The sequence below is a fragment of the Pueribacillus sp. YX66 genome, assembly GCF_041725775.1.
Lineage (GTDB): Bacteria > Bacillota > Bacilli > Bacillales > UBA6769 > Pueribacillus.
This window is the reverse complement of record NZ_JBEUEL010000011.1, coordinates 1-57671: the sequence shown is the minus strand read 5'-3', so window position 1 is coordinate 57671 and position 57671 is coordinate 1. Positions and strand designations below refer to the sequence as shown.

58 protein-coding genes, 1 tRNA gene, 3 pseudogenes and 1 riboswitch (1 of these 63 running past the window's edge) are annotated in these 57671 nt (G+C 38.3%); of the genes and pseudogenes, 42 read left to right on the top strand and 20 right to left on the bottom strand.

Annotated features, from left to right (window positions below; all coding sequences use genetic code 11):
- From ABU914_RS07020 to ABU914_RS06970, 11 genes are all read left to right on the top strand, one after another.
- Nucleotides 1-1617 carry the 3' portion of a carbon starvation CstA family protein gene (locus ABU914_RS07020; RefSeq protein WP_379669021.1) on the top strand. The gene continues 69 nt to the left of window position 1, outside the view, so the window shows 1617 of its 1686 coding nt (coding positions 70-1686); its start codon lies beyond the left edge, outside the window; its stop codon occupies nucleotides 1615-1617.
- A 16-nt stretch (nucleotides 1618-1633) separates the two neighbouring features.
- Entirely contained in the window at nucleotides 1634-1903 is a 270-nt protein-coding gene (locus ABU914_RS07015) for a cory-CC-star protein (RefSeq protein WP_379669020.1), read from the top strand.
- Nucleotides 1894-2877: an ArsA family ATPase gene (locus ABU914_RS07010; protein ID WP_379669019.1), complete on the top strand. Its 984-nt coding sequence runs from the start codon at nucleotides 1894-1896 to the stop codon at nucleotides 2875-2877. The genes ABU914_RS07015 and ABU914_RS07010 overlap by 10 nt, the downstream gene beginning before the upstream one ends.
- Before the next feature lie 203 nt (nucleotides 2878-3080).
- Nucleotides 3081-3227: a hypothetical protein gene (locus tag ABU914_RS07005; RefSeq protein ID WP_379669018.1), complete on the top strand. Its 147-nt coding sequence runs from the start codon at nucleotides 3081-3083 to the stop codon at nucleotides 3225-3227.
- Nucleotides 3228-3265: 38 nt separating this feature from the next.
- Nucleotides 3266-3433 carry a YetF domain-containing protein gene (locus ABU914_RS07000; RefSeq protein WP_379669017.1) on the top strand — a complete coding sequence of 56 codons (168 nt, stop codon included), beginning with the start codon at nucleotides 3266-3268 and terminating at the stop codon, nucleotides 3431-3433.
- Between the two features lie 173 nt (nucleotides 3434-3606).
- A riboswitch (TPP riboswitch) is annotated at nucleotides 3607-3709 on the top strand.
- A gap of 144 nt (nucleotides 3710-3853) precedes the next feature.
- Nucleotides 3854-4039 (top strand): thiaminase II/PqqC family protein, encoded by a 186-nt coding sequence (locus ABU914_RS06995; RefSeq protein WP_379669016.1) that lies wholly within the window; start codon nucleotides 3854-3856, stop codon nucleotides 4037-4039.
- 147 nt (nucleotides 4040-4186) lie between these two features.
- Nucleotides 4187-4309, top strand: a complete 123-nt coding sequence (locus ABU914_RS06990; RefSeq protein WP_379669015.1) for a hypothetical protein — start codon at nucleotides 4187-4189, stop codon at nucleotides 4307-4309.
- Between the two features lie 24 nt (nucleotides 4310-4333).
- Nucleotides 4334-4492, top strand: coding sequence for a hypothetical protein (locus tag ABU914_RS06985; RefSeq protein ID WP_379669014.1), 159 nt, complete (start codon nucleotides 4334-4336; stop codon nucleotides 4490-4492).
- Nucleotides 4493-4508: 16 nt separating this feature from the next.
- A complete protein-coding gene (locus ABU914_RS06980) occupies nucleotides 4509-5120 on the top strand; it encodes an ECF transporter S component (RefSeq protein ID WP_379669013.1) in 612 nt (203 codons plus the stop codon).
- On the top strand, nucleotides 5098-6801 hold the full coding sequence (locus ABU914_RS06975; RefSeq protein ID WP_379669012.1) for an ABC transporter ATP-binding protein: 1704 nt from the start codon (nucleotides 5098-5100) through the stop codon (nucleotides 6799-6801). The genes ABU914_RS06980 and ABU914_RS06975 overlap by 23 nt, the downstream gene beginning before the upstream one ends.
- Nucleotides 6776-7555, top strand: coding sequence for an energy-coupling factor transporter transmembrane component T family protein (locus ABU914_RS06970; protein WP_379669011.1), 780 nt, complete (start codon nucleotides 6776-6778; stop codon nucleotides 7553-7555). The genes ABU914_RS06975 and ABU914_RS06970 overlap by 26 nt, the downstream gene beginning before the upstream one ends.
- A 33-nt stretch (nucleotides 7556-7588) precedes the next feature.
- Here ABU914_RS06970 and ABU914_RS06965 read toward each other — a convergent pair whose 3' ends face one another.
- Both ABU914_RS06965 and ABU914_RS06960 read right to left on the bottom strand, forming a co-directional pair.
- Nucleotides 7589-7768 carry a hypothetical protein gene (locus ABU914_RS06965; protein ID WP_379669010.1) on the bottom strand — a complete coding sequence of 60 codons (180 nt, stop codon included), beginning with the start codon at nucleotides 7766-7768 and terminating at the stop codon, nucleotides 7589-7591.
- Nucleotides 7769-7808: 40 nt separating this feature from the next.
- On the bottom strand, nucleotides 7809-9773 hold the full coding sequence (locus ABU914_RS06960; RefSeq protein ID WP_379669009.1) for an aconitate hydratase: 1965 nt from the start codon (nucleotides 9771-9773) through the stop codon (nucleotides 7809-7811).
- A 519-nt stretch (nucleotides 9774-10292) separates the two neighbouring features.
- Here ABU914_RS06960 and ABU914_RS06955 point away from each other — a divergent pair.
- The 6 genes and pseudogenes from ABU914_RS06955 to ABU914_RS06930 form a co-directional block, all read left to right on the top strand.
- Nucleotides 10293-10607: pseudogene (locus ABU914_RS06955) on the top strand (helix-turn-helix domain-containing protein); the annotation flags it as partial.
- A 488-nt stretch (nucleotides 10608-11095) separates the two neighbouring features.
- On the top strand, nucleotides 11096-11938 hold the full coding sequence (locus tag ABU914_RS06950) for an ABC transporter ATP-binding protein (RefSeq protein WP_379669007.1): 843 nt from the start codon (nucleotides 11096-11098) through the stop codon (nucleotides 11936-11938).
- Nucleotides 11871-12629, top strand: a complete 759-nt coding sequence (locus ABU914_RS06945; protein ID WP_379669006.1) for an ABC transporter permease — start codon at nucleotides 11871-11873, stop codon at nucleotides 12627-12629. Before ABU914_RS06950 ends, ABU914_RS06945 begins: the two co-directional genes overlap by 68 nt.
- 75 nt (nucleotides 12630-12704) lie before the next feature.
- On the top strand, nucleotides 12705-13706 hold the full coding sequence (locus ABU914_RS06940; protein ID WP_379669005.1) for an aliphatic sulfonate ABC transporter substrate-binding protein: 1002 nt from the start codon (nucleotides 12705-12707) through the stop codon (nucleotides 13704-13706).
- Nucleotides 13707-13911: 205 nt separating this feature from the next.
- Nucleotides 13912-14091 (top strand): YkvS family protein, encoded by a 180-nt coding sequence (locus tag ABU914_RS06935; protein ID WP_379669004.1) that lies wholly within the window; start codon nucleotides 13912-13914, stop codon nucleotides 14089-14091.
- A gap of 109 nt (nucleotides 14092-14200) precedes the next feature.
- Nucleotides 14201-15682 (top strand): aldehyde dehydrogenase family protein, encoded by a 1482-nt coding sequence (locus ABU914_RS06930; protein ID WP_379669003.1) that lies wholly within the window; start codon nucleotides 14201-14203, stop codon nucleotides 15680-15682.
- A gap of 98 nt (nucleotides 15683-15780) precedes the next feature.
- Here the strand turns inward: ABU914_RS06930 and ABU914_RS06925 are convergent, their stop codons facing one another.
- The 3 genes and pseudogenes from ABU914_RS06925 to ABU914_RS06915 form a co-directional block, all read right to left on the bottom strand.
- On the bottom strand, nucleotides 15781-15876 hold the full coding sequence (locus tag ABU914_RS06925; RefSeq protein ID WP_379669002.1) for a YjcZ family sporulation protein: 96 nt from the start codon (nucleotides 15874-15876) through the stop codon (nucleotides 15781-15783).
- A 64-nt stretch (nucleotides 15877-15940) separates the two neighbouring features.
- Nucleotides 15941-16015, bottom strand: a pseudogene (locus ABU914_RS06920) (YjcZ family sporulation protein); the annotation flags it as partial.
- A 125-nt stretch (nucleotides 16016-16140) separates the two neighbouring features.
- Complete coding sequence (locus tag ABU914_RS06915; RefSeq protein WP_379669001.1) at nucleotides 16141-16242, bottom strand: YjcZ family sporulation protein; 102 nt, start codon at nucleotides 16240-16242, stop codon at nucleotides 16141-16143.
- 260 nt (nucleotides 16243-16502) lie between these two features.
- Between ABU914_RS06915 and ABU914_RS06910 the strand changes: the two genes are divergently transcribed.
- On the top strand, nucleotides 16503-17240 hold the full coding sequence (locus ABU914_RS06910) for a class I SAM-dependent methyltransferase (RefSeq protein ID WP_379669000.1): 738 nt from the start codon (nucleotides 16503-16505) through the stop codon (nucleotides 17238-17240).
- A gap of 195 nt (nucleotides 17241-17435) precedes the next feature.
- Nucleotides 17436-18302 (top strand): NAD-dependent epimerase/dehydratase family protein, encoded by an 867-nt coding sequence (locus ABU914_RS06905; protein ID WP_379668999.1) that lies wholly within the window; start codon nucleotides 17436-17438, stop codon nucleotides 18300-18302.
- Between the two features lie 41 nt (nucleotides 18303-18343).
- Here ABU914_RS06905 and ABU914_RS06900 read toward each other — a convergent pair whose 3' ends face one another.
- Nucleotides 18344-18775, bottom strand: a complete 432-nt coding sequence (locus tag ABU914_RS06900) for a YlbF/YmcA family competence regulator (RefSeq protein WP_379668998.1) — start codon at nucleotides 18773-18775, stop codon at nucleotides 18344-18346.
- Nucleotides 18776-18980: 205 nt separating this feature from the next.
- Here ABU914_RS06900 and ABU914_RS06895 point away from each other — a divergent pair, with 205 nt between their 5' ends.
- From ABU914_RS06895 to ABU914_RS06885, 3 genes and pseudogenes are all read left to right on the top strand, one after another.
- Nucleotides 18981-19106 (top strand): hypothetical protein, encoded by a 126-nt coding sequence (locus ABU914_RS06895; protein WP_379668997.1) that lies wholly within the window; start codon nucleotides 18981-18983, stop codon nucleotides 19104-19106.
- Between the two features lie 151 nt (nucleotides 19107-19257).
- A pseudogene (locus ABU914_RS06890) lies at nucleotides 19258-19784 on the top strand (group II intron maturase-specific domain-containing protein); the annotation flags it as partial.
- Between the two features lie 242 nt (nucleotides 19785-20026).
- The gene (locus ABU914_RS06885; RefSeq protein WP_379668996.1) at nucleotides 20027-20497 is read left to right on the top strand and encodes a low molecular weight protein-tyrosine-phosphatase; all 471 of its coding nucleotides are present in this window, start codon (nucleotides 20027-20029) and stop codon (nucleotides 20495-20497) included.
- A 164-nt stretch (nucleotides 20498-20661) separates the two neighbouring features.
- Here the strand turns inward: ABU914_RS06885 and ABU914_RS06880 are convergent, their stop codons facing one another.
- A complete protein-coding gene (locus ABU914_RS06880) occupies nucleotides 20662-21018 on the bottom strand; it encodes a hypothetical protein (RefSeq protein WP_379668995.1) in 357 nt (118 codons plus the stop codon).
- Nucleotides 21019-21191: 173 nt separating this feature from the next.
- On the opposite strand from ABU914_RS06880, the gene ABU914_RS06875 reads away from it, so the two are divergent.
- Together ABU914_RS06875 and ABU914_RS06870 are read left to right on the top strand one after the other, a co-directional pair.
- Complete coding sequence (locus ABU914_RS06875) at nucleotides 21192-21602, top strand: ATP synthase subunit B family protein (protein WP_379668994.1); 411 nt, start codon at nucleotides 21192-21194, stop codon at nucleotides 21600-21602.
- A gap of 23 nt (nucleotides 21603-21625) precedes the next feature.
- Entirely contained in the window at nucleotides 21626-22438 is an 813-nt protein-coding gene (locus tag ABU914_RS06870) for a YihY/virulence factor BrkB family protein (protein ID WP_379669059.1), read from the top strand.
- 73 nt (nucleotides 22439-22511) lie between these two features.
- On the opposite strand, the gene ABU914_RS06865 is transcribed toward ABU914_RS06870, so the two are convergent.
- From ABU914_RS06865 to ABU914_RS06850, 4 genes are all read right to left on the bottom strand, one after another.
- Entirely contained in the window at nucleotides 22512-23729 is a 1218-nt protein-coding gene (locus tag ABU914_RS06865) for an iron-containing alcohol dehydrogenase (protein WP_379668993.1), read from the bottom strand.
- 88 nt (nucleotides 23730-23817) lie between these two features.
- A complete protein-coding gene (locus tag ABU914_RS06860) occupies nucleotides 23818-24156 on the bottom strand; it encodes a DUF779 domain-containing protein (RefSeq protein WP_379668992.1) in 339 nt (112 codons plus the stop codon).
- 2 nt (nucleotides 24157-24158) lie between these two features.
- Nucleotides 24159-25682: an aldehyde dehydrogenase family protein gene (locus tag ABU914_RS06855; RefSeq protein WP_379668991.1), complete on the bottom strand. Its 1524-nt coding sequence runs from the start codon at nucleotides 25680-25682 to the stop codon at nucleotides 24159-24161.
- A gap of 181 nt (nucleotides 25683-25863) precedes the next feature.
- Nucleotides 25864-26841 (bottom strand): R2-like ligand-binding oxidase, encoded by a 978-nt coding sequence (locus ABU914_RS06850; RefSeq protein ID WP_379668990.1) that lies wholly within the window; start codon nucleotides 26839-26841, stop codon nucleotides 25864-25866.
- A gap of 118 nt (nucleotides 26842-26959) precedes the next feature.
- Between ABU914_RS06850 and ABU914_RS06845 the strand changes: the two genes are divergently transcribed.
- Complete coding sequence (locus ABU914_RS06845; protein ID WP_379668989.1) at nucleotides 26960-27655, top strand: response regulator transcription factor; 696 nt, start codon at nucleotides 26960-26962, stop codon at nucleotides 27653-27655.
- A gap of 75 nt (nucleotides 27656-27730) precedes the next feature.
- Here the strand turns inward: ABU914_RS06845 and ABU914_RS06840 are convergent, their stop codons facing one another.
- The gene (locus ABU914_RS06840) at nucleotides 27731-29623 is read right to left on the bottom strand and encodes a heavy metal translocating P-type ATPase (protein ID WP_379668988.1); all 1893 of its coding nucleotides are present in this window, start codon (nucleotides 29621-29623) and stop codon (nucleotides 27731-27733) included.
- A gap of 217 nt (nucleotides 29624-29840) precedes the next feature.
- Nucleotides 29841-30284, bottom strand: a complete 444-nt coding sequence (locus ABU914_RS06835) for a redoxin domain-containing protein (RefSeq protein WP_379668987.1) — start codon at nucleotides 30282-30284, stop codon at nucleotides 29841-29843.
- A gap of 234 nt (nucleotides 30285-30518) precedes the next feature.
- Between ABU914_RS06835 and ABU914_RS06830 the strand changes: the two genes are divergently transcribed.
- The 10 genes from ABU914_RS06830 to ABU914_RS06785 all read left to right on the top strand — a co-directional run bounded on the left by ABU914_RS06830 (nucleotide 30519) and on the right by ABU914_RS06785 (nucleotide 38544).
- Complete coding sequence (locus tag ABU914_RS06830) at nucleotides 30519-30899, top strand: OsmC family protein (protein WP_379668986.1); 381 nt, start codon at nucleotides 30519-30521, stop codon at nucleotides 30897-30899.
- 6 nt (nucleotides 30900-30905) lie between these two features.
- Nucleotides 30906-32258 (top strand): MATE family efflux transporter, encoded by a 1353-nt coding sequence (locus ABU914_RS06825; RefSeq protein ID WP_379668985.1) that lies wholly within the window; start codon nucleotides 30906-30908, stop codon nucleotides 32256-32258.
- Between the two features lie 110 nt (nucleotides 32259-32368).
- Nucleotides 32369-32698, top strand: coding sequence for a chaperone CsaA (gene csaA, locus ABU914_RS06820; protein WP_379668984.1), 330 nt, complete (start codon nucleotides 32369-32371; stop codon nucleotides 32696-32698).
- A 57-nt stretch (nucleotides 32699-32755) separates the two neighbouring features.
- On the top strand, nucleotides 32756-33067 hold the full coding sequence (locus ABU914_RS06815) for a cupin domain-containing protein (protein WP_379668983.1): 312 nt from the start codon (nucleotides 32756-32758) through the stop codon (nucleotides 33065-33067).
- Nucleotides 33068-33339: 272 nt separating this feature from the next.
- The gene (locus ABU914_RS06810) at nucleotides 33340-34182 is read left to right on the top strand and encodes an SPFH domain-containing protein (RefSeq protein ID WP_379668982.1); all 843 of its coding nucleotides are present in this window, start codon (nucleotides 33340-33342) and stop codon (nucleotides 34180-34182) included.
- 16 nt (nucleotides 34183-34198) lie between these two features.
- A complete protein-coding gene (locus tag ABU914_RS06805) occupies nucleotides 34199-34363 on the top strand; it encodes a type II toxin-antitoxin system antitoxin (RefSeq protein WP_379668981.1) in 165 nt (54 codons plus the stop codon).
- Nucleotides 34364-34551: 188 nt separating this feature from the next.
- Nucleotides 34552-35451, top strand: coding sequence for an ABC transporter ATP-binding protein (locus tag ABU914_RS06800; RefSeq protein ID WP_379668980.1), 900 nt, complete (start codon nucleotides 34552-34554; stop codon nucleotides 35449-35451).
- Nucleotides 35444-36685, top strand: coding sequence for an ABC transporter permease (locus tag ABU914_RS06795; protein ID WP_379668979.1), 1242 nt, complete (start codon nucleotides 35444-35446; stop codon nucleotides 36683-36685). Before ABU914_RS06800 ends, ABU914_RS06795 begins: the two co-directional genes overlap by 8 nt.
- An 81-nt stretch (nucleotides 36686-36766) precedes the next feature.
- Nucleotides 36767-37921, top strand: coding sequence for an RtcB family protein (locus ABU914_RS06790; RefSeq protein ID WP_379669058.1), 1155 nt, complete (start codon nucleotides 36767-36769; stop codon nucleotides 37919-37921).
- 218 nt (nucleotides 37922-38139) lie between these two features.
- On the top strand, nucleotides 38140-38544 hold the full coding sequence (locus ABU914_RS06785) for an RDD family protein (protein ID WP_379668978.1): 405 nt from the start codon (nucleotides 38140-38142) through the stop codon (nucleotides 38542-38544).
- On the opposite strand, the gene ABU914_RS06780 is transcribed toward ABU914_RS06785, so the two are convergent.
- The 5 genes from ABU914_RS06780 to fumC form a co-directional block, all read right to left on the bottom strand.
- A complete protein-coding gene (locus tag ABU914_RS06780; protein WP_379668977.1) occupies nucleotides 38530-39204 on the bottom strand; it encodes an ABC transporter ATP-binding protein in 675 nt (224 codons plus the stop codon). The genes ABU914_RS06785 and ABU914_RS06780 overlap by 15 nt on opposite strands.
- Complete coding sequence (locus ABU914_RS06775; RefSeq protein ID WP_379668976.1) at nucleotides 39197-40312, bottom strand: ABC transporter permease; 1116 nt, start codon at nucleotides 40310-40312, stop codon at nucleotides 39197-39199. Before ABU914_RS06775 ends, ABU914_RS06780 begins: the two co-directional genes overlap by 8 nt.
- Entirely contained in the window at nucleotides 40309-41532 is a 1224-nt protein-coding gene (locus ABU914_RS06770) for an ABC transporter permease (RefSeq protein WP_379668975.1), read from the bottom strand. The genes ABU914_RS06775 and ABU914_RS06770 overlap by 4 nt, the downstream gene beginning before the upstream one ends.
- A complete protein-coding gene (locus ABU914_RS06765) occupies nucleotides 41533-43119 on the bottom strand; it encodes a hypothetical protein (protein WP_379668974.1) in 1587 nt (528 codons plus the stop codon).
- A gap of 399 nt (nucleotides 43120-43518) precedes the next feature.
- A complete protein-coding gene (gene fumC / locus ABU914_RS06760) occupies nucleotides 43519-44907 on the bottom strand; it encodes a class II fumarate hydratase (RefSeq protein ID WP_379668973.1) in 1389 nt (462 codons plus the stop codon).
- A 172-nt stretch (nucleotides 44908-45079) separates the two neighbouring features.
- On the opposite strand from fumC, the gene pdaA reads away from it, so the two are divergent.
- The 3 genes from pdaA (at nucleotide 45080) to ABU914_RS06745 (ending at nucleotide 48144) form a co-directional block, all read left to right on the top strand.
- Complete coding sequence (pdaA, locus tag ABU914_RS06755; protein ID WP_379668972.1) at nucleotides 45080-45886, top strand: delta-lactam-biosynthetic de-N-acetylase; 807 nt, start codon at nucleotides 45080-45082, stop codon at nucleotides 45884-45886.
- A 977-nt stretch (nucleotides 45887-46863) separates the two neighbouring features.
- Nucleotides 46864-47079 carry a hypothetical protein gene (locus ABU914_RS06750; RefSeq protein ID WP_379668971.1) on the top strand — a complete coding sequence of 72 codons (216 nt, stop codon included), beginning with the start codon at nucleotides 46864-46866 and terminating at the stop codon, nucleotides 47077-47079.
- A 105-nt stretch (nucleotides 47080-47184) separates the two neighbouring features.
- Nucleotides 47185-48144 carry an SLAC1 anion channel family protein gene (locus tag ABU914_RS06745; RefSeq protein WP_379668970.1) on the top strand — a complete coding sequence of 320 codons (960 nt, stop codon included), beginning with the start codon at nucleotides 47185-47187 and terminating at the stop codon, nucleotides 48142-48144.
- A gap of 26 nt (nucleotides 48145-48170) precedes the next feature.
- Here the strand turns inward: ABU914_RS06745 and selB are convergent, their stop codons facing one another.
- Nucleotides 48171-50054, bottom strand: coding sequence for a selenocysteine-specific translation elongation factor (gene selB / locus ABU914_RS06740; protein ID WP_379668969.1), 1884 nt, complete (start codon nucleotides 50052-50054; stop codon nucleotides 48171-48173).
- 76 nt (nucleotides 50055-50130) lie between these two features.
- Here selB and ABU914_RS06735 point away from each other — a divergent pair.
- Nucleotides 50131-50227, top strand: a tRNA-Sec gene (locus tag ABU914_RS06735).
- 6 nt (nucleotides 50228-50233) lie between these two features.
- On the opposite strand, the gene selA is transcribed toward ABU914_RS06735, so the two are convergent.
- Nucleotides 50234-51637, bottom strand: coding sequence for an L-seryl-tRNA(Sec) selenium transferase (gene selA / locus ABU914_RS06730; protein ID WP_379668968.1), 1404 nt, complete (start codon nucleotides 51635-51637; stop codon nucleotides 50234-50236).
- Between the two features lie 303 nt (nucleotides 51638-51940).
- Between selA and selD the strand changes: the two genes are divergently transcribed.
- The 3 genes from selD to ABU914_RS06715 all read left to right on the top strand — a co-directional run bounded on the left by selD (nucleotide 51941) and on the right by ABU914_RS06715 (nucleotide 57649).
- Nucleotides 51941-52987 carry a selenide, water dikinase SelD gene (gene selD / locus ABU914_RS06725; protein WP_379668967.1) on the top strand — a complete coding sequence of 349 codons (1047 nt, stop codon included), beginning with the start codon at nucleotides 51941-51943 and terminating at the stop codon, nucleotides 52985-52987.
- 1130 nt (nucleotides 52988-54117) lie between these two features.
- On the top strand, nucleotides 54118-56304 hold the full coding sequence (locus ABU914_RS06720; protein WP_379668966.1) for a Z1 domain-containing protein: 2187 nt from the start codon (nucleotides 54118-54120) through the stop codon (nucleotides 56302-56304).
- Between the two features lie 10 nt (nucleotides 56305-56314).
- Nucleotides 56315-57649: an SNF2-related protein gene (locus ABU914_RS06715; RefSeq protein ID WP_379668965.1), complete on the top strand. Its 1335-nt coding sequence runs from the start codon at nucleotides 56315-56317 to the stop codon at nucleotides 57647-57649.
- The last annotated feature ends 22 nt before the right edge of the window (nucleotides 57650-57671 follow it).

Sequence of the window (57671 nt, the reverse complement as noted above, 5' to 3'; positions counted from 1 at the left end):
TTTTTAGCAGAGAGAATTTTTCGACTTGATCCAAATTACGTGACACCAGCACATCAATTTCACGATGGTGTTGATCATGTGCCGACGAACAAGTTTGTCCTATGGGGACATCACTTTAGTTCAGTTGCGGGAGCGGCACCTATTGTTGGGCCTGCAATTGCGATGATTTGGGGGTGGGGTCCGGCCCTCCTTTGGGTTGTATTTGGGACAATCTTTTTTGCAGGAATTCATGATTTTGGAACGCTTTGGGCGTCCGTTCGTAACAGAGGAAAATCAGTTGGAGTTATTACGAATTCAGTGATTGGAAAACGGGCAAAAGGTTTATTTTTACTTATTATTTTCTTTTTGTTGCTATTAGTCAATGCAGTATTTGCAGTTACGATTGCTAATTTGTTTACTGCTTTTCCTGAAAGTGTTCTTCCTTATTGGCTGCAAATTCCTGTGGCGATTTCGATTGGTTTTTTAGTGTATAAGCGAAGAGTAAAGTTGTTCTGGCCCTCAATCATCGGTTTACTTTTGTTATTTACGTTTATTTTTCTTGGAGCGAAATTCCCGTTACCACTTTCTGAGACAATGTTAGGGCTTCCATCACCGGCATGGTGGGTCATTATTATGCTTTTGTATGGGGCGATCGCCTCAAGACTGCCTGTTTGGACGTTACTCCAACCACGAGATTATATTAATTCGCATATGCTGTTTCTTGGGTTAATCATTCTTTATCTCGGTTTATTTATCGGTAGACCGGACTTTGTTGCACCAATGTTTAACACAAATGTACCGGCTGGGACACCACCGATTCTTCCGTTGTTATTCGTGACGATTGCGTGCGGGGCGATTTCTGGTTTTCATGGACTCGTAAGTTCAGGAACTTCTTCGAAACAGTTGAATCAAGAAACAGACGCCCGTTTCGTCGGTTACTTTGGTGCTGTTGGTGAAGGAATGCTTGCGCTTGCTGCAATTATGGCAACAGCAGCTGGGTTTGCAACATTTGAAGCATGGAGCGAACATTATGGTTCGTGGGCATCCGCAAGTGCAGGAGGAACAGCTGCTTTCGTAACAGGTGCAGGGAGCTTTTTAGCGAATCTCGGTATTTCTCCTATCATTGCGACTACGTTTATTTCGATTATGGTCGTTGCGTTTGCGGCGACTACGCTAGATACGTCAATGCGTCTTCAGCGTTTTATTTTATCGGAAATCGGAGAGCAATATCACGTTAAACCGTTAAAAAATGCAAACTTTAGCACTATTATCGCGCTATTAAGTTGTATTGCACTTGCCTTTTTAGCTGACCCCTCAAACCCGGGAGCTGGCGGAATGGTGCTTTGGCCGTTGTTCGGAACGACGAATCAGTTGACGGCTGGCTTATCGCTATTAATCATTACGATTATTTTATGGCGTCTAGGTAGAAAGTTCATTTATGCGCTTATTCCATTGATTGTTGTCGTTACAGCTACCGCAACGAGTATGGTTATTAACATTTCTAACTATTTAAAAGAAGGAAATACGTTACTCGTTATTGTCGGCACATTCATTCTTGCATTAAACATTTGGCTTATTCTTGAAGGAGTTGCAGCGGTTAAACGAGAGCGACAAGCTCCAATCCCGCCTGCAACGTAAGTAAGGAGTTTGTACAATGAAGAAAAGAATCCAAAGTTTTGCTGACAATGTAAAACACTTTTATACGGAAATGTACTATACACCATATCGGCAAACGATGAAACGTGAAATTCAAAAAAGAGATGATCTATTTAAGCTGCTCATTTATTCAGAGCGATTAGGGCTTCCGAATCCCGCTTCTTTTTATACGCTCGAACTTCTCCCGTTTATGTTGGAAGATTTTCACGAATGGCATATAAGAATGGGAATGGAAAAATCTCCATTGGACGGGTTTCGTTGTTGTTAAATTTTTTTAAAAAAAGGGAGAAAGAAGAAGCGGTAAAGGACACTGGAAAATTAGAAATCACGTTTTTTGGTGGCAAAGGTGGAGTCGGGAAAACGACGTGTTCCGCCACGTTTGCCTTTTCTCTAGCAGAAAAAGGAGTACGCACTCTACTTGTATCGACAGATCCAGCGCATTCATTGGCTGATTTAATCGGAAAGGCTGAAGTTATCCCCTATTTGCGCATACATGAATTAGATACATCTGAGGCGGTGGAACGCTACCTCAACGAAGTGAAACAAAATTTGGAGAGGTTAACTGCTCCTGATCTGAGAAAAGAGGTTGAGCGTCAAGTTGATTTTGCGGCGGTATCTCCTGGTGCGGAAGAAGCAGCATTGTTTGATGAATTTACGAAAATTCTGTTGGAGGCGGAAAAAGAATATGCTCACGTCGTGTTCGATACAGCACCAACGGGACACACGCTACGTTTACTTTCATTGCCTGAAATAATGGAAGTGTGGATGGACGGGATGCTCTCGCAACGTAAGAAGTCACAGGAGATGCAGCAAATGTTAGACAATATAGCAGGAGTTCAAGAACGAGATGAACGGGTCGATGATGTGTACCATTTGTTGTACAAACGCAGGGAGCGTTTTTCGCAAGTGAAAGATTGGCTCTTAGATGGAGACCGGACGTCTTTTTACTTTGTACTAAATCCAGAAAGGCTACCAATTTTAGAGACCGAAAAAGCGATTAATCTATTGAAAAAGCATCATATATCGATAGGCAGTTTAATTGTGAATCGAGTTTTGCCAAAAGATGTAGATGGAGAATTTTTAGCAAAAAGAAGAGAGCAGGAAAAAGAGTATCTTCATGAAATTGAAATACGATTTTCGAAATTTAATAAAATTTATATTCCGATGCAACCAACAGACGTTACAAAAGTGGATGAACTGAAAAAGCTTACACGGTATTTTTCTGACATTTCATGCATATGATTTTGCCACAGTTGGACAATAAAAGGTAACGTCGTCAGTATAAGGAGAATCTAAACATGGCAAACGTCGCTTTTTTTGTCGTTGCGACTGTTTTGTAACGATTTGGGGGTAGAATAGTCAATTTCTCAAATGACGATACCACAAACGGTCATTATGATTGCACTAGGCACGCTATTAATTCAACCGATAACTGGGAATGGATTATGGCCAACTTTTCTCTTACTAGTGTTCTCGTTGCAAGTTTAGTCGTAACTGAATTAATTGGATTAAATTTTAATAAGTCCGAGTCATTAATTAGGGGGAAAGCAGTACCTGTCATTGAAAACGGGGCATTAGACGAAAAAAATTAAAAAAGCTTCGTCTAACCGTCGATCAATTGGAAGCACAGTTGCTTCAATCGGGGATCAGTTCGATTGCTGATGTCCAATATGCGACAATCGAATCAAATGGACAAATTGGTTATACGTTAAAGCAAAAAAAGCAATCAGCGACAAAAGAAGATATTCAACGACTTATACACCTCATTCAGACGGGGCAGTTGAAGCAGCAATCATAAACGCCTGAGGGTGAAGATATTTTTAAAGAAATTCAACATTGTAATCTAACATTGCCACCTAATAGATTACAGTGAGTTTCTCCATTAGTTCAATTGTACTGAAAAGCAGAAAAATTCAAATTCATCTTTGACGTTCTTAAAAGGATGTGCTAGACTTGGCAGTAATTGAATAGGAAATCCACTAGGGGTGCCGTTCTGGCTGAGATAAGACGTTGTCTTGATCCCTTTGAACCTGATCTGGTTAGTACCAGCGTAGGGAAGTGGAGTCGACGAGGTTATGTATTACATTGCCCAATTTTGTGATGTGCACGTGTGCGTGGGTTTAATGAATACTGATTTAGACGATATACGTAGAGTCGCTCCCTTCCGGAGTGGCTCTTTTTTTAGTGGGTTTTCTAAAAAATTAGGGAGGAAAAGGGAATGAGATGGAAAGAAGCAGATTATTTTTTTGAAGCGACTTACAAGCATCCATTTGTTCAAGGAATCGGGAAAGGAGAGTTGAAGAAAGAGCAACATATTCATTATATTAAACAAGATTATGAGTACTTAAATGCGATAATTCGCTATCATCCGTTAGGGATGGAAAAGTGTACAACACATGTTTAATACGAGTATCTGTTCTATCTTAAGTGAAGAAACTCACCTGCAAAATAACTTCTGTGAAGTTACAAAAGTAAGATACGAAGATTTATAAGGAGCTCCTATCGCACAGCATTATACAACATACATGCTCCATATTTCTCAAGAGGGGAAATGATCGCAGTTACGTTACCATGTTCATGGGTGTATTTATATATCGGTGAAAGATTAATTGAAGAGTTTCAGCCTGATAAAGATTATCTATTCTATGAATGGATTACGTTTTACGGAGCGTAAACTGAACCTAGAATTTACGTGTATTTGGAAAAGTTTGATGAAATTACAAAAACAGCGTCAGAAGAAGAGAAGGAGCGTTTGAAAAAGCATTTTATCATTAGCAGTGAGCTAGAATATATGTTTTTTAATATGCCTTACACCGGTCACAATTGGCTATTACAAAAACAAGTAACAAAAGTATAGAAAGTAGGGGGATTTGTTGCAACGTTCAAAAACTATGAATCTACGGGAGATAGTTGTCATTGCATCAATTTCTGTTGTGTTTGGTGTACTGTATCTCGCTTGGATTATTTTTGGTCAATTTATTAAAGGCATTTTCGGTCCAATTGCACATGGAGCCATTTCAGGCGTTTGGATTATGGCACCTGTCCTTTGTGCCTATATTATTCGCAAGCCAGGGGTTGCGCTTTTAGCGGAGATGATCGCGGCAGGAACAGAAGTGCTAGTCGGTTCTGTAAATGCAGGAGTTATTCTTATTGTCGGTTTTACACAAGGGCTCGGGGCTGAACTTACCTTCGCTCTTTTTCTTTATCGGAGCTATCGTCTACCTGTTTTAATGTTAGCCGGAATGTTTGGTATGGTTGCGAATTACTTGACGTTTTTCTTCATTCATGGTTACAGCGAATTTGCATATGGTGTGCGGGTACTTATGGTTGGTGCCATGCTTATTAGTGGTGCAACTATAGCCGGTTGGGGAAGTAAAAAAATTGCAGATGCACTTAGCCGTACCGGTGTGCTAAACAATTTTGCTTTAGGAAGAATAAATCAGAAAAAAAGGATGGAAGAGAATGCAATTTCTCACGATGGATAATGTATCGGTTCAGTATCCTTTTCAGCACAAGCGTGTGCTGGAAAGGGTCAATTTATCAATTAATAAAGGTGAAATCATCTTGATTCTAGGACCAAGCGGAGCAGGGAAAAGCACGCTTGCTTTAACGCTTAATGGCATCATTCCAAGGACGATTGAAGCAGAAATGAATGGTTCAGTAGAGATGCTAGGTTCCTCAATTATAGAGAAAACACCGCGTGAACTGAGTGAGCGTATTTGCATGCTCTTTCAAGATCCTGACACACAATTTTGTATGCTTACGGTTGAAGATGAAATTTTGTTCGGTTTAGAAAATTTGCGTTTGTCACGTGCTGAGATGGAAGTACGCCTAGAAAAAAGTTTAGAAATCGTTGGACTTTCAGAATGGCGAAAAGCGCAAATAAAAGAGCTGTCCGGGGGGATGAAGCAAAAATTAGGGATTGCCTGCTTGATCGCGATGGATGCCGATTTATTTATTTTAGATGAACCGACTGCAAATTTAGATCCGATGAGTACTGATGAAATTTTTTCGTTGTTATTGTCCCTAGCGAAAGAGTATTGTAAAACATTAGTATTGATTGAGCATAAACTTGATTATTTGTTACCTCATGTAGATCGGATTATCATGCTTGATCATGAAGGACAGATTATACTTGATGACGATCCGTGTACAATTTTTATGAATGAGTATGACACGGTTGTGAAACAAGGAATTTGGGTTCCGTATATTTGTCAAGCAGCAAAAAAACTTGAAAAGCAAGGGTTTCAATGGGATAAATTTCCATTGTCATTAGAACAATGGGAGCGTGAATGTAAAAAGTTCGGTTTTGAATTACAAGCTGATTATAAGTTTGTGGATGAGCAGCAACAGTTAAATCAGCATAACGAAGCGAGTCCCATTTTGCAGTTTTGTAATGTTACATTTGCCTATACTGATCGGTCGATTTTGAACAAAATTGATTTTTCCATTCAAGCGGGTCAGTTTGTTTCGATTGTCGGACCGAACGGCACAGGAAAAAGCACGCTTGCACAACTTATTGTCGGTCTTTTAAAGCCGACTAGTGGAAATATTTATTTAAATGGGTACCCTGTTACGAAGTTGAGGACATCGGAAATTATGCAACAAATTGGCTTTGTGTTTCAAAATCCGGAACATCAATTTATTTGTGACACGGTGGAAGAAGAGCTTGCTTACAGTCTAAAAATTTTAGGTTGGGAAGAAAATGCGCGGAAAAAACGCGTTGATGAAATGCTCAAGACTTTTCATCTTGTCCATCAGCGCCAACAAAACCCGTTTACGTTAAGCCAAGGACAAAAGCGACGACTTTCGGTTGCAACAATGCTCATCAGTGACCAGCAGTTATTAATTCTTGATGAACCAACGTTTGGACAAGACGGTGTAAATACAGAAGCACTTATGAAACTGCTAGTTAACCTTCAAGCCGAAGGAAAGACGATTATGATGATTACGCATGATATGGACTTAGTATATCGCTATGCTGATAACGTAATTTTGCTACGTGAAGGCTCAATTAGGTATGCAGGCGATGTCGTTTCATTTTTTATGAATGAAGATAAATTACACGAGTCGTCAATTACTGTCCCACTTTCGTTTACATTGGAACGATGGATGAAAAGTATTGAAGAGAGGCGTACATATGTTAGAACATTACCAAAAAAGTAATCACTTTTTGCAACGAGTCAATCCGACGTTAAAGCTAATTTGTGTTTTTGTAGTTATTTTTATGATGATTTTTATTTTTGATCCATGGACACCGCTTATTTTGTTCGTTTTGACGATAAGTGTGATAGCAATTTTTGGTGGGGTTTCTATACGCTTCTTGTTTCTTCTGTTGTTGCCGTTTAGTTTATTTGCGTTTAGTTTTGTTTGGATTAATGTTGCTTTTCCTAGTGAGCGTGGGGAAACGATTTTATTTTATATTGGCAGTATGCCTGTCGCAAAAGAGAATTTGATGATCGGTATATCGCTTGGTCTTCGTTCTTTTGTTTTTATTTCATGGTCTTTGTTATTTGTGCTAACAACAGAGCCGACGAAGTTTATGTTAAGTCTTATCCAGCATTGTAAACTTTCACCGCGGTTCGGATTTGGAATGATGGCAGCTTATCGCTTTTTTCCTATGTTTCGACAGGAATTGCAACAAGTTCGTGCGGCCCATCGTATTCGGGGATTAGGTGAATTACGTGGACTCAAAGGACGATTGCAAGAAACAAAACGATACGTTATCCCATTACTCTCAAGTGCGATTAGAAAGGCAGAAAGGGTTGCTATTGCGATGGAGTCAAAAGGTTTTGATGGCAGTCGGAAACGGAGTTATTATTATGTCATACCGTGGACGAGAATGGACATTGTATTCGGGAGTAGCTTCATTCTCTTTTGTGTAGCACTATTGTTTGTAAGAAATTATTTTTTTATTTAAATAGGCTGTCCCGAAAAGACAGCCACACAATTTTTAGTCTAAGTAGCGGTTCATTTCATCGACTGAGAGGGGGGCGGATGGTGATGTGCTTTCACCAGGCATCACTACTCCTTCTCCGTCACAAACGGAACAAGAGTATTTCCAATTTTCATCATCAGAAAGCATACCGGTTCCGTCACAAGCTTTGCAAATGTGTTCACGATTGACACCCATATTAGTGTCCCTCCTTGTTTTAAGAAGTTATTTTCAATGATTACACTTCTATAAAAAACGGTTCTGGTTTATCTTTTACTAAATTAATAAGGCCACCTTTTAACATAATGTCGACTTGTCTTTCAGATAGCGTGTGCCTTACTTGAAACATATGTCCTTTATCTTTAATGGTAACGGTTAATTCGTTTCCTTCTTGAATTGTTTGTCGAATGTTTTTAATTTGTAGTACATCACCTTGTTCGAGCTTGTCATAATCTTTTTCGTTGACAAACGTAATCGGCAAGATTCCGAAGTTAATTAAGTTTTGCCAATGAATGCGAGCAAAGTCTTTAACAATAACTACTTTTAGCCCTAGATACCTCGGTGCAAGAGCAGCATGTTCACGACTGGAACCTTGACCGTAGTTAAAACCTCCAACGATTGCGTGTCCGCCTTGGTGGCGAATGTCCATCGCTCGTGAATAATACGTTTCATCAACAATTTCATACGTAAATTTGCTGATTTCTGGAAGGTTGCTGCGGTATGGAAGAACACGGGCACCGCCTGCAAGTATTTCATCTGTTGAAATATTATCTCCAACTTTTAATAAGATTGGCACTTCTAATTCGTTTGGCAACGCATCCATATTAGGGATTGATGCGATATTCGGTCCTTTTACAAGTTCGACTTTTTTCGCTTCTTCAGGAGGAAGCGGGGCTTGTAACAATTTATCATCAATCGTCGGATTTTTTGGTCCTTTCACTTTTGGATATTTCATGTCGAGTGTACGCGGATCTGTTATCACACCAGTTAGAGCTGAAGCTGCCGCAGTTTCCGGACTACATAAAAAGACACTATCTTCTCGCGTACCCGAACGACCTGGGAAGTTACGTGGTGTCGTACGCAAGCTATTTCTGCCTGTTGCAGGTGCCTGTCCCATTCCGATACAACCATTGCACCCTGCTTGGTGAAGTCGCGCTCCCGCTTGTAGCAAACTTGCGATATAGCTCTCTTTCACGAGATCGGTTAACATTTGTCTTGATGTCGGGTTAATATCAAATGAAACATTTTCTGCAATTCGTTTTCCTTTTACGATTTCAGCAGCAATCGCAAAATCACGATATCCAGGATTTGCTGATGAGCCAATGTATGATTGGTAAATCGGTTCCCCAGCAACCTCGCTTACAGGTACGACATTTCCCGGACTAGATGGTTTTGCAATTAATGGTACTAATTCCGACAAATTAATTTCTTCCTCAACGTCGTATGTTGCTCCTCCATCAGCAACGAGTTCGATCCAGTCTTCCTCACGCCCTTGTTCTTTTAGGAAACGTTTAACTTCCTCATCAGATGGAAACACCGTTCCGGTAGCCCCTAATTCCGCTCCCATATTCGCAATCACATGACGATCCATCGCATCTAATTCTTTTAAACCTGGACCGTAATATTCAATTACTCGATTTACTCCGCCTTTTACGTCGTGGCGACGTAGAAGCTCTAGAATCACATCTTTGGCGCTTACCCAATCCGGCAACTTGCCTGTTAATTTAATACCCCATACTTTTGGCATTTTTACGTAAAATGGTTCACCAGCAATGGCCATCGCAACGTCAATTCCACCTGCACCAATGGCGAGCATACCCATGCATCCATTTGCACATGTATGACTATCGGAGCCGAGCAACGTTTTTCCTGGCTTTGCAAGTCGTTGCATATGTACGGGATGACTGACGCCATTCCCAGCACGGCTGTAATACAACCCAAAACGTCGTGTTGCACTTTGCAAAAATAAATGGTCATCAGGGTTTTTGCTATCTTCTTGAATAATATTATGGTCGACATATTGTGCTGAAGCTTCTGTTTTCGCACGTTCAATACCCATCGCTTCAAGCTCAAGCATGACCATCGTTCCAGTTGCATCCTGTGTCAATGTTTGATCGATTTTTATGCCAATTTCTTCTCCGGGTTCCATCTTTCCTGAGAGGAGGTGGCTTTTTATTAGTTTTTGGGTTACGTTCAATGCCATTTGCTTGCCTCCTAAATGAAATCAATACTTGTGTATAGTTTTAATTTTGGCTAGAAACGGTAAATTATACGTTGGAAAAACTTAGGTTTCTAAAAAATGTAAAGATGCTTTCCGTGTTAAAATATCTATGTTGCATTCAACTTCAACGGAGGATTTGATCATGATAAAGAACGTGGCTGTAGTCGGAGCAGGAAGTCGGAATTGCACAGTTCGCGTGTATGAGTAAAATGTTTGTGGGAGAACATAAGACCTCTCCATTCAATAGCGCGGTAGGATAGAAAGCTAAAAACATGAAAAAGAGACTCTCTTTTTATATGGTTAAGTTTGCACACCAAACCAAAAGGAGAGAGTCTCTAATGAAAAAAGATATCATGAATTGGCCAACATTGAAAGAAATTGAGCGAGATTTATTCAAAGTTGTATATGATAACTTAAAAGTGATCCACCATGACAATTGAAAACTGATCCACTCTTGATAGAAAATAACCCTAACGATTCTAGTTAGGGGGATATTCAGGAGTGATTACATTGACAGAAAAACAAACGATTATCCAATTACATCTAGAGGAGATGAGTAAAAGAAAGATTGCCAAAAAGATGAAAAAATCACGGAATACAGTTGCGAAATATATTCAAGAATTTGAGAACAGTAAAGAGGAGGATGTGCGTAACCTTCCGTTTACAGAAGAGATTTTAAAGCTACCCGCTTACAAAAAGAGACAAGGCAAAAAACGAGTCTTAACTGAAGAAATCAAAACAAAACTACGTAGCTACATTAAAGAAAATGAATGGAAGCGTAAGCATTACATGGGAAAGCAACAAATGGAAATCGTAATTGGTGGGGCTGTCCAGAAATTCATTGAAAATGAGATTCTGTGACAGCCCTTTTTTTCCAAAAAATTACACCTTTTAGTACAGCAATAAACAAAAGGAATTCCACGTTTCGGCAAAGGGAACGTGGAATTCTAGCTTTTGGTAGATTATTCGATTGCGCTTCTGCAGCGTAAGAATATTAGCATGTGCGCAGGTAGGCGGGTTGCTGTTTTCGGAAGTTTTTCGCCTTGAGCTGATTTTCCTTTTTCATTACCATCGCCTTTTGTTTTAGATTTTTGACTAGAGCCGTCACGACTGACTCCGCCAGATGACTTTCAGGTCCAATCAGACTTCATCTGTTAGCAGTTTTTTTATACATGTCACCTGCCGATCTTTTAATAAGGTCAAATAACATTTCATTTTAATAGTTGACAATTTTAATCGGATTAATCATAATATCTATAAATATAAACATATATATTTACTCGGAATTAAAATGAGGTGACATCGTGTACTTAACCATTGACGGGATTCACAAAAGTTTTAAACAAGAGGGAAATCAAGAGGTTAAAGTGTTAGATGACATAAATCTTCATGTTGAAAAGGGAAGCTTTGTGTCGATTGTCGGTCCATCAGGCTGTGGAAAATCGACACTACTTTATTTAATAGCAGGACTTGAAAAAGCCGATAGTGGCGAAATAAAAGTAGCTGGAAAACGAGTTGAAAAGCCGGGCTCAGAACGAGTTGTTGTTTTTCAAGAGGCAGGTTTATTTCCGTGGTTGACAGTTCTTGATAACGTGACGTATGGATTATTATTGAAAAAAATACCGAAATCTGAAGCGGAAGAGAAAGCGAAAGAAATATTGAAAATGGTTCATTTAAGCCGATATGTTCATGCTTATCCACATCAATTATCAGGAGGAATGAAACAGCGCGTTGCGATCGCAAGAGCACTCGTCATGGAACCTGATATTTTATTGATGGACGAACCATTTTCTGCTCTTGATGAACAAACACGGATGGTCTTGCATCAAGAGTTATTAGATATTTGGCGAAAAACAAAAGTGACGATCTTTTTCGTGACACATAACATTCGTGAAGCCGTTTTATTATCAGAAAAAATTGTTGTATTTGCAACGAGACCAGGAAGAATTAAAGCAACCGTTCCAGTACCGACAATGAAAGGTGGCGTGATGCCTGATAGTGTAACCCTAAATGTTGAGCAACGAGTGCTTGCGATTTTGCAAGAGGAAATTGAAAAAGTATTAAAGGAGGAGATGGGTGATGACTACAGCTTTAAGACGAATCATCTTCATCGCGATGATAGCGGTGATATGGGAAATCACATCTAGACTTTCAAGTCTCCCAGACTTTATGTTTCCTTCTTTAACACAAGTTTTTGAAACATTATTTAATGGGATAATCAATGGGCAAATTTTAGAAGCGATCGGTAAAAGTATGAGTAGACTTCTAATTGGATTTGCAATTGCTATTATTGTTGGTCTGATTCTTGGCTATCTCATATGGCGCTTTAAATTGATGGAAGACACAATCGGCTTTGTCGTGACTGCGTTACAATCGATTCCGAGTATCGTCTGGTTCCCGATTGCGATCATTTGGTTTGGATTAAACGATTTATCCATTTTGTTTATCGTAACGATAGGAGCGACATGGACGATGACAATTAGTGCTACATCAGGCTTTAAAAATGTTCCTCAACTTTACCAACGTGTCGCAAAAACGTACGGGTCTTCGGGAATGCATTTTCTGCGCACCGTCATTTTACCAGCATCTGTTCCACAACTTATCTCAGGATTACGTATCGCTTGGGCTTTTTCATGGCGAGCATTAATGGCGGGAGAATTGCTCGGAGCTGGCGGTGGACTCGGGTATTTGTTAGAAACAGGTCGCTCTCTTGGTCAAATGGATCTCGTCATTTCAGTCATGATCATTATTGCTATTATCGGAACGATTATGGATAATGTCGTGTTCTTAAAGTTAGAAAAAAATGTCCAACGAAAATGGGGAGTCAGTCAAGTGTAAAGTGAGATTTATAAAGGTTTCTAGCACCCGTTTGAACGATAGTGAATGACACGTTAAAAAAGGAGAGAAAAAGAAATGAGAAAATTTATTTTTTCTATCATTGCAAGTATTTTAATCATAGGAGTGCTTACAGCATGTGGTAGTTCCGATAAGGCTTCGTCTGATTCAAATACAGTAAGCATTGGGTATTTCCCAAATTTAACTCACATTGCAACGATCGTTGGCCTTGAACAAAATTATTTTCAAGAAGAGTTTGGAGAAAAAACTAAAATTACGACTCAAACGGTACCTAACGGCGGGTTGTTTATGGAAGCAATGGCTACAGATGCGATCGATGTTGGTACGGTTGGACCGGGACCGCTCTTAAACTTTTATGTAAAAAATCCTGAGTTTCATATTATTTCCGGAGCGGTAAATGGTGGGGCAGTACTCGTAGCAAATACAAATAGTGAGATTCAAAGTTTGGAAGACTTAGACGGGAAACGTGTTGCGATTCCAGTCATTGGGAGCACACAAGACGTTATGCTTCGAAAAGCATTGCAAAACGTTAATTTAAAACCAACTTCGAACGGTGGAACGGTCGAAATGCATGCCGCTGCTCCTGCTGATACTGTTTCTCTATTTGTGCAAAATTCAGTTGACGCGGCTGCGACGCAAGAGCCATGGGGCTATATTCTTGAAACACAAGCAGACGGAACGCTTTTACTCGATTGGGATGAATTTGCTTGGGGTAAAGAATCAACAAATACAGTTGTTGCTGCGTCCGCATCATTTCTTGAAAATGAAGACAATGTAAAAGCTTACTTACGAGCTCATATTAAAGCTGTCAATTTCATTCAAGAAAACCCTAAAGAGGCTCAGCAAATCGTGATGGAGCATATTAAAGATTTAACAGGAAAAGAATTGAACAAAGATGAACTTGAAGCAGCTTTTGCAAAACTAGAAGTAACGACAGCAGTCAATGAACAGGTCATTCAAGAAATGGCTGACATTAGTTTAGAAGCTGAATATATCTCTAACAATGATATTGAAGGGATGATTAATCTTACGTTTTTACAGGAATTAGAGAATAATTAACTTGAAAAGAGAGCACCTATCGTTTGAATCTACGAACTAGACAAAGACGATAGGTGTTTCTGTTTACAAACATACATTGGGAGCAGTTTGCGTATAGATAAAGAAAACAGAGTTGTATAGATTTTTAAAAAAAGAAAACGCTTTCTTAAAGGCGAGAAACATAGTACAATTTACGTAAATCAAATGTTTAGAGGGGGTTAAGACGATGACAGTTGCCAAAGTGGGGAATATTATTTCGTTTCGTGACGGGATGCGTGGCAAAGTAGTTGCCGTTTTACAAAATACAGTTGTCGCTGACTTAACGATTATGCCAGAATTTGAGTCTTTGAAACTTGAAAAGGATCGGGAGGTATTACGTCACGAGGAATATAGAGTTGTAGAGTAACATCATATATTGTTTCTAAAATGGAGGTGATACCATCCAATACATATAGTTTTATAGAGTGCTGCCCCAGTTTACGTCTACTGTCCTAAATTAAAAAAGGAGGATGCCTGTGGAAAAAACAATTGAACTTTTGCCGAAAGTAACGGAATTTTTAAAAGGAACGAAGAAGCTTTTCATCAATGGTGAGTGGGTTAAGTCGGTAAGCGGAAATACGTTTGAAACGAGAAATCCTGCAACTGGTGAAGTCCTGGCTCATGTATATGAAGCGGAAGCGGAAGATGTGAACCGTGCGGTTGAAGCAGCAAGAGAAGCATTTGATCATGGACCATGGTCAACAATGAATGCATCTGAGCGAAGTCGTCTCATATACAAATTAGCTGATTTAATGGAAGAAAACCTTGAAGAATTAGCCCAATTAGAAACGCTTGATAATGGAAAACCGATCAATGAGTCAAAGCATGCTGATATTCCAATGGCTATTGAACACTTTCGATATTATGCTGGTTGGTCAACAAAAATTGTTGGCCAAACGATTCCGGTTAACGGTCCGTATTTCAACTACACACGCCACGAACCGGTCGGTGTTGTTGGGCAAATCATTCCATGGAATTTTCCGATTTTAATGGCAGCATGGAAGCTCGGTGCGGCATTAGCTACGGGTTGTACAATTGTTTTAAAGCCAGCGGAACAAACACCGCTCTCTGCGCTTTATCTCGCAAAGCTCATTCAAGAAGCAGGCTTTCCTAACGGAGTCGTTAATATCGTACAAGGTTTTGGAAAAACGACAGGTGAGGCGTTAATTTCTCATGAAAAAGTAAACAAAATTGCGTTTACTGGTTCGACTACTGTCGGAAAGCACATTATGCGTACGGCAGCAGATACAGTAAAAAGAGTGACGTTAGAACTTGGAGGTAAATCACCAAATATTATTTTGCCAGACGCAGATCTATCACGAGCGATTCCTGGTGCATTGATGGGAATTATGTTTAATCAAGGACAAGTATGCTGTGCTGGCTCCCGACTTTTTGTTCAGAAAAAAGCGTATGACAATGTCGTGGCGGACCTCGTTTCCTATTCGAAAAACTTAAAACAAGGTCAGGGATTAGAACCTTCAACACAAATTGGACCTCTCGTATCTGAAGTTCAACAAAATCGTGTCCTCGGGTATATCGAAAAAGGGAAAGAAGAAGGCGCTGAATTGTTGACAGGAGGAACGAATCCATTTGAGCAAGGTTATTTCGTTGAACCGACAATTTTTGCTGCGGTTGAAGATGACATGACGATTGCAAAGGAAGAAATTTTTGGTCCTGTCGTTGCAGCAATGCCATTTGAAGATTTAGATGAAGTAATTGAACGAGCGAATAATACGACATATGGACTAGCGGCAGGCTTATGGACGGAAAATGTTCGAAATGCTCATTATATAGCGAGCAAATTACAAGCTGGAACGGTATGGGTGAATTGCTATAACGTATTTGATGCGGCTTCACCATTCGGTGGTTTTAAACAATCTGGTAGTGGGCGTGAAATGGGTTCATACGCACTTAATAACTACACAGAAATAAAAAGTGTATTTATCAATATGAAATAAAAGAAATCGGCATTTTCGCCGATTTCTTCAATTTCAGGCTTCTGACCTCTGACTTCTATAAGAAGAACCGAGCATGGTTTTCGCCCGGTTTTTCTTTATTAGTAGACGTAAGCTGCGCCTACAATGATTAACAAGATGAACAATACAACGATTAACGAAAAGCTTGTGCCGTATCCTCCGACTACTTCACCCATTCATATACCTCCTAAATAAGCAAGGATTCGTGTGATTAGAGTAGATTTTTAATAAGAGGTTAGCTTATCGGATGTAAGCTGCTCCTACGATGATAAGCAAAATAAACAGCACAACGATTAGCACGAAAGCGTTACCGCCCCAGCCTCCAACAGGTGCGCAACCATGTGCGCCATAAGCTGGGTAGCCATAATCATAACCGTAACCCATAAAAACCCCTCTCCTTTCAACTGAAAGTGGAACATCATTTTAAGGTCAAAAAGGGATTACCAGACGTAAGCAGCACCTACAATGATTAACAAGATAAACAATACAACGATTAACGCAAAGCCTGCGCCTGCGCCGTATCCTCCTCCAACTCCACTCATAATTCCACCTCCCTTTTTGTTATCACTACACAATATGTGAAATGTTCACCTAGTGGAAAGGCATTTGTCCCGAGTTTAAAAAATATCGTATTGAAATAGCCTTTTTTTAAAAAATGAGCGTAAAACATTTGCGAGCATATGATGTTGTACGGTAATCGTGCATGTTCAAAAAAACAATGAAGTGAACGTTAATATTTCTTTTCATTCTACGAGCATCAGAATGTTTTGAACAACCTCTAATAAGGAGAAGGTGAGAGATGATGAGTTATTATCTACAGTTTTTAGCAAATATTGGAATTGGAGGTGCACATCCGGGTGGTTTGCCTTTGACAAAAGCAGTGTTAGCCGCTGAACCGATTAAGAAGTCGATGCACATCCTTGATCTTGGATGCGGAACAGGGCAAACAGCTGCTTTCATAGCAAAGTATTACGGTTGTCAAGTGACCGCGCTTGATATTGAAAAAAAAATGCTTGAAAAAGCGGCAACACGTTTTGCACAAGATCGATTGGATATTCGAATAGTTGAAAGTTCGGCTGAAAACTTACCTTTTAAAGAACGACTGTTTGATTACGTATTAGCTGAATCGGTGCTCGCGTTTACAGAAGTAAGTAAAGCACTAAAACAATGCTTTTATGTATTAAAAAATGGAGGGCAACTCATTGCGATAGAGATGACGAAAGAAAAAGAGGATACATTAACTGATGAAGAAGAGCAACAAATTAAATCTTTTTACGGGGTAAAAGAAATCATGACAGAGCACGAATGGTATGACAAAATGAAAGAAGCAGGTTTCGAAAAAGTACAAGTGTTGAATGTCGGTGATAAATATAGCAAAAAAGGACTGGAGGAACTGTCGGAATTAAAGCTATCTCAAAGTTTCGACTTTCATGCTTTACGTATATGGGTGGAACATCAAGAATTGATGGCTAAACTGCGTCACCGTTTAACGTATCGAGTGTATAAAGTGAGAAAAACAGATCCATGTTTAAAAAACTAAGAATATGATAGATAAGGAGAAACAAGCGGACTTACACAGGTTGTGCTAACTTAAATATTCTATATCTAGTTGACGTGTTAACTTGTACATCCTGTGTATCCCGATGTTTATGATTTTAACTAAAGATTATACAATACGAAATAGAGAAATGATCAGATAACGTTACATATAATTTTAAAAAGGAGAGGATCAATTGTGAAGATTCTCGTTCTCGGAGGTACTCGTTTTTTTGGAAAAGTGTTAATCTCCCGGCTGTTAGAGATAGGTCATGCAGTTACGATTGCTACACGGGGAATAACGCCAGATCCATTTGGAGAACGTGTGAACCGCATCGTTGTTGATCGATTTTCCGAAGCGTCATTGCGCAAGACGTTTACCGATACGAGATGGGACGTAATTTACGATCAAATTTGTTACACGCCAAATGAGGCGAAAGCTGCATGTCATGTTTTTTTGGGGAAGGTTGATCAATATATTTTCACATCATCGATGGCTGTATATGATGAATTTAAAGATGATCCATTTATGGAATCAGATTTTGATCCGTATACATACCCGTTAACAGTAGGAGGACAAGCTGATTTTTCTTATAGTGAAGGAAAACGAGCATCCGAAGCTTATTTCTTTCAAAAAGCACCATTTCCTGTTACTGCTGTCCGATTTCCGATCGTGATGGGTGACGATGATTACACTGAACGATTAACATTTCACATCGAACGTATAAAAGGTGGAAAACCATTTTATGTTCCGAATGAACATTCGAAAATGAGTTATATTTCGTCTGAAGAAGCAGGTGATTTTTTAGCTTGGCTTGCTGAAACTAGATTGACGGGACCAGTTAATGCTTGTTCAGAAGGGATGATTTCAATAAAAGATTTGATAACAATGATTGAAAACATCGTCGGAATACAGGCGGTGCTTACGAGCAATAAACGATTAGAAAAGTCACCATACGGATATTATGGGACTAAAACGATGTCAACAGAAAAAGCGAAAAAGGCTGGCTATGCATTTACAAACTTAAGTGACTGGCTTCCAAGCTTAATTGAAAGCCAAAAATAAAGCAAAAACCGCTAATGACGACTTTTAGCGGTTTTTTAAAATTAATGACCTCCACAGCCGCAGCTTCCGCCGCCGCATGCGCAACCTCCTTGATGTTGTAAGAAATCTTCTGGTCTTGGAACACGACCTAATTTAATCGTATTTGTAATGTAACTATTAATCGTCTGTTCGATTTCTTCGATCATTTGTTGCGCTTCTAAGAACCCCTTTGCAGCTTCATTTTCAAGCAGAGATTCATATTCAGTTTGGAATGCATGTGTTTCTTCTTCTGTAATTGGAAGCCCTTGTTCTTGCTTTTGTTGTAAGCGCATTTGATGCTCATATAACGATTGATATAGTGTTTTTGCATGTGTGTCATGTGAGAACGTAGTAATTTTTTCATTAATCTCTTTATATTCAGGCTGCTCCAAAATAGCTGCACATAGCTTTTCCGTCATTTCGATAATTGGACTTTTGTCAAGATTGATAGCCATATTAACACTCCTTAACGAGTAAATTTTCGTGCTTGTAAATAGAACGATGAGTTCTGAGTCCATCGTAACATAAAAGTACAGTTAGATGCGAATAAGAAATTTGGAATTTATTTAAAAACTAGTTGCATTGTAGCTTACACTGTTATATTATAATTTAAAACATAAAAAACTGTACTATAACAAAATAGTGAACAGGAGGTTCAAAATGGGAGACTGCCCAAAATGTTTAGGTAACGGCGAAATTGAATTGATGGAGAAGGATGTAACGGAAGACTTTGAATCAAAGCTTGTCCCTTGCCCACTTTGTAACGGCATAGGTACTCTCGAGTAAGTGATAGTAGGAGCTGTTTCGACATGAAACGGCTCTTTTTTTAGTGTGCCCGGCATGGGGGTAATCCACAGGGTACAAGTCCCGAGCCACGAACGCAGAAGTAGTGGTTAGCTTAAACGCAAGGGTTTCGCGGTGACGCGGAATCTGAAGGAAGCGAGTGGGTGAACGGACCACGAGCATCCAACGCTTTGTCGAAGGAAAGCTATGTTTGAAGGTGAATGAAAAGAAGTCAGCAGTCGACCGTCCTTGGAGACGGAAATTTCTTGGCTTCAGCTTCACCCCATCACGAAAGCCGAAAATACGTATAGCGAAACAGAGTCTAAAACGAATGAAAGCGAAAGTTAGGGAAATGACTTCAAGAAAGCTGCCATACTCGATGGAATATCGACTGAAGAAGCTGAACCAATATTTAACGGGTTTGTGCAGTTATTTTGCACTGGCAGACACGGCAACCACCTTTGAAAAACTCGCTGGTTGGATACGCCGAAGACTTCGCATGTGCTTATGGAAAGCTTGGAAAAAGCCAAAGACAAAGATACGTAACCTGATGAAACTGGGAGTGCCTCATTGGCAAGCCTGTGAGTGGGGAAATAGTCGAAAAGGTATTGGTGAATTGCAAATAGTCCGATACTACATCGAACCCTCGACATCTCCTATTGGTCAAGCCGAGGGCCATGAAGTCTACATGTTCGTTATGAATTCTTGCGTCATCAATCTTAAATGAACCGCCGTAGATGGAACCGTACGTACGGTTGTGTGAGAGGACGGAGGTTAATCACCTCCTACTACTCGCTCTTATATCATCTTTAAGAATGAAACGGAAAAATTTTGGAAGATTGCTATTTATCCAAGTAAGGAAAGAGAGACTTCATTCGAGTTATGTTAAACTAGATTCAGTACAACAATGATGGAGGTAAATCATGATTCGGGTATTGTTTGTTTGTTTAGGAAATATTTGCCGTTCACCAATGGCGGAGGCTGTATTTAGAGATTTAATTCGTCGAGAAGGGCTGCAAAATAAAATTTCTGTTGATTCTGCTGGGACTGGCAATTGGCACATTGGTAATCCGCCGCATAAAGGAACGGTCACACTATTAAAGCAAAAAAGCATACCGACTGAAGGGATGAAGGCTCGACAAATTGCTCGTGAAGACGGAGAAATTTTTGATTATATTCTTGCGATGGATAGTCAAAATTTACACGATTTGCAAAAAGTTATTCAACCAAAAGAGGGATCACTTGTTACACGTTTTCTCGATTTAGTTGAAGACGCACCGTTTGAAGATGTGCCTGATCCGTATTTTACCGGTGACTTCGATGAAGTATATGATCTAATTATACGAGGATGCAAGGCTTTGCTTAAAAGAATTAAACAAGAAGCAAACTTATAGCGCGGATAAAAATTATACAGAAATTTAGATTGGTACAGCACGTAATATTTCAAGTGAATCAATGAAGGTACTTCATGTCGTTATATACTAATCCCTACCCGATTGTTTTCTTAATCGTACCGTGTGTGCGCAAAAAGAAAAACCTCTGTCCTTAATTACAGAGGTTAAAAATATGGGTAAGGATAGTATGGATAAGGATAAAACGGCCCAGTAAAGTACGGGAGTGTGCTTAATGCAACGATCCCCGCTAACGGGAGCAATAATCTGCGAAATCGAAAGCCTGGGTAAAAGCGTGGTCCAAAAAATCGTTCATCATTTTCATTCCTTACCATCTGGCTACTTTGAGTTGATTCATAAGTTAAAATTGTGACGTTATGATCGTCAACGTCGATTAGGATTGCTTGATATAAGCGCCCATCTCTCATCTTGATTTCAACTGCATAATCGATGTAACGACGACAATGTTCTTTTGACACATGCGGTATATGAGACGGGTGGGAATAATTATCCACATATGGCATAGTTATATTTCAACCTCCTTGTTCATTCACCATTAATGTATTCAAATGCCTACATTTAGGTGCCGTATATATGAAAAAGCATTTGACAATGTTTAGACGCAGTTTCGTTTATAACTTTTTTGTCTGGGTAAAGTAAAAAAAACCGAAGTTATATCGTAGGAGGTTTATTTTAGATGAAAGGGAATCACTTTAACCGAAAACTGTTAACAGGGGCATTTGTTGGAATGATTACAGGCATTTCCGTCATGATGTTTGATAAAAACGTTCGGAAAAATGTGGCTAAGAAAACGAAACGATTTAAATACTGGGTAGACGGAGTTAGACAAGATCCGCAAGCGTTTATGAATAATGTGAAAAGTGGACTTGACCAAGCAACAAGAAGTTTTAAAGAAGTTTCAAATCAGCTACAAGATATGCTTGAACAAATTGAGGATGTGAGAGAAACATCAACAAAAATAATTCAAACAGCAAAAGAAGCAGGGGAAGAGATGAAAGAGGTAGGAAGCAGTCTCGTTCATGTAAATTCAAACTCAGGAATTAGTCAAGACGAACGAAAGCGAGACGAATTGCAAAAGCTGCATTAAACTGAGGTGATCTCACTGTGGCAATGGAGGAGACAACCCAATTTATTAAAGCAATGGTTGAACGTATACGATATGTAAGGGCGACAGAATTAGCTGCACAGTTAGCATTTTATTTTTTACTGTCGCTCTTTCCTTTTTTAATTTTTGTTGTATCGTTGTTGCCGATCATAGGGTTTACGGGACAAGAGTTTATTGAACTTATTAGACATTTTTTTCCTGAGCAAGGGATGGAAATTGTAGATGAAAATTTAGCAGCCATTTTCGGTTCGAAAAAAAGTGGTCTCTTATCATTTGGGATTATCGCAGCAATATGGACAGCTTCGAACGCTATTAATGGGATCATACGAGCACTTAATCATGCTTATGAAATTGAAGAAACACGACCATTTATAGTTTCACGGTTTTTAGCCATTTTATTAACAGTTGGTATGCTTGTCGTTATCATTGTCGCACTCGTATTGCCTGTTTTCGGTAAAGTAATTGGTGAATTTATTTTTATTCACTTAGGCTTAACGGATCGGTTTCTAGTCGTGTGGGAAGCGATTCGATGGCTTTTAAGTTTTGCAATTATTTCTTTAGTGATTACATTTCTTTATTATATCGGTCCGAACAAACGCTTGAAGTTCCGAGAAGTGATGGCTGGAGGGTTTGCTGCAACTGCAGGATGGTTAATCGCTTCATATGGATTTTCATTTTATGTTTCAAACTTTGGAAATTATTCTGCAACGTATGGGAGTTTAGGTGGCGTCATCGTTCTTATGCTCTGGTTTTATGTTTCAGCATTTATCATTTTATTAGGTGGGATCCTAAACGTAGTCATCGATAAAAAAAATTAAAAGCACTTGGCGTTCTGCCAAGTGCTAAATCTTTTCTCTAAGTTTTGACCTCTAACCTCTGACTTTTTTGGGACTATGTCGTTTGTTTTGCTTGTTCACCGCGAACTTTCTTTCCAATTGATGCGATAACGTGCGATGGAATTGGAAAGTTAATGCCCGCAGGGTCAGATTCAACTGCTTGCACAATCATTTGTCGCGACTTTGGAGGGATGTCGTAATCAGCAAAATCACTAGGCAAGCCACATTCTTGTTGTAAATTTCGAATGTTCTCAACAACTGCAGCGAGCATGTCTTCGCGTGATTGGTTGTTAACTCCTAAACCTAACGCTTCTGAAAGTAGAGCAATTCTTGGCAAGTATAACTCAGGTAATGATTCTATCACATGTGGCAAGAAAACAGCATTTGCCAACCCGTGGGGAATCCGGAACAATGCACCATATGCATGTGCTAAGTTATGAACTGGGATTGCACTTAGTGAGAAGCTAAAAGCAGTAATGCCCATCGTACTCGCTTGCAACATTTCCATGCGGGCATTTAAGTTGTCACCATTTTTGACAGCTTCAGGTAATGCTTTCGGAATCATGCGAATCGTTTGTAGTGCATATGCATCAGTAAACGGTGTAGCTTTTGGCGAAAATAACGCTTCAATGGCATGAGTTAATGCATCAAAGCCTGTAAACGCTGTAATAAACGGTGGTAGCCCAACCGTTAAATCTGGATCAAGAACGGCCATATTTGAAGCAATAAACGGATGAATAATATTCGTTTTTAATTTCGCTTCTTCATTATAAATAACTGCAATCGGAGATACTTCAGAACCTGTTCCAGCTGTTGTCGGTACTGTAATATGTGGAATTGGGATCATTTGCGCTTCTGGCCATCGAAAGTAGTTAATTCCGCCTGGCATCATATCTTTAATATCTGTCACCCCATAATGAAGTGAGAATTTAACCCCTTTTACCGCATCAATAACACTACCCCCTCCAAGAGCAAGTAGGCCATCAGCTGCCATTTCTCTAGCATATTGGGTGGCTCTGTTCACTGAGTCACTGCTAGCATCTTGATCAATATCTGTAAAAATTCCAACTAGCTCTGGACCAATTCCGTGTGGGGTTTGTTTAAAAATTTCTGCGACTCTTTCAATGACTCCTGCTTGTTCTAATCCTTTGTCACTAAAAAGAACGACGCGCTTTGAACCTAGTCCACGAAAAAGGTCTGGAATCATTGCTCTCGTTTGTGCACCGCTATGTATTGCGGTTGTTGCCGCAAAGTTGGAGTACGTTGTTGACATTATATTCACCTCGACACAATTTTTTTTGGATAACAAGCATATTAATTTGTTCTCTTGCTTTTGACTTCTTTCTTAAAGAAATAACGCGTTAGCATTTTTCGTGTTCAGTACGTAATACGAACTGACAGTCGTATCGACTTTCGATTGAAAGGCTGTCATTTATCACATTTGTCTTTAAGTCAATCGTATAGTGAAATGTAGGTACAAACTTCATTGGAAAAATAAAATAAACTGTTAGTCGATTGTCTGTATAGATGATTTCATGCTGTGTAGGGATGATCGTTTCTGATTTTTTAAACAGTTGAGGAACTGGACCATCGCAGCAACCACTACCGATAAACATAACGAAATCATCTTCAATCTTAGCTTGAATAGCATCAAGAAAAGCCGTTGCCTTTTTACTTAGTGAAACGTTAAGTCGTTTCATCTTTATCCTTCTGGAAATAAGATGCCGAATGCACGACGTTTTTCAGGTTCATGTACCATTGAAGTATGAACGTGCTTTAATTGCGTATAGGCATCAAGTGAATATTTGCCCATTTCGCGACCAATTCCACTTTGTTTGTAACCGCCGAACGGTGCATCATTACGGAGCATATGCCAGTCATTGATCCAGACGACACCCGCTTTAATTTTTCGAGCAATCTCATAGGCTTTGTTGACATCACGCGTCCAAACACCGCTCGCTAGACCGTAAATCGTATCGTTTGCCATTTCGATCGCTTCATCAACCGTGTCATAACGAATGACGGAAAGTACTGGTCCGAAAATTTCTTCTTGTGCAATTTTCATGTCGTTTGTAACATCCGCAAAGATCGTCGGCTCAATGAAAAAACCATTTTCGCCACCTTTCACCTCGGCTTCTTTCCCACCGCAAACGAGACGCGCACCTTCGGCTTTACCAGTTTCAATGTAAGAAAGGATCGTATCTTTTTGAGCTTGTGATATCACTGGACCGACAGATGTGTTCATATCGAGTTGATGTCCGACTTTTAAAGTTTTAGTTAATGCAACGAGTCGATCGATTACGTCATCGTAAATTGAATTCGGAACGAACAATCTTGTTCCTGATTCACACAATTGACCAGCGTGTAAAAATACACCGAAAAGACTTCCTGGAATGGCAAGATCTAAATCAGCATCTTCTAAAATAATGTTTGGTGACTTGCCTCCGAGTTCAAGTGTTACATTTTTAACTGTGCTAGATGCTAACATCATGATGCGACGTCCAACTTCTGTTGAACCTGTAAAGCCTACTTTTTCAACTTTTGGGTGTGTCACGAGTGACTCTCCGACTTCACCGCCAGGACCAGGAACGACATTAATCACACCCGGTGGCACAACTTCGGAGATGATTTCTGCTAGCTTTAACGTTGACACGGGCGTGTTACTTGCAGGTTTAATGACGATCGTATTGCCAGTTGCAAGTGCAGGTGCAATTTTCCAAGTTGCGATAAGCATCGGCATGTTCCACGGCGTAATTGCAGCACAGACTCCGAGCGGCTCACGCCATACGAAGTTATGCGCTGGTCCGGGAAACATTGGCTCTGGCAGTGTTTCTGAAAACGGATATTCCTTCACAAATTTCGCCATTTGTTGGAATAGATCAACCATCATTAAAATGTCATTTCCGCCAACGCGACGGAGTGTGCCACCAGAAGTTAACGCTTCTAGTAGAACGAGTTCTTGACCGTGTTTTGCGATGTTATTCCCTATTGCAAATAAAATGTCAGCACGATCATTTGGCGACATTTCTCGCCATTCTGCATTTTCAAATGCAGCATGTGCAGCTTCGACGGCTTTATCGACATCTTCTTTCGAACCTTTCGCTACCTTTGCAACGACTGTACCGTTTGAAGGGTTAATGACATCAAATGTTTCACCGCTTGATGACGGAACCCATTCGCCGTTTATAAAAAGATCGTATGTTTGTACACCAACTTGAGTAGACAACAGTATCCCTCCTAAAAATATTGTTAATGTTGTTCAAAAATTTTGAAGCCAGATAGAATTAATTGTTAGTTAGCTTGCATGATTACAGGACGTGGTCTAAAAGTAGTTGAATTTATGTGTTTATAGAAGTTAAAAAGCCGCAATGGTGTCTGGATCATTTTGCGGCTTTTATTATTGAAAATTAGTCAACAACACCGACTTCTTCTGCTTTTGTTTTATAAATTTCATCAACGTGTTTGCCTTTAGCTCTTTGAAGAACTGCCATTCTCGCTTTAAATTGAGTTTCTGCAAAACGCTTCGTTTCTTCCGGATCAGTGTCTAGTTCTTCTTCACCGACTCTTTCTAATGCTGCTTCTGTACCTTCGCTAACGACTTTGTTTGCAAGAACTGCCATTTCCATCATTTTCTGCATAATGTGGTCATACAGCTCAGGATTTTCAGAAATGATTCGTTGTAACAAGTACGTACCGTAACCGATATGGCGAGATTCATCACGCTTTAAATGGTTGATTCCTTCCATGAGTCCAGGCATTAGTCCAAGATCGTCGAGTGAACGATAGAATGAGTAGTAGCCTGTTTCCGCGAGAATTCCTTCTACGAACATGTTGTAGACGATCGCGGCTTCAGCAACAGCTTTTGGAGAACTGTCATGCTCCAAGCGACCCATCGTTTCAGGCAATAGTTCGTAAAATACGTATTTGTACGTTCCTGTATGATGGTGTGAAAGATCACCAGTTTCACCGATTGCATTTAATGCGAGTCTAAAAAACTCTGTATGTTTCGCTTCTTCCCAAAGAAATGTTGTTAAAAACATTTCTTCTTCCAGACGTCCTTCTTTTGCTATCACGTTAATGAGGGGGAGAAGATCAAGTGTAACCGCTTCTTCACCAGCTTGGAATTGAGAGATAAGGCGAAGAATACCTTCTTTTTGAGCGTCAGTCAATTTTGTTTCCCAGTCAATCTTATCCCGGCTAAAGTCAATGTCCTCTGGGTTCCAAATTCCTAATTTTTTCGCTTTCTGATAAAGACGGTAAGGAAGGGAGTCTGTGTTAATTCCTCTTTCAGATGTTGTAATAATCACACGTTCTTCTGACATACTAATATCCTCCTTATAATTGATTGAATTTTTAAAGAATAAACGGTATAATAAATTTATCATTTATAACCTTTAGAATTTTCTCACCAATGAAAGGGCTTACATTCATATTTATATGTTAATACAAGTTTTCCATCTGTTCTATACCTAAAAATGTAGGGATTCCTTCGGAGGGTTGAATATGTTGGACACAAATGTTGATCGTTTTATTCAAAAGTTATCAAAGTTAGAAAGGCAAGAGGATAAGATTATTACAGGTTTACAAGGTTTTTTTCGCTTTTTTCCTTTTTCAAGGTTATCACTTTTTTCGTATTCTCCGATTAATTTTATAGGTGAGGGACTGATTTTAATACATTCAGATGGAAATATTTTTTCAATGGAACATATTCGACAAGATATTCGTGATATTCCAATTGTTTATGAAGCGATACGAAATAAACGAGCAGAATACATTGTGATGAAAGATACGAAAGAGAACTTCCCAATTCAATATATTCAAGAGTATAAACTGACGTCTTTGGTCGTTGTACCGTTATGGTTTGGACCACTTGTATTAGGTTGTGTTTTAATCGATGGTTATAATGGAGTCGAGCCGATAAGCGAGTCAACAATTTACGCGATAGAGGAATATTTTCGTTTAGGAGTGAATGTGATCGCAGCAGAGTATTTTACGGAAGAAGGTGCACGGCTTAGCAAGCGTGAAGTGGAAGTGTTGGAACGACTTTCAGATGGATGGAGTACGAAGGAAATGGCAGATATTATGGGTATAAGTGAGTTTACGGCTCGTGATTATATTAGTTCTGCGATGAAAAAGTTGGGTGCAAGACATCGTGCCCAAGCGATAGCAGAAGCGATGAGAATGGGTTTAATTTCATAATATTTTTTTAGAAAAAAAGTGTGAAAGACAAGTGAAAAAGAGACACGGGATTCGGATCCTGTGTCTCTTTTGCAGTTATTCAGACAGCATTCGCAGACCGTTTAAAATGACTAGCAACGTGCTGCCTTCATGGCCGATGACACCGAGTGGAAGGTCGATCACTTGCATGAAGTTGGACGCGATCAGTACAAGAATAACTGTGATTGAGAAGAAGATGTTTTGTTTAATAATTCGATTCATCTTTTTCGAAATGATAATCGCTTCTGGTATCCTCAATAAGTTGTTTTTCGTTAGAACGACATCAGCGGTTTCGAGTGCAATGTCCGTGCCACCACCCATTGCAATACCAATGTTAGCAGTCGCGAGAGCAGGAGCATCATTAATTCCATCTCCAATCATTGCAACGTGATCGTACTTTTCTTTAAGTTTATTAATTTCGATTAACTTATCTTCAGGTAGTGTATTAGCAAGATAAAGATCAAGTCCTGCTTCCTTTGAAATCGCTTGTGCAGCACCTTCACCATCACCGGTTATCATAATCGTGTGAATACCTGCTTTTTTTAATTGGTTTATCGCTTCATTTGCTTCTTCTCGAATTGTGTCTTTAACGGTAATAAGTCCCGCAATTCCTTCTTTATCACCGACAAAAATAACTGATTTCCCTTCAGCTTCGAATTGATTTGCTTCGTTTTCTCCGAACGAATCTTCATTTGCAACAAAATTTCTTTTACCTAGTCGCCACTTTTTCCCATTGATAATTGCTTCGACTCCTTTACCGGCAAAGTCAGTAAATTGTGTAACAGGAAGCAATGGGATCTGTTTTGCTTTACTGTAACGAACAATCGCTAAAGCAAGTGGATGTGTCGACTGTTTTTCAATCGAAGCCGCTACTTGCAGTAAAAAGTCTTCATTTATATTTTCGCGAGTAAATACGTCCGTTACTTCGTGTTTTCCTTTTGTTAATGTACCTGTTTTGTCAAAGGCTATTGCTCGTAATGAGGCTAATGATTCGAAGTAATTTCCACCCTTTACTAAAATCCCTTTTTTAGCCGCTGTTGCAATGCTCGATAACGTAGCGGGCATAATTGACGCGACTAGTGCGCACGGTGAGGCTACAACGAGAAGTACCATTGCACGGTACCAAGTTTCTTGCCAGCTCCAACCAAATGCATAATGTGGAACGAATAACATAAAAAACACGACGATTAATACAATTTTGACGTATGTTCCTTCAAATCGTTCAATAAATTGTTGTGTCGGTGATTTTTCATTTTGTGCTTGTTGGACAAGTGTAATAATTCGTTGAAACAGTGTGTCTTGTTGTTCTTTCGTTACAGTAATCGTTAATGTTCCATTAATGTTCACGGTTCCTGCGAACACTTCATCACCATATTCCTTTGTGATTGGAACCGATTCGCCCGAAATGGCAGCTTCATCTACAGAAGAACGTCCTTTGGATACAGTTCCATCGGCAGGAATTCGTTCACCTGGCTTTACAAAAATGACGTCGTTCACTTTCAAGCTTGTAACAGGAACTACTTTTTCTCCTAAAGAAGTGAGTAACGTTGCTTCATGCGGCTGTAATTTCATTAGCGAAGAGAGTTCTTTTTCACTTTTGTTTTTAGAATAAGTTTCGAGCGCTCCACTAAGCGAAAAAATGAAAATTAAAATCGCACCTTCAGCCCAAAAACCGATGATGGCTGAGCCGATTGCGGCAAGAATCATTAAAATCTCAACGTTAAGTTTTTTATGAACAAACAGATCAGTGATACCTTCTTTCGCTTTCGCATAACCGCCTATAGTGAAAGCAGTAATAAAATAGAAGGTCTCATATTGTGAAAACAAAAAGCCTAAACCGATAAATAGACCGCTAACGAGCGCTGCAATCATTTCATAATGTTTTTTTAGAAATAAAGAAATAGGAACTCGTTGTATGTTTTGCTTCTTTTTTGCAACTTCCATTTTCATTTCACCCTCTCTAATTGAGAATAATTTTCATCTTCAATGCCTATAAAATAGGAATGCTGTCACCGATTAGTGACAGCCAAAACAAGTAAATAAATAAAATGGATCAATTATTTTATAATTAATATCATTTAACATTAATTTTATTTTATCATGCTTTCAAACAATTGCAAGTACTTTTTTACAAAAATAAAAAAGAGAGCAAAATTTGTGATCTCCATTATCCTTCGTTAAGTATTCGTTCAACACGTTTAAAAAGTGTTTTCATACTACTGCCTCCAGCTTGAAAGTGTCGGAGTTTTCCTTCACGGTCAAATAAATAATAAGCAGGAACATATTCGTTTTCGAATACATCTGTTAACTTCATTTCGTTATCGATAAATATGGGTTGACTTATGTCATGCTCTTCTGCTACTTGTATTATCTCATTGATATTTAAATCTTTTTCCGAGCGTGGAGTGTGTACGGAAATGACGTTTAATCTGTCTTTATAAACATCACGATATTTATTTATTTTTGGCATTGCTTCCTTGCAAAGATTACATCTCATTGACCAAAAATGAACTAGCGTTGGCTTTTCTCCAATTAAATCGTTTTTTGTCACTTTGCTGTTTAACCATTTTGTGGCACCGTTAAGTTCAGGTATTTCTGAACGTAGTTTCATAAGTGGAACACTCCCTTTATTCGCTATTTTTAGTTAGACTATGATTGCGAACAAAATAAATATACTTAATTCCATATAGAGTAGTATGTACAAACGAGAGTAACTCACTTCGAGAACCCCTCGGAATATTATATAAGTTTATTCGAAAGCGGTTTAGCTTTTTTTAAAATGCCTAATAAATTATGGAAGTTTGAAACGTGGTAAACTTAAGATAATTGAAAGGATGTGTCCGTTGTGAATTTTACGATGACAGAAACTGGTTTTACGACGTTGACAAAGTTTGGAGAGTTACATATTTCAAGTGAGACAGAAAACGGTTTTCGTCCTTTTCAGTTGATGCTGGCGTCACTTGCAGGATGTAGCGGTGAAGTGATGCGAACGATTTTACAGAAAAAGCGGATTTCATTTTCTTCAATTGATATTAATACGAGAATGGAACAAAGCCCACGTGGTCGGGTGACGAGCATTCATTTGCACTTTATCGTAACAGGCAATCAGTTGGATGAAAAAGTGATGGAAAATGTTCTTCGGCTCACGAAAAGAAATTGCCAAATGGTCCAATCTGTTCAAGCAGGAATTAAGATCACTGAATCGATAACGCTTAAAGAAGGGTAGAGCAGAATGGATAAAAATCTTGATTTTACCCAAGGTAGTATTTTGAAAAAAATGGTGATGTTTGCATTACCGATGTTTCTAACAAACATCTTGCAAACATCATTTCAATTTATTGACAGTCTATGGGTCGGAAACTTGCTCGGTACGACAGGGCTTGGAGCCGTATCGTTATCAGGTCCAATTATTTTTACTGTTCTTTCTTTCGTTATCGGATTAAATACGGCAACACTCACCGTCATTTCACAAGCACGGGGAGCAAAAGATGAACAGCGACTAAAAGAATCATTAAATGCTTTCGTTACTGTTAATCTTTTATTGTCGATCATATTCGGCCTCATTGGCTTCTTTTTTGCGGAGGCTATATTGCGTCTAATGTCAACGCCAGAAGTACTCATGCCGATGGCAAAATCATATTTACAAATTCATTTCTTAGGGATTTTATTTTTATTTGGCTATAACTTTATTGGAACGGTTTTACGAGCACTTGGTGATAGTCGCACTCCAGTGCGTTTCGTTTTTCTTGCGGTGATTTTAAATACAGTGTTCGATCCGTTATTTATTTATACATTTAACCTTGGTATTGAAGGCGCTGCTTACGCTACGCTCGTTTCTCAAGGTGCTGCATTTCTTTATGGAGTGATTCATTCGCTTAGAAATCGGAAAGTACCTTTTACAGTACCGTACATACCCGAATTTTATTATTTTAAAACGATTATGAAACTTGGTTTGCCAGGTGGACTGCAAATGATGACAATTTCTGGTGGAGTAGCAGCGATTATGGGGATTGTGGCGAGTTTTGGTGAAGATGTTGTTGCGGGTTTTGGAGCTTCTCAGCGAATCGATAGCTTGATCATGTTACCTGCTACGACACTTGGGGCCGCAGTAACGAGCATGGCAGGTCAAAATATTGGAGCGAACTTGTGGGACCGAGTCAATGAGATTGCGAAACGGAGTCTCGTTCTCATTTTAACTGTTTCGTTTTCGATTAGCTTACTCGTATTTTTATCGGCTGACGTTCTGATTCGTCTCTTCATTTCAGATGAGCAAACGATAGAATTCGGTTCCGCGTTTTTAAAGACAGTGGCGTTTTTCTATCCGTTTTTAGGGATTAATTTTGTGCTCAATGGGGTCGTGCGCGCAGCTGGAGCTATGTTTCAAATTTTAATGCTAAATCTAATTTCGTTTTGGGTGCTTCGTGTCCCATTGACTTACTTGTTTTCAAATTGGCTCGGTACGAGCGGAATTGCGTACGGAATCGGAATTAGTTTCGTCATTAGCAGTATGTTTGCAACAGGCTATTATAAATTTGGAAAATGGCGTGAAATTGCAATATTTGATGACAAATCTCCTTCAGCATAGATATGGATGGGGTATTCAATGTTTAGAATCGCTATATTTCCCCGGAAGCATGTATGTGTTAAAATGTGCGGCAAGAGGGAATATTATCCTTTAGAGTGAGGTGGGTCATTTTGGCAACGATAGATGATTTTTTAAAACTCGATTTGCGTGTCGGTACGGTAACTCACGCTGAACCTTTTCCTGAAGCGCGAAAGCCTGCGATTAAATTAACAATTGATTTTGGTCCTCTTGGAATCAAACAGTCTAGTGCACAAATTACTAAGCGATACGAGCCGGAAACTATAATTGGGAGACAAGTCGTTGCGGTCGTCAATTTTCCGCCACGGCGCATTGCCGGTTTTAAATCAGAGGTGCTCGTGCTTGGCGGTGTTCCTGGAGAAGATGATGTCGTATTGCTTTCCTTGGATGAAAAAGTTCCGAATGGGACCAAAATTGCTTAAGTAATTTTGGGAGGTGCATTTGACCTCCATCCCCCATGGATATTGAAGGAGGATAACATGAAAAAATCAGTATTGGAAGCACCATTTAATGAAAAAAGTTTTTCAATGCACCATTTATTTAAAAGTGATAGTGAGAAGGTGTTTGTAGTTAGCCTTAAGCCGAATCAAACGTTGCCAAGTCATAAACATCCGGAACACAATTTGTATGTACTCGGTTATGAAGGCGAAGCAGAGTTTGTTATTAACGGTGTAACGCATTCGTGTAAACAAGGTGATGTATTCTATCTAGAGCCAGACGATGAATTTGGAATTGAGAATAATAGTGATGGTAACTTTCGCGTATATTGTGTCATGAGTAAACGAAGTTAGTTCGAATGGCTTGCCTTTGGTGGCAGGCTTTTTTATTGGTGTAAACTGCGCGACAAAAACAAGTTTTTTTCCACTTAAGTAAGTCGTTTTCCATGACTCTGAGACCCAAGCAATGCCTGCGGATAGCGAAGGATTCTGTCGAAGCGGTTTCTCTAAATCAAATTACCGTATAGTTCATACAACTTTTCGTATCTGTAATTACACTTTTACATTTAAACCCAAAAGTGATATCATAATGATATAAAAATGATTTAACAAAAGGGGGACATCTGATGGTCGAAAAAAATGCTTGGAAACTAAATGGTTTTGTCGGTGTATTATTCATCGGGATTCTTTTAGCTTTAAGTGTTTATTTATTTTATAGTGGAAGTATTCCGCTAGCGATTATCCTTTTAATTGGTGCCGTGGCTTTGGGAAGTGGGATTACGATTATCCAACCGAATCAATCCGTTGTCGTTATATTTTTTGGTCGATATCTCGGTAGCATTGGTGAAAGCGGCTTGTTTTTAACGATTCCTTTTACAGTTAGAAAAACGGTATCATTACGTGTTCGCAACTTTGAAAGTAAAAAGATGAAAGTAAATGATGTAGAAGGAAATCCGATCGAAATTGCTGCAGTTACTGTATTTAAAGTTGTTGATTCAGCAAAGGCTGTTTTTGATGTCGATAATTATGAAACGTTTGTTAAGGTTCAAAGTGAAACAGCCATTCGCCACGTTGCAACGAAATATCCATATGATAATTTCGATGATGACAGTTTATCGCTAAGAGGGAATGCGGAAGAAATTTCGAATGAATTACAGGTTGAACTGCAAGAACGGTTGCGTGTTGCTGGAGTCGAAGTGATCGAAGCTCGGCTCACTCACCTCGCTTACTCTACGGAAATTGCAAGTGCGATGCTACAACGTCAACAAGCAGCTGCGATTATTTCTGCTCGCAAGAAGATTGTTGAAGGTGCTGTCGGTATGGCCCAAATGGCGATTCAACAGCTCGAACAGGATGATGTTATCGAACTTGATGAAGAACGAAGAGTGAACATGGTGAATAACTTAATGGTTGCTATTGTTTCGGACAAATCAACACAGCCTGTCATTAACACTGGAAGTTTATACTAATTGAAGAGGGGTCCTCATGGCTAAGAAAAAAAGCTTCCCTCTACGAATCGATCCGGAACTGTATGATGTTTTGCAAAGCTGGGCAAAAGATGAGTTTCGTAGTGTAAATGGGCATATTGAATTTTTGCTGCGCGAAGCAGCTAAAAAACATGGACGACTTCCCCGTAAAGACGACAAATGATAAATGACGGGCGCGGTCTCGTAACTTTCGTTGTTGCTAGCTAATAGTAACTTTATAAAAGATAATTCTTTTTCTAACAAGTGATGCTATCTTGCTGTGAAAAGGTAGCATCTTTTTTTTCAGAACAAATATCTCTTTACAAATAAATGGGAAACATTCAAAATTGTTTAGTGAAGGGGGAGGATGTAGTGGGTTTAAAATTGAATCATTTAACGAAAAAATACGGTGAATTAGCTGCCGTTGACAATTTGTCATTAGAGATACCGAATGGTCGGATGTTTGGTTTACTTGGGGGTAACGGAGCGGGGAAAACGACGACGTTTCGAATGGTACTTGGATTATTATCACCGACAGGCGGTACAATTACATGGAATGATGAACCGATTAATTATGATACGAGCCATCTCGTCGGCTATTTACCTGAAGAGCGTGGCTTATATCCGAAACTAAAAGTACGCGATCAACTTATTTATCTTGGCCGATTACGTGGAATGAATAAACAAGATATTATCGATAAAATGCACGTTTGGCTTGAGCGCTTCCGCGTCCCTGAATATGCTGACAAACGTGTTGAAGAGCTTTCAAAAGGAAACCAACAAAAAATTCAATTTATCGCAGCTGTCTTACACGAACCTGAATTGCTTATTCTTGATGAACCGTTCAGCGGACTCGATCCCGTTAATGTTGAATTGTTAAAAGATGCGGTTATTGAGTTAAATAAGCAAGGTGTAACGATCGTGTTTTCTAGTCACAGAATGGAACACGTTGAAGAGCTTTGTGATCAACTTTGCATTTTGCATGAGGGGAAGCCAGTTGTTCAAGGTGGTCTTCGTGAAATTAAGCGGTCATTCGGTAAAAAAAATGTCATCGTAAAAGCGAATTTCCCGCTTGATGATTTGAAAGAGTTGGCAGGTGTCGTTAAATATAAGCAAATGGTCGAGGGTGCAGAATTTCAAGTTGAAAGTGAAGCGATTGCTCAAAAGATTTTTGATCATTTAGCGAATCGTGGTTTTGTCTATAAGTTTGAACTTGAGGAACCGTCTTTGCATGATATTTTCATCGAAAAGGTCGGTGTTTCTTATGAGTAAATTTTGGACTGTTCTTTTCCATACGTATTTAAGTCGTTTAAAAACGAAATCATTTATCATTTCAACGATCGTTACACTTTTATTTGTGCTCGCCTTTTTAAATATTGATAAAATTTTTGCGTTATTTGAAGACAATGAAGTGAAGCAAGTTGCAGTGATTGATGAATCTGGACGCCTTTTTGAGCTTTTATTAGCACAAATCGAACAAAGTAGTGAGGAGATTGAGCTTCAAGCATTTGAAGGTGATGAACAAGCTGCGGAACAAGCTATTCAAGATGGGGATGTTGAAGGTGCACTGACACTGTCAATGAATGATAAAGGCTTACCCGAAGGCGTACTCAAAGCGAATACGGTTACAGAAGAAAGATGGATCGGTCCACTTGAACAAGCACTTCAACAAGTAAAAGTGATGCTTGCTACTCAACAACTCGATCTTTCACCTGAAGAAGTTTCGACTATTTATGAACCCGTTGCGTTTGAAAGAGTTGCCATTGAAGAAGGTGCAAAAACGGAAGAAGAAGTCGCTCAAGCGACGTTTATCGTCAACTTTTTAACGATTTTGATTTACATGGCAGTTCTCATCTACGGCATGATGATCGTTACCGATGTTGCGCAAGAAAAATCATCACGCGTTATGGAAATTTTGATTTCGAGTGTTTCTCCTGTTATTCAAATGTTTGGGAAAATAGTAGGGATTGCGTTATTAGGGATTACACAGATCGTGCTTATTTTTGTCGTCGGCTTTTTATCCATTCGTTCGAATGCGAATAATGAAGGCAGTATCGTTGATGCTCTACAGCTTGAGCAGTTGCCGATTTCAATTATACTTTATGCAATTGTCTTTTTCATTCTTGGATTTTTATTGTATGCAACGATGCTAGCGATGCTTGGATCCCTTGTCAGCCGCGTTGAGGATGCGAATCAAGTTGTAACACCAGTCGTCTTTCTCATAATCGCAGCATTTTTTATGGCGACGTTCGGAATGAATGCTCCAGATTCTACATTTATAACCGTGATGTCATACATCCCATTTTTCTCACCGATGCTGATGCTCATGCGAATTGGAATGCTGAATATTCCGATGTGGGAAATCGTACTTAGCCTGATTATTCTTATCGCATCGATCGGATTATTCGCTGTTATTGGAGCTCGTATCTACCGTGGTGGTGTACTCATGTATGGGAAATCATCGTTTAAAGATATTAAAAAAGCGCTCGCACTTTCGAAAAAATAATTACATCATTGGAGGGGGCAAAATCGGTTGTACACGAAAATTTTTGGAAATCATGATGAGCAGACGATCAGGCAGTTCAATATGTGTTTAAACTACGGAAATGTCGCTGGTGGTGTGCTTTGTGCAGATGGTCATTACGGATACAGTCAGCCGGTTGGTGGTGTTATCGTATATGATAATCAAATTTCTCCATCCGGGGTCGGCTATGATATCGCTTGTGGGAACAAAGCTGTTAAAACGAATTTAAAATATGCAGATATAAAAGATAACATTGCAACAATCATGGATGAAATAGCAAAACGTATTTCATTCGGAATCGGACGAAAAAATAAAGAAAAAGTGGATCATGAACTTTTCGATGCACCTGAGTGGGAGGTGTATCGGGAAATCGGAAAACATGAACATGATTCGTTAAAAAAGCTCGCTCAAGATCAACTCGGGACTGTCGGATCAGGAAATCATTTCGTTGATGTACTTGTTGAAGAAGAAACTGGGGATATTTGGATTGCAAATCATTTTGGAAGTCGCGGATTTGGTCATAAAACAGCGAGTGGGTTTTTAAATTTAGCAAACGGAAGAAAATTTTCTGATCGGGCCCCCGGGGAAAGCATGGAACAACCGCCAACACTGATTGATTTAGACAGTGAACTCGGAGAAATGTATTACACGGCAATGACGCTTGCAGGGCGCTATGCGTATGCAGGCAGAGATTATGTTATAAAGCAAGTGTTGGATATTATGGAAGCCGAAGCGTTGTTTGAAGTGCATAACCATCATAATTACGCTTGGAAAGAAAAGCACCATGGGAAAGAATATATTGTAGTCCGAAAAGGAGCAACACCATCTGCACCAGGGCAACTCGGTTTTATTGGTGGAAGCATGGCTGATATATCTGTCATCGTTCGCGGAAAAGATACTTCTGAAAATAAGCAAGCGTTTTACAGCACGGTTCATGGAGCGGGGCGAATAATGAGCCGAACGAAAGCTGCAGGTCGTATGAATTGGAAAACTCGTAAACGGAGAGGCGGTGTTATTTCAGAAGAACAAATGAACAAAGCGGTGAGAGCGTACGGTGTCGAATTGCGAGGTGCAGGCACAGATGAAAGTCCGTTCGTGTACCGTAAGCTCCAAGATGTGTTGGATGCACACGCGGAGACGATCGATATTGTTCACTTGCTTAAACCCATTGGGGTTTGCATGGCTGGGGCGAATGAATTCGATCCATATAAAGATTAGGTTTTGAAATGTAACTCTCTTATATTCTGACCACTCCATTCACATGTATCCTCTTGGTCACTTCAAGTCTTAAAAAATTCAGAGTGCTATTTAATACTAAATAATGATAAGCAGCCCGTTCACCAGAACGGGCTGTTTTTTCTTGATGAAATAAATAGTCAACTGACGAGTCACGTGAATAAAGTAAGAATATATGGAGTAGAAGGGGGACGATGTTTGTGAGTACGTCAGCAAGTTTATTTATACGGGTTATCGCTTGGCTTTATGATTTGCTGTTAGTCGGAGTACCAATTGTCGTTATAGGAATTACGCTGTTTAATTTCGAGTCGTATACACTCTTCTTTTTTATTATCGCTTTTACGATGTATGCAACAGCGACCCCTGTATTAACATCTGGATTTACGTTAGGCAAACGAATTGTCGGTGTCCAAATTATAGCAATCGGATCAGATCTGACGATTAAAACGGTCGTTATTCGTCATGTTGTTGTTGGTTTCATTTATATCTTATCTTGTGGTGTAGCGTTACTTATAAGTATGTTGATCGCAAAGTCTCGAAACGACAAGCGTGCTCTTCATGATTTGTTAGCGAGAACGACAGTTATCTATTCATTGAAAAGATAACAATTCTTTATTTGTTTTTTCTAATATCTTTTTATAAAACGGATCGTTGCCAATACAAAGGACTCGATCACACAATGAAGTGATTTCGTCCATGTCATGAGAAATGTAAATAATCATTTTTTCGGACTCGTTAGCTTGTTTTCTTAAATATGCACCAATTTCTTTTCGAGATTTTAAGTCGATGCCGACTGTTGGTTCGTCCAATAACAATAACGTCGGATCATGAATCAGGCTGATCGCTAAATTCAACTTTCGCTTCATTCCACCAGATAATGTTTTTACAGGTTCATTCCATTTGTCTAAATTCATTTCAAGACAGAGTTGCCTTAATTCATCATTACTTTTCTTTTTCCAAGATAATTTCTCAAAAAAAAGCATGTTTTCTTCTACAGTGAAATTTTCCCAAATGACAATATCTTGAGGCACAAATCCAATATGTTTACGTACTTTTTTTTGATTTCTTTGATAGGAAAATTGCTCAAGTTCAACTTGCCCTTCATCAGGTTTTAATAATGTGGCTAAAATCTGTAAAAGTGTAGATTTTCCTGCCCCATTTTCACCGACAAGCCCAATGATTTCCCCTTTATTTACAGAAAAGGTTATGTTATTGATGATTTTCGTTTTGCCGTATGATTTGCTAATTGACTTGACATTAAGCAATTGACTTCTCCTTTCGTACATACCAAATACATATACAGACGATAAATACGAGCAACCATAAAGACGATGACTGTAATGGATGAAATAAACTAAGCCAGCTGGACGTTGTGAATAGATGAGAAACAGGTAAAATGGCACCACTTACTATCGTAAAGATCATCGCAATCGCAAATGAAACGCTATAAAATGAATATGATTTTTTGAACTGTAATGCGAGCAGAAAACTGCCAAATTGAACTATAAGGCGAAAGCTTATCATGGATATGAGATTCGGAAAAACGACGTTTTTGTTTAAAAAGAAATAAAAGAATCCAAAAGCAACAAGATCAAATAAGAAAAACAGAGCTGTATACAGAATTAAATTTCTTAATAAATAGTTTTTAAAAGAAAAACGGGTAAACGCTAATCTAACATGCAAGTTTGAGTGATTTTCTTTTATGACCCATTCACTTAATAAAAGCGTGGATAATACGCTGAAAATGGTCCACAATTTCCATACATTCCAAGGTGACTGCTTGTTTTGTTCGACTTGATTTCTTCTATTTTCAAATGAGAACGATGTTTCAAGTAAACTTTCTTTTGCTTGAATCGTTTTACTTGTCGCGGTAATTTCTTCAAATGACCAATTGTCGTTACCGTTATATTGCTTGCTTAATTGGTGAACGGTATAGGCTGCTTTCGCTCGTCCAGTCTCTTCTTGCACGAAAGATAAAAACATTTCTTTCACAGGAGTAAATGCAAATGATACGTTCGATTCATAGCTTGTGAGAAGTCCGTTTCTTCTCCCTGCACGAATGTTATCTTCATAACCTTTATTTATAATAAACACACTATCCAATTCGTGCTTCTCTAATAAGTGTAGTGCTTCATCTTTCGACGTTTTTTGTACTCGGAGAAACGGTGCTTGAGCAACTTCATGATAAAGAGCATTTGCTAATGGTGTATCGTCTTCCACAACAACTCCGACAGGAACAGCAACTTCAGATTGAAATTGATTTGCAACAGTGGTAAAAAGAAAGGTTCCCATCATTGGGAAAAGAAGCCAAAACAATAAGCTTGGCCAATGCTTTTTCCAATGAAATAAGCGTGTTAGCAAAATGGGTCTCATCGTTGAACACGCTCCTTTAACGATAAAATTCCAGCAAGCAACAGGAAACAGATAAGATTCATAATCAGTAGCGGTAGATAATCGGCATAATAACGACCGTTTAACAAAATTTCTTGTAACCAATAAAAGGCTTCAAACGTAAAGCTGTGCGCAATCCATTCTTGAACTTGAATCGAAAAATAGATGCTAGGAATCATCGCACCGCTACTAATTAGTAAAAGTCCGGTAAACAAAAGTTGGAGTAACAGTTGCAGCTTTTTTGAACGGATAAGTGCTTCTATAATGGTGTATACAAATAAAAATAATAAAAGATACAGGCTCATGACGAAAACGACTCTGATTTGATTATCCAATGATAACTGAAAGTCTAAAATGTGTTCTAATATAAGAAAAGAACCGATCGCAAGGAATAATGAGACAGAAAATGCAACAGCGATTCGAGCGATCACTTGTTGAAAAGCTTTTACACCGTATAAGGCAATTCTTTGCTGCATCTGGTATGAATTCACTTGATATAATACGTTGTTCATAATAAACGTCCAAATCGTAATTAAAATAAACCAGCCACTTATTACAAAATAATTTACCGGTGATGATGTAGCGATGTTTTCAATTTTATTTTGGTTAACAATTTTATCTTTTCCAATCGTATATAAGAAAAAGTCTTTAAATTGCTCAAACATCATATCGTGTCTTGTGTTGTCATCGATGTTTAACTTACGTGCGTAATCATTAATCGTTAAAATATTTGCTTGCGCGCTTCGGATATGCCGAGCTAAACTATCAAGCAGTTCTTTAATGGCATAGCTCTCAGTTGGTTGCAACGGGTTCCCTTTAATAACTAGTTTTACAGCGTTGCCTTTGTATAGATTAGAAGTAAAGTGTTTAGGAAACACGATGTATGCACTTAGGTCATTATGAGAAATCCGTTGTTGTGCCTCATCTTCACTCATATACTTAATTTGAAGAAAAGAACCGAGTTGTGGAGCTTCTGTGATTAATTCTGTCAGCATTGTCGTTTCTTCTGATTGGTCTAAATCGACTAAACCGACTTGAATCGGTGTTTGATCGGTATTTGCAAAAAAAGAGACAAGGATCATAGCTATGAGACTAATGATGATGATTGGGAAAAGCAAAAGAAGAGGAAGTGAGAGCCACTTCCTCTTAATTTGACTGCCATTCATTTTTATAAAGATTAAGAGGTGTTTAAAAGCTAACAATTAAAAATCTCCTAGAAATTCGCCAAATGTATTGAACATCCAATCTTCAAACTGTGGAACGATGTCCGTTTCAATGTATTCACCGAGTTCATCCATGCTCATCGTACCGATATCTTTTGTCGGTTTATCTTCAGGCAGTTTGACTTTCTTGATTGTTTTAGCATTCGATTTTATTAAGAGACTAAACATATTTGGGTCAAGCCCTTCTACATCTAATGACAAGTTATGCTCTGAATTCATTTTATCTTTGTCGTACGTTGCTTGACCCGACCAAATCAAGCTACCTCCAAAACTATCAAAACCATAATCAATATCTACAGTAAATTTACGTTCAAAATCTTTTGTTTTTCCTTTTTGCGTTTCTGTTCCTTTATAAGATAGGAAATCACTGCCATCAATAGCAAATGTTAAAGAATCGGTTGCTTTATCTTTCTCTAAGGCAAAGTCACCTTTTACGTTTAACGTGCTTTCCATTCCAAATTCAGTGAAGCCTAAGTCGTAATCGAATGACTGCTTGTTTTTCTCTAGCTGTTGCGTTCCTTTGACTGTTAGTTTAAGTAAGTCATCTTCCGATGGACCAAGTTCAACAGAAAAATCACGCTGAACGATTAAATCTCCTTTTGTCCAGATTGTTGATGTAATCCCGTTTGGAATATGCAGGTCAGTGTCTAAACGCTCCTTTGCTAATTGCAAACCTTCTTCAAATTCGTCAAGAATCTCTGAAACTTCGATACTTTGAGGACCAAGTTGCGCTGAAAGTTGTGTTTCAATCATCTCTTTCAGTTTTTCATCATTTTGCATTTTATCAAATAACGTGTGCAATAATGACTTTACATCTTTTTCGGACAAATCCATCGTAATTTTGTCCGCTTTAATATCGTCATTTCCAATAGTAATTTTTTCAGTTGTTGATGTAAAAGCATCTTTAGGAAGTTCTTTGTACAAAAACTCAAGGTATTCTGTTTTTAAGTAATTTAAATCTTCTTCCAGAGCTGTTCCACTAATTTGTTCAAAAAATGAGTCGAACTTAAATGTTTCTTCATCTGGAAATGTGTACGGGTCTATTTCATGTAATAGTTTGTTAAAGTTCTTTTCATCAATTTGCAAGAGTTCGTTAAGAAACGGAAGTCCGATTGTAAAGTGTTCACTCGTTAGATAAAATTGCAGTCCGCTTAACTCTAAATCACTAATATTTGCTTGTAAATCGGCTAATACGACCTTGTTTTTTAGATCCGTCGCACCTTTAATCGTGAGCGCTGAATTATTAATCATTTGCTGTACTGTTTGATCGCCAATGAGTTCGAACGGGTCGTTATATTCTGCTGAAAGTGTTACTGTCTGTTCAACTGAATTTTCTTTCGTATGTTCTGCCCATTCCATCTCGGATTTAAATCGCTCTTTGAATTGTGCTGAAATAAACTCAGCTGATTTCTTTTCTGCCAAAAAGTACTGTTCTTTCGGAGATAAGTTAAATAAGAAAAATGCAGATACTGTACCGCCAATGAGTACGAGTGCTCCAATGATGAGCGCAATAAGTTTCTTGGAAACTTTCTTTTTCGGTTGTTCGTTAACCGTTTCGATATCCACTTATGATTTCCTCCTTTAATATCTAGAAAAAATACAATCTTCATTCTATATGAATTGTTAAATTGTGACAAGGTGTTACAATTTTTTCCGAAACGCTATCGAAAGGCCTACAATTTTTATTATTATTCACAAAATTGCTGATTATGACTGCTGATTTTGTTGAACCATTTAGTTGTCAGTATTAAGCAGAATGGGGGACGAGAAAGACTTCAACAAAATATGGAAACAAGAAAGATAAAGTACAAATAGCGAGTATTATTTTGTTAGAAAATGAATCGAAAGTTCAATTTATTTTAAAATGGAGTATGTGTTAAAAGACCTAAAAAAGTAGGTTGTAAGGTTGTACAGGAGAAAAAATAAAACGGACAGCAATACTGTCCGTCATAGGGATAGATAATTTTATGCTTTTGGAGTAATCATTTCTTCTGGTTTTACGTATTTATCAAATTGCTCTTCCGTTAAAATTCCTGTCTGGAGAGCTGCTTCTTTTAATGTTAATTGCTTTTCGTGAGCAAGTTTTGCTACTTTTGCAGCACTTTCATATCCGATGTGTGGATTCAATGCTGTTACAAGCATTAATGATTCCTGTAAATAGGCTTCAATTTTTTCACGGTTTGGCTCGATGCCAATTGCACAGCGTTCATTAAATGAACGGATTGCATCAGCCAACAAACGTGCAGACTGTAAGAAATTGTAGGCGATGACGGGCTTAAATACGTTAAGCTCAAAGTTCCCTTGTGATGCAGCAACCCCAATTGTCGTATCGTTCCCCATCACTTGAACGGCAACCATCGTAACGGCTTCACTTTGCGTTGGGTTCACTTTACCAGGCATGATTGAACTTCCTGGTTCATTTGACGGAATGGACAGTTCACCAATTCCACAACGTGGACCACTTGCTAGCCAACGCACATCGTTTGCTATTTTCATCATATCGGCTGCAAGGGCTTTAAGAGCACCGTGAGCATACACGACTTCGTCATAGCTCGTTAAAGAATGGAATTTATTTTTAGCAGAAGTAAAATCTTTATTCGTAATCTTACTTATTTCTTCAGAAACTATTTCACCAAATTTTGGATGGGCATTAATCCCAGTACCTACAGCTGTACCACCAATCGCGAGTTCCTTTAGAAAGCAAACGCTTTCTTTTAGCATTTCCTCGTCTCGCTCCAACATGCGATACCAGCCACTGATCTCTTGCCCTAACGTGAGTGGCGTCGCATCTTGCAAGTGTGTTCTGCCAATTTTTATAATGTCGTTAAATTCTTTACTTTTTTGCATGAGCGTTTCTTTTAATGTTCGAACAGCAGGTAAAACATTGTCTTCAATTGCGATCACACTTGCTACATGTAATGCAGTTGGGAACGTATCATTTGAACTTTGTGATTTGTTGACATCGTCATTCGGATGAATGCGACTATCGAACCCTTTTTCGCTTAAGATTTGGTTCCCGCGATTCGCTAAGACTTCATTCATGTTCATATTGGACTGTGTCCCGCTTCCAGTCTGCCACACGACGAGAGGGAAGTGTTCATCCCACTTGCCTTGGAGAACTTCGTCTGCAGCATGCGCAATTGCTTCCGCTTTTTCTTTCTCAAGTTTGCCTAAATTCATATTCGCAATTGCGGTACTTCGCTTCAGAATGGCAAAGGCACGAATAATTTCCTTCGGCATTTTTTCTGTACTAATTGGAAAATTCTCTTTGCTACGTTGTGTTTGAGCTGCCCACAATTTGTCAGCGGGTACTTTCATTTCTCCTAATGTGTCCCGCTCGATTCTGAATTCCATTTTTTTATTCTACCTCCTATGTGCTCCATCCTTATCTTACACCCAACGATGTGGTTACTCAAGTAGAATGACACAGTATTGTAAGACTTATTTAACAACAATAAAAATTTCTGTATGTTCCTTTGAATTTTTGTAAAACTTAAGAGTGAACAAGTGATGAGGAGAATAAAATATGAAAAAAATGATTTTATTTTTAATGATTAGCTTTTTTCTTGTCTGTCCATTATCTTTACAAGCATTTGCTAAAGAGTATAGCAATATACAGCATGATTGGTACTTTAAGCCGAGTAAAAATAATGAGCCGGCAACAACAGAGCCAGAATTTGAAGAAATGCTTGAAAAACATGGTGGTATGTTTATTGCTGATACGTCCAAAAAAGAATTGTATTTAACCTTTGACAATGGGTATGAGCAAGGCTATACAGGTGCCATTCTTGATGTATTGCGGGAGAAAAAAGTTCCTGCGACATTTTTCGTGACAGGTCATTACATTAAAGAGGAACCAGACCTAATCAAACGAATGGTAAACGAAGGTCATATCGTTGGAAATCATTCCTTTCACCATCCTAATTTTGCAAAAACGAGTGATACTAACATCCGCGAAGAGCTCGAAAGTGTTGAAGAGCTATTTACAAAAGTGACAGGAAAACAAATGCCGAAATATTTACGTCCGCCACGGGGGATTTTCAGTGAACGAACGCTCGCAGTCACAAAAGAACTTGGCTATACGAATGTGTTTTGGTCACTCGCTTACAAAGACTGGGAAACGAACCAACAAAAAGGTTGGAAATATGCGTATGATAACGTGATGAAACGTGTCCATCCTGGTGCCATTATGCTACTTCATACCGTTTCCAAAGATAATGCTGATGCGCTAGGAAAAATAATCGATGATTTGCACAAGCAAGGCTACTCGTTTCACAGTCTTGATGAGTTAACTGCGAAAAATTCCGTTCATGAATATTTCATAACCCCTTAATATCGTATTCAACAACTTCCGCATATGAGAACGGCGGAAGTTTCTTTTTAAGCAACATAATTAAAATAAAGGCGAATGTCACTCAAAAAGAGGAATCATTTATGTGAAGTTAAAGTGGATGGACCGTTTCAATTTTTAGAGCTATAAAGAGAATTGTCCACTGGACCAGAAAAAAACGATAAATGTTGCTCTTATCCGATAACAGTACAGCAAATCGGTACGACGCAAGAGCCTCCTTTTCGTTTGAAAACACAAATAATATGAGTTGGATTTTTCAATAGGATATCCTACATAAATAAGTTATACAGCATTTTAAAAATACTGATCTCGGTTCGTTGTTTGAAAAGCTTGAAGGCACTACGCTTGTACTTTAGTTTAATGAAATCGATTATTTATCAGCAGCTAAATCTGAAATTTTCACCTAAGTTAACAGCACGATTTGTCCAAACACTGTTTTGAAAAAGGTGGAGTTTGATTTCCGCCATCTGCTTATACTATGAGTAAACTTGCATGTGAAGATTTAACCGCATTACAGTTTATCCGTCGCAAAGCTGAATATGCTATTGGCCTATTAAGGCTCATTTCGGAGGAGAGTTCAATTAAAGTTTTTCCACACATTATCAAATAAAAACATTATAGATATGCTAACTCGTATTCATGGCATTGGTTCGTGGACAGAGAAAATTTATTGCTGTTTGGATTAGGAGAATGTCAATCTTTCTCAAAATGGATTAAAAAATGGTCCAAATTTGATGAGAAACTATCGCAATGGCGAGAACCGTTGGCACCATATGAAACGTATGCCGCACTATACTAATGAAAATATCTCGATGCTCCTTCGCTTACAGTTAGAACGATATGTGATCTGGATTGAAAGATTAAAAGGTGAAATTTATCATTAGCTATTTACCTGACAGGACGACTGCGACGTGTTAAACTATAAAAAAATAGTTTATAAATGAAAGGTTTTTGCATAGATGGATGACCAATATTCAATTTTTCAATCCTGGATTGACAATGATACATTGCTTTGTGTCGATGTTCTCCTACATAAAGTCGGCAAAAAAACAGTTTTTGGACGGTTGTTACGTGTAGACGAAAATGAGCATTCGCTATTGCTGTATGATGTTGATAAAAAACAAGTCCTTTCACTGGATTGGAATGAGATTGATCAACTTGAGCCAGCGAAATAATTGACTAACTCCTCTTGCTTAGGCAAAGGAGTTTTTTACAAGTTGCTTATATACCCACGCGGGTATATAATAAGCATGGAGAATTATAAAAGGAGCGAATCGAACGTGGACAGAGAACGGGGAATACGTTATTTTCCGATTGGATTATTTGCAAGTGTGATGGGTTTTGCAGGGGTGACAATTGCCATCAGGCAAGCAGAAAATTTGTATGCGTTAAATAATGTTTTATCAACGATTTTTCTAGCAATCACAACTTTATTATTTTTACTGAACGGAGGTATTTTCCTCTATCGAATGTTCCTTCATCGTGAAGAGGTGAAGAAAGATTTTAATCACCCTGTGAAAATGAATTTCTTTGCAGCGATTTCACTTAGCATGTTGCTACTCGCCGCAGCTTATTTTGAATTAAGTAAGGCTATGTCGCTAACGTTATGGATCGCCGGTAGCATAATGCAAATGAGCTTAACATTAGTTATCTTGTCTAAGCTAATCTGGCATCATCAATTTCAAATTGGGCAATTTAATCCTTCTTGGTTTATTCCAATTGTTGGTAATATCGTTGTGCCAATAGCTGGAACCTTATTAAATATGCCAAAAGAAATCAACTGGATGTTTTTTGGCTTTGGCGCACTTTTCAGTATTATTTATATGACGCTCTTTTTCAATCGCTCTGTTTTTCATCCACCGCTACCCGCTAAGCTGTTGCCGACGTATTTTATATTAATGGCTCCGCCTGCAATTGGATTTGTATCCTATATTAAAATTTCAGAAAGCGCCGATACTTTCGCTTACATTTTGTATGGGATTGCTTTCTTTATCGGGTTATTTTTGCTTTTCCAAGTTAAACGGTTTATGAGCATTCCATTTTTTGTATCTTGGTGGGCATTTTTATTCCCATCGGCAGCGATGACGATTGCAACTGTGCAGCTATATTTCGAAAGTGGGCATGTTGTTTACCGATGGTTTTTTACAGTGCAATTGATCGGGTTAATTGGATTGGTGCTTTATTTAGCTTGGAAGACAATTGAACTCGCTATGAAACGATCATTATGTTTGAAAGAGTAGGTGAAGGGTGGCGTTACGATTTGGCGTCACCCTTTTTCGATCCACGTTCGTATATTTCCACTCCGTTTTGTATAGCCCAATCGATCAAAAAGTTCTAATAGTGGAATTAAATTTTTTCGGGTTAGCTGTAGTATGTCTCTAGCGGTTTGAAGATTAAAGTCTTCTACATTTGTTTTTACTTTCAGTTGTTGTAACGCTTTATTCACTGCTATTTTCGATATAAGTCTTTCCTCGTCAAAGATAAAAGCTTTCTCCGTTTCTATTAAAAAATGATAAAACTCCTTTTGAATGTCATTCGGAATTTGCTGTTTGTTCACGAGTTCAAACCATGTTTCTGTTTTTAACCCCTGTTGTTCAAGCTCTTTTTCTATATTTATAAGCTTTGTCTTCCATTGAGGTGGAAGAGTAGGTTTCCATGAGTGCAAAGAAATATAGTGCTGGATGATTTTAATCTGCTTTTCTGTGCGTAACCGTTCGAAAACGAATTCAATTAAGAGTAGTGGATAAAGATTTAGTTCGGAAGTCAATTCTGCTTTGTTCATGCCTATACGCATCGGAAAGCGTTCGTGGAATGCTTCGAGTAACGTGATAATCTGACTTTTTACGTGGTCGAATGTGAAATGAAGAACAAATCGATCATTAGCAATTTCAATTAACATTTGTTTCGTTTCATCCCACTTTTGATTAGATATCGCTGTATGTTTTATAATTTCAGCTCGTGTTAACATGATGTTTTCTTTCATTAGTGCAGAAAGTCGATCGATCGCTGAGCCTGTTTTTTTCAATTTTAGTAGTTCGATTGTTTCTTTCCCAAAGCGATGTTTACTTGCATTTGGTTCAATGACCCAACCGCCACCAACTGTTTCAACAGGTGTCGGTTTTCTAAGAATAAACCGATCGCCTCTCGCCACAACAATTTGTTCGTTTAATTGGATTTGGCAAAGAATTTCTTCGTTTTCACTCGCATTCACTTCGTTTCGATCAAAAAAAATAATTTTTCCCATCACTTCGGACGTCCCGATATAAAGTTTGACGGGATGGCGTTGTTTAATCGTGTATGTGAAGTCTTTCAACGGTGAGAATGCAACATCAATTCGATCTGAAGCAGTATAAAAATCATCAGCTACGATCACATGTCCTCGCGTTATTTCATCGTGTGAGATTCCGCTTAAGTTGAGTGCTGCCCGTTGACCAACTGAGGCGACTTTTTTTTGTTCATGATGTCTCTGTATTTGTCTAACGCGAACGTTTTTATTGCTCGGTAATAGTTTCAGTCGTTCGCCTTGTTTCACTTCGCCATTGTAAATGGTGCCCCGTACGACAACTCCTTGCCCTTTGACAGTAAACACTTGATCGATTGGTAAGCGGAAGGAGTCATGTTTATTTTTTCGAGGAATGTGGAGCAATGTTGCTTGCAATGCTTCTTTTAATTTAGGAATCCCTTTTTGCGATACGCTATCAACGAAATGGATCGGAGCCTTTTCGAGAAACGTTCCTTTCATCTGTTCTTCAACATCGTCTACAACGACATCGAGCCATTCCTCGTCGACGTTGTCAATTTTTGTAATGACAATGAATCCATTTTCGATACCGAGCAATGTCAAAATATCTAAATGCTCTCTTGTCTGTGGCATAATTCCTTCGTCAGCTGCAATAACTAATATTACCATGTCAATTCCGGAGACACCTGCGATCATTTGTCGGATAAATTTTTCATGTCCTGGTACATCGATAATCGAAACTTCTAATCGCTGTTCTTGTATAAATGGAGCATAGCCAGGTTCAATTGAGATTTTTCTTTCTTTTTCCTCTATTAACCGATCTGTATCAACCCCTGTTAAAGCTTTCGTCAATGTCGTCTTTCCATGGTCGATATGTCCAGCCATTCCAATGGTAAAATACCGCTTCATATTACTCACCTTCAATTGATGTTTGTTTCTTGCTAAAGAAGATTCTATGACTATATAATGAATTTATAGTGAATATGGGATCGGATGAGGTACTGGTGTTCTCCTTGGTCTTCAAAACCATTTGGGAGGCGCGTGACGTCTCCGGTGGGTTCGATTCCCACACGATCCCGCCAAAAATGTTATTCTTCTTCAATGTGTAAAAATGCCTCGATAACAATGTTTACCTCTTCGCTCTGCACAGTTCTAAAATCAACTAAGACCGCATCATTTTTCACCCTTACAATAATTGGAATGTAATAGTTTCGCAAACGTGCTGCGAGCTCTGCACTCGTGTACGATGGATGTTTTACGTTTACGACAAATGTGTCAATCTCGACATCTGGCATTGTTCCTCCGCCAACTTTAGACGTGTCAGACTCTACTTTACATCTGAAGCTCGTTTGTTCCGCATTCATTTTTTCAACAAAGTTGTTCGCTTTTTTTAAAATGGTTTCACTTTGTTCGAGTAAATCACGAATCGTCGGAATTTCACTGCGTTCTTGTCCCTTTATATATGATTTTAAAGTTGCTTCTAGTCCTGCCAATGTAAATTTATCTACACGCAACACTCTAGCAAGCGGATGTTTTTTTAATTTTTCAATGTATTGCTTTTTACCGACGATGATTCCTGCTTGAGGTCCCCCAAGCAACTTATCACCACTAAATGAAAGAATGTCAATTCCGGTATTTATTTTTTCTTGAACCGTCGGTTCTGTTCCGATATTTTGCTCTGTAAAATTAAATAATGTTCCGCTTCCGAGATCTTCATAAATCGGGATATTGTGCTCTTTTGAGACGTGAATGAGTTCGTCGGTATCGACTTCTTCCGTAAATCCGATCAGTTTAAAGTTGCTTTTATGTACTTTCATGAGCAATGTCGTTTGATCAGTAATGGCTTGTGTATAGTCGCTTATATGCGTTTTATTTGTCGTTCCGACGTCAACTAATTGAGCATCGCTTTCTTTCATTATTTCAGAAATTCGAAACGAACCGCCGATCTCGACAAGTTCTCCTCGGGAAACAATCACTTCACCTCCGGAACCAATCGCTTTTAATACTAAATAAACTGCTGCAGCGTTATTATTTACGACAATTGCGGCTTCAGCCCCAGTTAATTGTGTAATATACTCCTCAACTAAATGATGTCTTGATCCTCTTTGGCCAGTACCTAAATTAAATTCGAGTGTTGAGTATGTAGAGGCAGTTTCAGAAATTTGTTTGATTGCTTGTTTGCTTATACGAGCCCTGCCGAGATTTGTATGCAAAATGACTCCGGTCGCATTAATGACGCTTCTCAAATTATTTTTATTGAAACGCTCTATTTTTTTTTCGAGCTCGTTAAAAATGAGGTCGGTTAGCCTTTCACGATTTACCGTTTCGATCAGTAATTCATCGTTCATCATTTTGTTTCTAACTAAATCGACTTGTTCATTTAGCCATTTTGTTAACACGTTTTTTGATACTTCAAAATTTGTTGCAATTTGTAAAAAGCGCCTATCTTGTATTAATTGATGAACAGCTGGTAAATAGCGAAGTTTATTCATAACGTACACCATCCATAAATCTTGTTTGTTAGCATTTTTTCATGTAGCCATTTATACTTATAATGTATGTTCAAAAAGAGGCTGAATCAGACGCAAGCAGGAATGAAAAATTGACAGGCAGACTCGTATAGGATTTGCTGACTTCGGCGTTGTGCACAAGACGTACACGCTTTTAGCAAAAGAACATGAATCAGTTTTTCGTACATGAGTTTTTTATGACGTAACAAAGAGATGCGCTGCGGATTTTCGGTACCTCTTATACTATGACACATTTATGAAATGAAAACGAGAGGGGGTAAAAAAATGACAGATCAGCTTAAATTAACGTTGTTATCTTCAAAAGCAGGCTGAGGTTGTAAAATTGGTCCTGCGGATCTAGCGCAAGTGTTGCGCTATTTACCAACCGAAAAATGTGATCCGAACGTTCTTGTCGGTTTCGATCATTCGGATGACGGTGGTGTCTATAAACTTACGGATGATCTTGCACTTGTGCAAACTGTTGATTTTTTTACCCCAATTGTTGATGATCCGTATATGTTTGGGCAAATTGCTGCCGCCAATGCGCTTAGTGATGTATATGCGATGGGTGGAACACCAAAAACTGTATTAAATATCGTTGCTTATCCGATTAAAAAGCTCGGGCCAGAAATCCTTGCAAAAATTTTGCAAGGGTCGAGTGATAAAGTAAAGGAAGCAGGAGCTGAAATTATCGGCGGGCATTCGATAGACGATCAAGAGCCTAAATTTGGGTTGTCAGTTACTGGCGTTGTTCATCCAGACAAATTTTTCAAAAATATTGGTGCAAAACTAGGTGATGCTCTCATCCTTACGAAGCCAATTGGGATTGGGATTCACACGACGGCACTGAAGCGAGATCGTTTAGATCGGGAACAAATTGAGAAAGTGACGGCTGTAATGAGTACGTTGAATAAAGAGGCTTCAGTAAGCTTGCGGCAATTTAATCCAAATGCAGTAACAGATGTGACAGGATTTGGATTACTTGGGCACGCTTTTGAAATGGCATATGGAAGTGACGTCAGTCTTTTGATCCATAACGAAAATGTTCCGGTTCTACCTGGAACGAAAGAACTCGCGGAAGATAATGTCATTCCAGGAGGTTCATGGGCGAATCACCAATGGTTGACCAAGCATGTTCATTACGAAGAACATATCACTGAAACGGAGCAGATTATTTTATGTGATGCTGTGACATCAGGTGGATTACTAATCAGTTTGCCAAAAGAAGAAGCAACTTCGTTCATGCAGCATCTTAAAAGAGCCTATTCCATTGATTCTGCTGTAATTGGCGAAGTCATTGAAAAGAAAGCAAAGGCCGTTTATATTGAATGACGATAAAAGAAGGGGGACCGCCCCCTTTTTTTAATTTCGTGTCAACCGTCCGTAAACCTCGTCACTTCAAGACTTTAGATAAATCGAAGAAGTTTAAGGGTATTTCATAGTTAGAATTGATAAAATTTCATCCAACTGCTATAATACCTATACTAGTATAACAGTTGCAAGGAAGTGAGAGATGACTTTGGAAAAAGAAAAAGAATGTAGGGGTTTAACTTGAGGAACGACTAATAAAGACCCCGACCAGAAAAGTAAGCCGCCAATATGACCTGGGGTTTTTATATGGCTCCTGTTAGGAGCTTTAATGTTAATTCAGCAATTCTTTTTTAATTGATTTTGTCGAGTCTTTCTGTTTTGCGAAAAGTATGTATCGTGCTATTAAAAAATCAATGAGGTGGTGTTCATTTTGCTGCAAGTAACGGAAGCTGCAATTAAAAAAATTAAAGATGAAATTCAAGAAATTTCACCAGATGTGAAAGACCCATACATTCGTCTTCATATGGGCATTGGCTGAGGAGGACCAAGATTACAACTGGCTCTGGAAGAGTCAGCTACCGTACGTGATAAAGTGACAGAAATTGAAGGAATCAACTTTATGTTTGACGTATCCCAATCGTCGTATTTTAACAACGTCAAATTAGATTATACGAAAAATTTATTCGGGATGGGTCAGTTTCAGTTGTTGAATGTGTAATCAAATACGAAGCAACTGCGCGACTAACTGTCATAAGGGTACTATTTCATTTAGTACCCTTTTTTAATGGAAATAAAAACTCTATTGTAATTAAATAGTTTTTTGAGGTCTATCTCGATGCTACAATTCTACAGCTTTTTTGCTCTGAATTTTAGGTTTGCAATGTTAGTGGTGGCTTTAAATTTCTGAATTTTCTTTTAAAAATATTCTCTGAACAATGTTTTATTTCATAGATGGTCATTTTAATTTATTTCATGAAATTCAATCTTCTTAAACGGATTATTAGAGTACGGGGATTTTAGGCATTGTCTTGCTATAATTATGAAAATACGAATGTAGAAAAACATGCTTCATTTGCCTATTCGACAAAATAAGACAAATATACATTCTTTTTTATGATAAGATAACAAAAAATAGAAAAGGATGGGTCAAAGTGATTACGAAAGATGTTCGTATTAATACGAATAGAAGGTTTTATAGTGAATTAAGAAAAAAGAAGGGTTATAATATTTCAACTCGCAATTGTATCGAAGAAACTGTCAGAAAACTACTAAATAATCGAACTACAAATGAAAACCCGGGAATGCTTCTTGGAAAAATACAAAGTGGAAAAACACGTACATTCATTGGAGTAACAGCTTTAGGATTTGATAATGGTTATGATGTAACAGTCGTGTTAACTAAAGGAACGAAAGCTTTGGCACAACAAACATACCAAAGACTTAAAAAAGACTTTTCTGACTTAATTGAAGAAGACCAAGTTCAAATTTTTGACATTATGAATTTACCAGATAATTTAACTCGGTATGAGTTGGATCAAAAGCTTATTTTCATTGTTAAAAAAGAAAAAAATAATTTAACTCGTTTATATCGTGCATTATTTGAAACTTATCCAGAGTTAGCGAAAAAAAAGATATTAATCATCGATGATGAAGCAGATTTTGCAAGTGTTGGTTTTCGAAAGACAGACAAAGAAATTTATGAAATGAATACCATCGCTAAACTTATAGATGATCTGCGGCAAAACTTACAGGAATCAGATTTCCTACAAGTTACCGCTACTCCTTATTCGCTCTATTTACAACCTAATGAAAGTATTACACTTTCTGGTTTTACGTTTAAACCTGTTAAACCAGCATTTACAGTATTAGTTCCAGTGGGAAGTGGATATATAGGTGGAGATTACTATTTTAAAGAAAGTGAAGATGACGACACAGTTGCGTTCTATTTACATGAAGAAATAAAAGAAGATGAGCTCGAAATTTTAAAAAAGCCAGATCGTAGACGATTTAAAATAGAGGATGCACTTACTAGTAATCGAATTACGTCTTTGCGAGATGCGATGATTAATTTTATAGTTGGTGGTGTTATTCGAAGGTTACAGCATAAGAATGCTCGTCAAAAACAAAAAAAATATAGCTTTATTATACATACTGAACAATCTAAGGCTGCTCATCAATGGCAAGAAGAAATTGTAATCGAATTAAAAGCACAGTTGTTTAATGCAATGAATGAAGAGCCGATATATTTTCAAGGTCTTATGAAAAAATCTTATGATCAATTTGTCCCTTCATTAAGCAAGTTAAAGTGCTATATACCACAGTTTGATGATGTAAACTATTTTGTCAGAGAAGCATTAAAGAATGACCATATCATGATTACTAAAGTTAATTCTGAACAAGATGTAAATCAACTGCTTGATGAATCAGGACAATTGAAACTAAGGGTTCCACTAAATATATTTATAGGTGGGCAAATACTAGACAGAGGGATTACAATTGGTAATTTGATTGGATTTTATTATGGAAGAAATCCTAACCAGTTTCAACAAGATACAGTTTTACAGCACTCGCGAATGTTTGGTTATCGTCCAATTGAAGATCTCGCATTAACACGCTTTTATACTACAGCAAATATTTATGATGTAATGAGAAGGATTCATGAAGTTGATACTTCACTTAGAATAGCGATAGAAAATACATCAAACGACAGTGTCGTATTTATTCAGAAAGATTTGGCAAATCAAATTGTCCCTTGTAGTCCGAATAAAATTTTATTATCGAAAGTGACTGCATTAAAACCTCATAAGAGATTATTACCTATAGGCTTTCAAACAGGTCCTAAAACACGTATACAAAAGACGGTCACTCTTATCGATGAGAAGGTTAATAGAATTATAGGTAATGAAGAAAAGGAGCCAAAACTTATTTCATTAGATGATGCTATCGACATAATAAAGTCTATTAATGAAACCTATGATAAATATAAAGGATTAAAATGGGACGTTGATGCATTTCTAGCTAGTATAGAGCATTTGTCAAAGAATATACCTGAGAAAGACAAGGGGAAAGTATGGTTAATTGTTCGTAATGATCGGAATATTTCAAGGATACGAGAGAAATCAGGTAAGTTTGAAGATGCGCCAGATACTCCGAAAGGGAAAGATAGTGAACTACGAATGGCCAAACAAATCGGAATCGAACATCCAGTTCTTATTCTATTACGACAAAACGGTTTAGTAGAAAAGGGATGGAGAGGTACCCCTTTTTGGTGGCCCGTCCTTGTTACTCCTGAGCAAACTCCACCTGTTTTATTTGCAAGTGAAACGATTGATAAGTAGGGATATTGATATGCTAGAGAAAACAAGTGAAAGTAAAGTTTTAGACAATCGAAGATTTGGTTTTGTTGGAGACACATTGAAAGAAAATATACGACCTGACTCTAAACTTGCGATTATGTCTGCATACTTTACAATCTATGCATTCGATTCATTGAAACGAGAATTAATGGACGCAGGGACTGTTCGAATCTTGTTTAATGAACCTTTATTGGAAATAAAAAAGATTATTCATAGAATTTCTGGGACAGAACAAGAAGTTAAATTTAGAAATGAATTATCGCAAGCGAGGATTGCTAAAGAATGTGCAGATTGGATAAAAGCTAAAGTAGAAATTAAATCATTAAAACAATCTATATCAGACTCAACACTGTATCATATACAAAATAAAGATAGAACAGAATTTGCAATACATGGTAGTTCCGATTTCACAAGTAGTGGATTAGGTTATACACCTTCAACTAAGTATGAATTAAATACTGCAACTGAAAATAATGAAATGACCAAAAAGTATGTTCAATGGTTTAATGAGTTATGGGAAAATGAACAAGTTGCTAAAGCCATAAAATCAGAAGTATTACAAAGCTTAGAAATGCTTTATAAGAATTATACCCGACAGTTTATTTACTTTTTCACGTTATATCATATTTTTAAAGATTTTTTGCATGAGCTGGATGAGGATGAACTAGTAAATTCAAAAACCGGGATTAAAAATACGATTATTTGGAACAAACTATACAAATTTCAAAAAGACGGCGTTGTCGGTGCGATTGATAAACTCGAACGATACAACGGATGTATTATTGCGGATAGCGTAGGGTTAGGAAAAACCTTTGAAGCATTAGCTGTTATTAAATATTATGAACTTCGAAACTTTCGTGTACTCGTACTTTGTCCAAAAAAACTACGTGATAATTGGCTTATTTATACACAGAATGATAAACGGAATATATTTGCAGGGGATCGATTTAATTACGATGTTTTAAACCATACTGATCTCAGTCGATATAGTGGTTTCTCAGGTGATATAAATTTAGAGACTATCAATTGGAGTAACTATGATTTAATCGTGATTGATGAGTCACATAATTTTCGTAACAATACTGCACGGGACGATCGAGAAACGCGCTATTCAAGATTAATGGATGAAGTCATTAAGTCAGGTGTAAAATCGAAAGTTCTTATGTTATCAGCTACTCCAGTTAATAACAAGATGAATGATTTGAAAGTATGTGTCAAGTTATTCTCGGTTGTTCTTTTACACCAATATTTTCAGCACTCTATTTTTGTACCCTTTTTAGGCTACCGCGCTATCGCTTGGTTTCCGTGTTATTTCGTTACGTTCTAAAAAGCAAGAACCTAACGAAATA

Bases quoted from the DNA above. Each gene is read 5' to 3' on its own strand.
- ABU914_RS06970 (WP_379669011.1), top strand. From the start codon at position 6,776: ATGTTAGAACATTACCAAAAAAGTAATCACTTTTTGCAACGAGTCAAT.
- ABU914_RS06835 (WP_379668987.1), bottom strand. From the start codon at position 30,284: ATGAAACTACGTTCAGAAATACCTGAACTTAACGGTGCCACAAAATGG.
- ABU914_RS06715 (WP_379668965.1), top strand. From the start codon at position 56,315: ATGCTAGAGAAAACAAGTGAAAGTAAAGTTTTAGACAATCGAAGATTT.
- selB (WP_379668969.1), bottom strand. From the start codon at position 50,054: ATGAAGCGGTATTTTACCATTGGAATGGCTGGACATATCGACCATGGA.
- ABU914_RS06995 (WP_379669016.1), top strand. From the start codon at position 3,854: ATGAGATGGAAAGAAGCAGATTATTTTTTTGAAGCGACTTACAAGCAT.
- ABU914_RS06840 (WP_379668988.1), bottom strand. From the start codon at position 29,623: ATGAAAATGGAAGTTGCAAAAAAGAAGCAAAACATACAACGAGTTCCT.
- ABU914_RS06975 (WP_379669012.1), top strand. From the start codon at position 5,098: ATGCAATTTCTCACGATGGATAATGTATCGGTTCAGTATCCTTTTCAG.
- ABU914_RS06900 (WP_379668998.1), bottom strand. From the start codon at position 18,775: ATGGCTATCAATCTTGACAAAAGTCCAATTATCGAAATGACGGAAAAG.
- ABU914_RS06815 (WP_379668983.1), top strand. From the start codon at position 32,756: ATGAAAAAATCAGTATTGGAAGCACCATTTAATGAAAAAAGTTTTTCA.
- ABU914_RS06960 (WP_379669009.1), bottom strand. From the start codon at position 9,773: ATGGCATTGAACGTAACCCAAAAACTAATAAAAAGCCACCTCCTCTCA.
- ABU914_RS06990 (WP_379669015.1), top strand. From the start codon at position 4,187: ATGATCGCAGTTACGTTACCATGTTCATGGGTGTATTTATATATCGGT.
- ABU914_RS06795 (WP_379668979.1), top strand. From the start codon at position 35,444: ATGAGTAAATTTTGGACTGTTCTTTTCCATACGTATTTAAGTCGTTTA.
- ABU914_RS06910 (WP_379669000.1), top strand. From the start codon at position 16,503: ATGAGTTATTATCTACAGTTTTTAGCAAATATTGGAATTGGAGGTGCA.
- ABU914_RS06750 (WP_379668971.1), top strand. From the start codon at position 46,864: ATGGATGACCAATATTCAATTTTTCAATCCTGGATTGACAATGATACA.
- ABU914_RS06870 (WP_379669059.1), top strand. From the start codon at position 21,626: ATGGAGGAGACAACCCAATTTATTAAAGCAATGGTTGAACGTATACGA.
- ABU914_RS06845 (WP_379668989.1), top strand. From the start codon at position 26,960: ATGTTGGACACAAATGTTGATCGTTTTATTCAAAAGTTATCAAAGTTA.
- ABU914_RS07015 (WP_379669020.1), top strand. From the start codon at position 1,634: ATGAAGAAAAGAATCCAAAGTTTTGCTGACAATGTAAAACACTTTTAT.
- ABU914_RS06825 (WP_379668985.1), top strand. From the start codon at position 30,906: ATGGATAAAAATCTTGATTTTACCCAAGGTAGTATTTTGAAAAAAATG.
- ABU914_RS06895 (WP_379668997.1), top strand. From the start codon at position 18,981: ATGGGAGACTGCCCAAAATGTTTAGGTAACGGCGAAATTGAATTGATG.
- ABU914_RS06850 (WP_379668990.1), bottom strand. From the start codon at position 26,841: ATGATAAATTTATTATACCGTTTATTCTTTAAAAATTCAATCAATTAT.
- ABU914_RS06790 (WP_379669058.1), top strand. From the start codon at position 36,767: ATGTGTTTAAACTACGGAAATGTCGCTGGTGGTGTGCTTTGTGCAGAT.
- ABU914_RS06885 (WP_379668996.1), top strand. From the start codon at position 20,027: ATGATTCGGGTATTGTTTGTTTGTTTAGGAAATATTTGCCGTTCACCA.
- ABU914_RS06860 (WP_379668992.1), bottom strand. From the start codon at position 24,156: ATGAAACGACTTAACGTTTCACTAAGTAAAAAGGCAACGGCTTTTCTT.
- ABU914_RS06925 (WP_379669002.1), bottom strand. From the start codon at position 15,876: ATGGGTGAAGTAGTCGGAGGATACGGCACAAGCTTTTCGTTAATCGTT.
- ABU914_RS06940 (WP_379669005.1), top strand. From the start codon at position 12,705: ATGAGAAAATTTATTTTTTCTATCATTGCAAGTATTTTAATCATAGGA.
- ABU914_RS06775 (WP_379668976.1), bottom strand. From the start codon at position 40,312: ATGAGACCCATTTTGCTAACACGCTTATTTCATTGGAAAAAGCATTGG.
- ABU914_RS06945 (WP_379669006.1), top strand. From the start codon at position 11,871: ATGACTACAGCTTTAAGACGAATCATCTTCATCGCGATGATAGCGGTG.
- ABU914_RS06865 (WP_379668993.1), bottom strand. From the start codon at position 23,729: ATGTCAACAACGTACTCCAACTTTGCGGCAACAACCGCAATACATAGC.
- fumC (WP_379668973.1), bottom strand. From the start codon at position 44,907: ATGGAATTCAGAATCGAGCGGGACACATTAGGAGAAATGAAAGTACCC.
- pdaA (WP_379668972.1), top strand. From the start codon at position 45,080: ATGAAAAAAATGATTTTATTTTTAATGATTAGCTTTTTTCTTGTCTGT.
- ABU914_RS06880 (WP_379668995.1), bottom strand. From the start codon at position 21,018: ATGCCATATGTGGATAATTATTCCCACCCGTCTCATATACCGCATGTG.
- ABU914_RS06805 (WP_379668981.1), top strand. From the start codon at position 34,199: ATGGCTAAGAAAAAAAGCTTCCCTCTACGAATCGATCCGGAACTGTAT.
- selA (WP_379668968.1), bottom strand. From the start codon at position 51,637: ATGAATAAACTTCGCTATTTACCAGCTGTTCATCAATTAATACAAGAT.
- ABU914_RS06915 (WP_379669001.1), bottom strand. From the start codon at position 16,242: ATGAGTGGAGTTGGAGGAGGATACGGCGCAGGCGCAGGCTTTGCGTTA.
- ABU914_RS06875 (WP_379668994.1), top strand. From the start codon at position 21,192: ATGAAAGGGAATCACTTTAACCGAAAACTGTTAACAGGGGCATTTGTT.
- ABU914_RS07005 (WP_379669018.1), top strand. From the start codon at position 3,081: ATGGCCAACTTTTCTCTTACTAGTGTTCTCGTTGCAAGTTTAGTCGTA.
- ABU914_RS06935 (WP_379669004.1), top strand. From the start codon at position 13,912: ATGACAGTTGCCAAAGTGGGGAATATTATTTCGTTTCGTGACGGGATG.
- ABU914_RS06965 (WP_379669010.1), bottom strand. From the start codon at position 7,768: ATGGGTGTCAATCGTGAACACATTTGCAAAGCTTGTGACGGAACCGGT.
- ABU914_RS06810 (WP_379668982.1), top strand. From the start codon at position 33,340: ATGGTCGAAAAAAATGCTTGGAAACTAAATGGTTTTGTCGGTGTATTA.